The 48129-nt window shown below is 56.2% G+C and carries 49 protein-coding genes, 1 tRNA gene and 1 other annotated feature (1 of these 51 cut by a window edge); of the genes, 30 read left to right on the top strand and 20 right to left on the bottom strand.

All coding sequences use genetic code 11. The features are described from left to right. Positions 1-127 precede the first annotated feature (127 nt). Both H9X81_RS03645 and H9X81_RS03640 read right to left on the bottom strand, forming a co-directional pair. Positions 128-201, bottom strand: a tRNA-Gly gene (locus H9X81_RS03645). A gap of 84 nt (positions 202-285) precedes the next feature. Beyond that, positions 286-2919 carry a translation factor GTPase family protein gene (locus tag H9X81_RS03640; RefSeq protein ID WP_204719893.1) on the bottom strand — a complete coding sequence of 878 codons (2634 nt, stop codon included), beginning with the start codon at positions 2917-2919 and terminating at the stop codon, positions 286-288. 410 nt (positions 2920-3329) lie between these two features. On the opposite strand from H9X81_RS03640, the gene H9X81_RS03635 reads away from it, so the two are divergent. After that, positions 3330-4406 carry a hypothetical protein gene (locus H9X81_RS03635; RefSeq protein WP_204719891.1) on the top strand — a complete coding sequence of 359 codons (1077 nt, stop codon included), beginning with the start codon at positions 3330-3332 and terminating at the stop codon, positions 4404-4406. A 461-nt stretch (positions 4407-4867) separates the two neighbouring features. Here the strand turns inward: H9X81_RS03635 and H9X81_RS03630 are convergent, their stop codons facing one another. From H9X81_RS03630 to H9X81_RS03620, 3 genes are all read right to left on the bottom strand, one after another. Continuing rightward, on the bottom strand, positions 4868-6103 hold the full coding sequence (locus H9X81_RS03630; RefSeq protein ID WP_204719889.1) for a diaminopimelate decarboxylase: 1236 nt from the start codon (positions 6101-6103) through the stop codon (positions 4868-4870). A gap of 189 nt (positions 6104-6292) precedes the next feature. Then, positions 6293-6949, bottom strand: coding sequence for an SdpI family protein (locus tag H9X81_RS03625; RefSeq protein WP_204719887.1), 657 nt, complete (start codon positions 6947-6949; stop codon positions 6293-6295). After that, complete coding sequence (locus H9X81_RS03620; protein WP_177502373.1) at positions 6946-7218, bottom strand: autorepressor SdpR family transcription factor; 273 nt, start codon at positions 7216-7218, stop codon at positions 6946-6948. The genes H9X81_RS03625 and H9X81_RS03620 overlap by 4 nt, the downstream gene beginning before the upstream one ends. Positions 7219-7601: 383 nt before the next feature. Between H9X81_RS03620 and pflB the strand changes: the two genes are divergently transcribed. Continuing rightward, positions 7602-9854: a formate C-acetyltransferase gene (pflB, locus tag H9X81_RS03615; RefSeq protein ID WP_204719885.1), complete on the top strand. Its 2253-nt coding sequence runs from the start codon at positions 7602-7604 to the stop codon at positions 9852-9854. Between the two features lie 21 nt (positions 9855-9875). Further along, positions 9876-10592, top strand: coding sequence for a pyruvate formate-lyase-activating protein (gene pflA, locus H9X81_RS03610; protein ID WP_204719883.1), 717 nt, complete (start codon positions 9876-9878; stop codon positions 10590-10592). Between the two features lie 59 nt (positions 10593-10651). Here the strand turns inward: pflA and H9X81_RS03605 are convergent, their stop codons facing one another. From H9X81_RS03605 to H9X81_RS03555, 11 genes are all read right to left on the bottom strand, one after another. Next, positions 10652-11578, bottom strand: coding sequence for a D-alanyl-D-alanine carboxypeptidase family protein (locus H9X81_RS03605; protein ID WP_177504298.1), 927 nt, complete (start codon positions 11576-11578; stop codon positions 10652-10654). Positions 11579-11762: 184 nt separating this feature from the next. Continuing rightward, a complete protein-coding gene (locus H9X81_RS03600; protein WP_204719881.1) occupies positions 11763-12059 on the bottom strand; it encodes a hypothetical protein in 297 nt (98 codons plus the stop codon). Then, positions 12059-12340, bottom strand: coding sequence for a hypothetical protein (locus H9X81_RS03595; protein WP_204719879.1), 282 nt, complete (start codon positions 12338-12340; stop codon positions 12059-12061). The genes H9X81_RS03600 and H9X81_RS03595 overlap by 1 nt, the downstream gene beginning before the upstream one ends. A gap of 112 nt (positions 12341-12452) precedes the next feature. Next, the gene (locus H9X81_RS03590) at positions 12453-12818 is read right to left on the bottom strand and encodes a response regulator (protein ID WP_204719877.1); all 366 of its coding nucleotides are present in this window, start codon (positions 12816-12818) and stop codon (positions 12453-12455) included. A 1-nt stretch (position 12819) separates the two neighbouring features. Further along, on the bottom strand, positions 12820-13353 hold the full coding sequence (locus H9X81_RS03585; RefSeq protein WP_204719875.1) for a chemotaxis protein CheX: 534 nt from the start codon (positions 13351-13353) through the stop codon (positions 12820-12822). Positions 13354-13365: 12 nt separating this feature from the next. Continuing rightward, the gene (locus H9X81_RS03580) at positions 13366-15048 is read right to left on the bottom strand and encodes a DUF342 domain-containing protein (protein WP_204719873.1); all 1683 of its coding nucleotides are present in this window, start codon (positions 15046-15048) and stop codon (positions 13366-13368) included. Between the two features lie 215 nt (positions 15049-15263). Continuing rightward, positions 15264-16316 (bottom strand): homocysteine S-methyltransferase family protein, encoded by a 1053-nt coding sequence (locus H9X81_RS03575; RefSeq protein ID WP_204719871.1) that lies wholly within the window; start codon positions 16314-16316, stop codon positions 15264-15266. A 36-nt stretch (positions 16317-16352) separates the two neighbouring features. Further along, the gene (argS, locus tag H9X81_RS03570) at positions 16353-18035 is read right to left on the bottom strand and encodes an arginine--tRNA ligase (protein WP_191392168.1); all 1683 of its coding nucleotides are present in this window, start codon (positions 18033-18035) and stop codon (positions 16353-16355) included. Continuing rightward, positions 18036-18464, bottom strand: a complete 429-nt coding sequence (locus H9X81_RS03565) for a DUF1934 domain-containing protein (protein ID WP_204719869.1) — start codon at positions 18462-18464, stop codon at positions 18036-18038. Beyond that, positions 18461-19291 carry a glutamate racemase gene (gene murI, locus H9X81_RS03560; protein WP_204719867.1) on the bottom strand — a complete coding sequence of 277 codons (831 nt, stop codon included), beginning with the start codon at positions 19289-19291 and terminating at the stop codon, positions 18461-18463. The genes H9X81_RS03565 and murI overlap by 4 nt, the downstream gene beginning before the upstream one ends. Before the next feature lie 22 nt (positions 19292-19313). Next, positions 19314-20381 (bottom strand): D-alanine--D-alanine ligase family protein, encoded by a 1068-nt coding sequence (locus H9X81_RS03555; RefSeq protein ID WP_191392171.1) that lies wholly within the window; start codon positions 20379-20381, stop codon positions 19314-19316. 342 nt (positions 20382-20723) lie between these two features. On the opposite strand from H9X81_RS03555, the gene H9X81_RS03550 reads away from it, so the two are divergent. The 14 genes from H9X81_RS03550 (at position 20724) to dnaJ (ending at position 32274) form a co-directional block, all read left to right on the top strand. Beyond that, on the top strand, positions 20724-22034 hold the full coding sequence (locus tag H9X81_RS03550; RefSeq protein WP_204719865.1) for a hypothetical protein: 1311 nt from the start codon (positions 20724-20726) through the stop codon (positions 22032-22034). Positions 22035-22300: 266 nt separating this feature from the next. Beyond that, positions 22301-22450 carry a 50S ribosomal protein L33 gene (gene rpmG / locus H9X81_RS03545; protein ID WP_177504274.1) on the top strand — a complete coding sequence of 50 codons (150 nt, stop codon included), beginning with the start codon at positions 22301-22303 and terminating at the stop codon, positions 22448-22450. A gap of 18 nt (positions 22451-22468) precedes the next feature. Then, positions 22469-22699 carry a preprotein translocase subunit SecE gene (gene secE, locus H9X81_RS03540; protein WP_177504271.1) on the top strand — a complete coding sequence of 77 codons (231 nt, stop codon included), beginning with the start codon at positions 22469-22471 and terminating at the stop codon, positions 22697-22699. A gap of 79 nt (positions 22700-22778) precedes the next feature. Next, positions 22779-23300, top strand: a complete 522-nt coding sequence (gene nusG / locus H9X81_RS03535; RefSeq protein ID WP_177504269.1) for a transcription termination/antitermination protein NusG — start codon at positions 22779-22781, stop codon at positions 23298-23300. A gap of 147 nt (positions 23301-23447) precedes the next feature. Then, entirely contained in the window at positions 23448-23873 is a 426-nt protein-coding gene (gene rplK / locus H9X81_RS03530) for a 50S ribosomal protein L11 (RefSeq protein WP_177504267.1), read from the top strand. A 65-nt stretch (positions 23874-23938) separates the two neighbouring features. After that, positions 23939-24655 carry a 50S ribosomal protein L1 gene (gene rplA, locus H9X81_RS03525; RefSeq protein ID WP_177504265.1) on the top strand — a complete coding sequence of 239 codons (717 nt, stop codon included), beginning with the start codon at positions 23939-23941 and terminating at the stop codon, positions 24653-24655. 169 nt (positions 24656-24824) lie between these two features. Then, positions 24825-25271 (top strand): GNAT family N-acetyltransferase, encoded by a 447-nt coding sequence (locus tag H9X81_RS03520; RefSeq protein ID WP_204719863.1) that lies wholly within the window; start codon positions 24825-24827, stop codon positions 25269-25271. Between the two features lie 90 nt (positions 25272-25361). Further along, the gene (locus H9X81_RS03515; protein WP_177504259.1) at positions 25362-25976 is read left to right on the top strand and encodes a nitroreductase family protein; all 615 of its coding nucleotides are present in this window, start codon (positions 25362-25364) and stop codon (positions 25974-25976) included. 56 nt (positions 25977-26032) lie between these two features. Further along, positions 26033-26182: a sequence feature (ribosomal protein L10 leader region), on the top strand. 10 nt (positions 26183-26192) lie between these two features. Further along, positions 26193-26711, top strand: a complete 519-nt coding sequence (gene rplJ, locus H9X81_RS03510; protein ID WP_345941520.1) for a 50S ribosomal protein L10 — start codon at positions 26193-26195, stop codon at positions 26709-26711. 50 nt (positions 26712-26761) lie between these two features. Beyond that, entirely contained in the window at positions 26762-27133 is a 372-nt protein-coding gene (gene rplL / locus H9X81_RS03505; protein WP_177504255.1) for a 50S ribosomal protein L7/L12, read from the top strand. A 246-nt stretch (positions 27134-27379) separates the two neighbouring features. Then, positions 27380-28408 carry a heat-inducible transcriptional repressor HrcA gene (hrcA, locus tag H9X81_RS03500; protein WP_204719861.1) on the top strand — a complete coding sequence of 343 codons (1029 nt, stop codon included), beginning with the start codon at positions 27380-27382 and terminating at the stop codon, positions 28406-28408. 29 nt (positions 28409-28437) lie between these two features. Then, positions 28438-28998 (top strand): nucleotide exchange factor GrpE, encoded by a 561-nt coding sequence (gene grpE / locus H9X81_RS03495; protein WP_243423972.1) that lies wholly within the window; start codon positions 28438-28440, stop codon positions 28996-28998. A gap of 58 nt (positions 28999-29056) precedes the next feature. Beyond that, positions 29057-30904, top strand: a complete 1848-nt coding sequence (dnaK, locus tag H9X81_RS03490) for a molecular chaperone DnaK (RefSeq protein ID WP_177504249.1) — start codon at positions 29057-29059, stop codon at positions 30902-30904. A 200-nt stretch (positions 30905-31104) separates the two neighbouring features. After that, entirely contained in the window at positions 31105-32274 is a 1170-nt protein-coding gene (gene dnaJ, locus H9X81_RS03485; protein ID WP_204719856.1) for a molecular chaperone DnaJ, read from the top strand. 74 nt (positions 32275-32348) lie between these two features. Here the strand turns inward: dnaJ and H9X81_RS03480 are convergent, their stop codons facing one another. The 3 genes from H9X81_RS03480 to H9X81_RS03470 all read right to left on the bottom strand — a co-directional run bounded on the left by H9X81_RS03480 (position 32349) and on the right by H9X81_RS03470 (position 34433). After that, positions 32349-33047: a hypothetical protein gene (locus H9X81_RS03480; protein WP_204719854.1), complete on the bottom strand. Its 699-nt coding sequence runs from the start codon at positions 33045-33047 to the stop codon at positions 32349-32351. A 25-nt stretch (positions 33048-33072) separates the two neighbouring features. Next, positions 33073-33747: a hypothetical protein gene (locus H9X81_RS03475; RefSeq protein ID WP_204719852.1), complete on the bottom strand. Its 675-nt coding sequence runs from the start codon at positions 33745-33747 to the stop codon at positions 33073-33075. Between the two features lie 104 nt (positions 33748-33851). After that, positions 33852-34433 carry a hypothetical protein gene (locus tag H9X81_RS03470; protein ID WP_204719850.1) on the bottom strand — a complete coding sequence of 194 codons (582 nt, stop codon included), beginning with the start codon at positions 34431-34433 and terminating at the stop codon, positions 33852-33854. 146 nt (positions 34434-34579) lie between these two features. Here H9X81_RS03470 and prmA point away from each other — a divergent pair, with 146 nt between their 5' ends. From prmA to H9X81_RS03435, 7 genes are read left to right on the top strand one after another with little or no spacing between them, the layout of a single operon-like run. Further along, complete coding sequence (prmA, locus tag H9X81_RS03465) at positions 34580-35503, top strand: 50S ribosomal protein L11 methyltransferase (protein ID WP_204719848.1); 924 nt, start codon at positions 34580-34582, stop codon at positions 35501-35503. 4 nt (positions 35504-35507) lie between these two features. Further along, positions 35508-36233, top strand: coding sequence for a 16S rRNA (uracil(1498)-N(3))-methyltransferase (locus tag H9X81_RS03460; RefSeq protein ID WP_204719846.1), 726 nt, complete (start codon positions 35508-35510; stop codon positions 36231-36233). Positions 36234-36259: 26 nt separating this feature from the next. After that, positions 36260-36916 carry an HAD hydrolase-like protein gene (locus tag H9X81_RS03455; protein ID WP_204719844.1) on the top strand — a complete coding sequence of 219 codons (657 nt, stop codon included), beginning with the start codon at positions 36260-36262 and terminating at the stop codon, positions 36914-36916. A gap of 3 nt (positions 36917-36919) precedes the next feature. Continuing rightward, positions 36920-37471, top strand: a complete 552-nt coding sequence (locus tag H9X81_RS03450; protein WP_204719842.1) for a hypothetical protein — start codon at positions 36920-36922, stop codon at positions 37469-37471. Position 37472: 1 nt separating this feature from the next. Next, positions 37473-38159 (top strand): response regulator transcription factor, encoded by a 687-nt coding sequence (locus H9X81_RS03445; RefSeq protein WP_177504108.1) that lies wholly within the window; start codon positions 37473-37475, stop codon positions 38157-38159. A gap of 19 nt (positions 38160-38178) precedes the next feature. Further along, on the top strand, positions 38179-39483 hold the full coding sequence (locus H9X81_RS03440; protein WP_204719840.1) for a PAS domain-containing sensor histidine kinase: 1305 nt from the start codon (positions 38179-38181) through the stop codon (positions 39481-39483). After that, a complete protein-coding gene (locus H9X81_RS03435; RefSeq protein ID WP_177504112.1) occupies positions 39480-39839 on the top strand; it encodes a hypothetical protein in 360 nt (119 codons plus the stop codon). Before H9X81_RS03440 ends, H9X81_RS03435 begins: the two co-directional genes overlap by 4 nt. A gap of 95 nt (positions 39840-39934) precedes the next feature. Here the strand turns inward: H9X81_RS03435 and spoIID are convergent, their stop codons facing one another. Further along, entirely contained in the window at positions 39935-41008 is a 1074-nt protein-coding gene (gene spoIID / locus H9X81_RS03430; protein WP_204719837.1) for a stage II sporulation protein D, read from the bottom strand. A gap of 253 nt (positions 41009-41261) precedes the next feature. Between spoIID and H9X81_RS03425 the strand changes: the two genes are divergently transcribed. The 6 genes from H9X81_RS03425 to H9X81_RS03400 form a co-directional block, all read left to right on the top strand. Further along, a complete protein-coding gene (locus H9X81_RS03425; RefSeq protein ID WP_204719835.1) occupies positions 41262-42746 on the top strand; it encodes a DUF1846 domain-containing protein in 1485 nt (494 codons plus the stop codon). 147 nt (positions 42747-42893) lie between these two features. Then, positions 42894-44009 (top strand): aldo/keto reductase, encoded by a 1116-nt coding sequence (locus tag H9X81_RS03420; RefSeq protein WP_204719833.1) that lies wholly within the window; start codon positions 42894-42896, stop codon positions 44007-44009. A gap of 340 nt (positions 44010-44349) precedes the next feature. Next, positions 44350-45375 (top strand): hypothetical protein, encoded by a 1026-nt coding sequence (locus tag H9X81_RS03415; protein WP_204719830.1) that lies wholly within the window; start codon positions 44350-44352, stop codon positions 45373-45375. A 285-nt stretch (positions 45376-45660) separates the two neighbouring features. Further along, complete coding sequence (locus H9X81_RS03410) at positions 45661-46254, top strand: pentapeptide repeat-containing protein (protein WP_204719828.1); 594 nt, start codon at positions 45661-45663, stop codon at positions 46252-46254. Positions 46255-46266: 12 nt separating this feature from the next. After that, positions 46267-47238 (top strand): hypothetical protein, encoded by a 972-nt coding sequence (locus tag H9X81_RS03405; RefSeq protein WP_204719825.1) that lies wholly within the window; start codon positions 46267-46269, stop codon positions 47236-47238. 143 nt (positions 47239-47381) lie between these two features. Beyond that, a protein-coding gene (locus H9X81_RS03400; RefSeq protein WP_204719823.1) for a hypothetical protein crosses the window boundary here: on the top strand, positions 47382-48129 show its 5' portion. It continues 482 nt past the right edge of the window; the window shows 748 of its 1230 coding nt (coding positions 1-748); its start codon is at positions 47382-47384; its stop codon lies beyond the right edge, outside the window.

Below are 48129 nucleotides of genomic sequence, written 5' to 3'. Positions count from 1 at the left end.
CGTAGGTTCCTACCACATTTGAGCGGAGCGACAGCGCAGCGGAAGTCCCGCCCGCAGGCGTCCGGCTTTTGGTAAAAGCCGGTTGCTCCAAATAAAAAAAGCACCCTCAAAGGGTGCCTTTTTTATTTGGAGCAGGCGACGGGAATCGAACCCGCAACCTCAGCTTGGGAAGCTAATGTTTTACCACTAAACTACGCCTGCAGCTGGTATCTAATATGATACCAAACTCCACAGTAAAAATCAAGTCGAAAACCGCTGCTCCGGGAAAATTCCCCCAGCAGCCGGTTACTCCGGCCTGGTGCCAGTGAACCGGGCTGTGTGTTCCAGACGGTTCAGATCCCGTCCCTGCCGGTTGTTTTCAGCAATCAGTTCGGAGATCTGTCCCTCGGCCTGCTCCACCTCCAACTTGAATGCCCGGGCGGAAATACGCAGGGCGCCGTGCCCCAGAATGACCATCTGTTCCAGGCCATCAGAAGTGGCAACCCGTACCCGATGTTTCTTGCCGATCTCATAGGTGACCCGCTCGATATAGGCATCAGCAGTTTCGGCCTCCTTGGTGTATACCACATGAATGCCCTTGTATTTTTCCACCGACCCAGGATTGTTCGGGACTTTATAGGCGTCAAAGACGAGGATCAGCTCGATCTTCTTGAAGGCCTGGAAGTTTGCCAGAATATCCATCAGCACCAGCCGGGCAGCGCCGAAATCGGTCCTTGCCAGAGAGGCCAGTTCCTCCCAGGCAAAGATGATATTATAGCCGTCCACCAACAGATACTCCGGCCCGGTGAGCTGCATCTGCCGTACCGCTGCCTGCTGCATCTCCTGCCGGGCATCGGGACGCCGGGGACGCTCCTTCTCCTGCTTGCCATAGGTGCGCTCATAGATCGCTGCCAGCTCCTTGTCCTCTGCCAGGGTGCCGCCATAGGTGTACCGGCGCAAGGGGGCCGGTGCAGCTCCACCCTCTGCCGGACGGTCCAGACGCAGGACACTGTCCAGGTGTTTTTTCCCGTCCACCTCATTCCAGGGCACCACATATCCGGCGCCATGGGCACAGAATACCGAATCACAGGGGTTTTCCAGGTCCCGGTCGCAGTCGTAGCCAATGGAGGCGATGACCTCATCAGAATTGTGGCAGACATCATATCCCGCCAGGGCGCAGATCAGCCGTCCGCGTCCCTGGGTGTAGGCAGTGACCTCGGTGGGATAGTCCCGCAGACAGGCTACCGGCGCCCGTCCGGTGAGAACACTCATTTCGCCATCGGTTTCCGGCGGCGCTACGGTGCCGGACAGCCGCTGCAGGTCGGTCATGGCCCGGCCCACATATTCTGTGGGCACTTCCAGACGGAACTGGTACCAGGGCTCCAACAGAATGCTCTCGGCTTTCCGCAGGCCCTGCCGCACAGCCCGGTAGGTGGCCTGCCGGAAATCTCCGCCCTCAGTGTGCTTGAGATGCGCCCGTCCGGTGAGCAGCGAAATCTTCATATCTGTGATGGGCGAGCCGGTGAGCACGCCCCGATGTGCTTTTTCTTCCAGATGGGTCAGCACCAGACGCTGCCAGTTCCGGTCCAGTACATCTTCACTGCACAGGCTCTCAAACTGCAGGCCGCTGCCCCGGGGTGCCGGTTCCAGCAGCAGATGCACCTCGGCATAGTGGCGCAGGGGTTCGTAATGTCCTACGCCGATCACCGGTGCGGCAATGGTTTCCTTATAGACAATGCTTCCGGCTCCGAACTGCACCGGGAAGCCGAACCGCTCCTGGATCATGGTCTGCAGGACTTCCAGCTGAACCTCGCCCATGAGCTGCAGATGGATCTCTCCCAGGCTCTCATTCCAGAGCAGATGGAGCTGCGGATCTTCCTCCTCCAGCTGCCGGAGTTTCCCCAGCGCCGTATGGGCATCGGGCCCCTGGGGCAGTCCCACCCGGTAGGTCAGCACCGGTTCCAGCGCCGGCTGTTCCGATTCCGCTTCGATGCCCAGTCCCTGTCCCGGATAGGTTTGGCTCAGGCCGGTGACAGCGCATACCCCGCCTGCCGGGACTTCGTTGACTGTGGTATATTTTCCGCCGGAATAGATGCGCAGCTGGTCGGCTTTTTCCTCCCAGGCGTCACTGCCGCCGGGACGGCAGCCGGTGAGCAGATCCCGGACCCGCAGCACGCCGCCGGTGACCTTGAGATGGGTGAGCCGTACCCCTTGGGTATCCCGGGAGATTTTATAGACCTTGGCGCCGAAAGACGCAGGCCAGACAGCCGGCTGAATCCACCGTTCCAGACCGGCGATGAGCTCTTCCACGCCGGAAAGCCGCAGCGCGGAGCCAAAATAACAGGGGAAGATCCGCCGTCCGGCAATGAGCCCCCGGAGGGTCTCCTCAGACAGCGCACCATCGGTGAGGTATTCGTCCATGGCAGATTCTTCGGTGAGGGCAGCGGCTTCATAGAAGGCATCGTCCATGCGGTCAAAAGCAAGACAGCCTTCACTCAGACGGCGGCGCAGTTCTGCCATACGGACACCGGCATCCGCACCGGGCAGATCCATCTTATTGATAAAGAGGAACACCGGGATCTGATACCGTTCCAGCAGCCGCCACAGGGTCAGGGTATGAGCCTGGATGCCATCGGTGCCGCTCACCACCAGGACAGCGTAGTCCAGAACCTGGAGGGTACGCTCCATTTCCGCCGAAAAATCCACATGTCCAGGGGTATCCAGCAGAGTGACCTCCAGATCCCCCAGGGTCAGGACGGCCTGTTTTGAGAATATGGTAATACCCCGCTGACGTTCCAGCGAGAAGTTATCCAGAAAGGCGTCCTGATGATCCACCCGTCCGAATTTCCGGATGCTGCCCGAAAGATACAGGAGCCCTTCTGACAGGGTAGTTTTGCCTGCGTCCACATGGGCCAGGATACCGATGACCGCTTTTTTCATACTGTCCTCCGAAAAAACCGCCCTCAGAAGGCGGCAAGTACCGGATTCTATTGTAACACAGATTGACCGGAAAAGAAATCTCCGGCAAGAGGGGAAGCACTGAGAAGAAAGTTTCCACGAAAAGTTTTCCACAAAGTGAAGAACTCAGGCCGGAAATTTTCGAGAATATGCAGGAAAAATGACAAAATAGAGCGAAAATTCCCCTCGAATTGCCCGGAAAATGCAGGATTTTCCTCCAAAATGGCAGGAACAGGCAGAAAAAGCTGAGAAAATTACAGAAAAATTACAAAAGTGCATCAAAAAAGGGTTGACAAAGTGCCGGGGGGGGGGGTATAATTACATTACAACAGAGGGGAGCCGTCGACGGGCGACCCGGTTGAAAACAAAACTTTTTATGGAGGAAAACAAAAATGAAGAAGATTTTTGCTCTTGCTCTGGCTGCAGTTATGACAGCTGGCATGGCTACCACTTCCTTTGCTACTTCTCTTGAGGCAAGAAATGATGCAGAAGTAGTTCTGCTGGGTGGCTTTAAGATGGTTGATGTTTATGTGGACAGCAATGACAACAACCGTTTCAATGAATCCGATGATACCTTCACCCCTGATAAGGGTTCCGAAAAGACAAATGGAAAGTTCACTTCTAGTGTTGTAGTGAACGAAGGTGATATCGCTAATGTTGACCTGTCTGTTGTAAAGGGCGGCAAGAAGGTTGCTATCCCGCTGCTGGATAAGGACGGCAATATGATCGACGATAAGGATGCCGTTAGACGCATTAAGGTTAAGGCTGAATGGAAGGTTGGCGAACTGTCTGAGAAGCCTGAGATCGAGTTCGTAAAGATCGGCGCCGAGTATGCTTATGCTGTAACCTTCACCCTGCCCGAGTCTGCTGAGATCAAGACCACTGACCTGGCTGGTAAGATTGCTGTATACGAGAGCAGCAGCCAGCTGAAGGACAATTACTCTGACAAGGAGTACATCACCCTGAGCTTTGGCTCTGAGTACGGTTTCAAGACCGAGGACTACGATGGCAGTGACCTTGCAAAGGCTGAAGTTGTAGATTTCGACGGTTACTCTGATGATGTTGAGACTCTGACCTTTGGCGACGATTTCGAGTTTGAAGTTGATCTGTCTGGCCAGGGCAAGCTGAACCTGAAGAACAATCGCGATTTCAACAAGGAATTCGCTGCAATGTACGACTATGCCAACATCGACTTCATCAACTTTGTAAAGACCCCGTCCTTCAACAAGAACGGTACCGTTTACATCTACGCTGACGAGGATGCTTATATCTACGAAGTAACTGCTGACGGCGCTAAGGAAATCAAGGGCCTGAAGTGGGACGAGGACTACGAGGCTTGGACCTTCAAGACCAGAACTCTGAAGAGCTACGCTATCTCTGACGTAGAGCTGACCGAGAAGACCGTTACCGAGGACGATTCTTCCAGCACCACCGATGGCGGCAAGGAGAACCCGGACACAGGTCGGTAAACCGATCTTTAGTCCTAGCGAATTTCACGCAAGCGTGAAATATCGCCGGGTTTGCGGTAGGTCATAAATGACTTATCCACCTGCGAATTTTGATCACCTGCCTGTCATGCGTCGAGTGCGGGCAGGCGGCATGGAAGGGAGCGTTCCCAGCCGGGGACGCTCCTTTCTGTTAAAACCGGGAACACAGGCTCCCGGTTTTAACAGAGGGGATTTCCCTCCGCTATCCTGCCAAAACAAGACCTCTGGCTGTCCTGTACGAGAGCAAGTGTCGGCTTCTGGTCGTTTTGGGGAAACAGGGTGTTTTACCGGTGCGGCTCTCTCCAAATTTTAGCCCCCGGTCTGAAATATCCTTTGTTTCTTTTCTTCCTGGAACTTCCGCAGCTTTTTCTGCGGGAGTTCTTTTTTATGCAGAAAAAGAGGCCCTCCCGGGGGAGAGCCTCCTTTTTATTGCGGGGATTCGGTTATTCAGCAATCATGCTGCCGTCTGCGCACAGCAGGAACTGTCCGGGAGCCGGCTGGGACGAGAACTGTACCGGTGTGAGCACATAGGCATAACTGCCTGCCTTGGTGATGGCAAGGATATCGCCTACCTTGGCCTTGGGCAGGGTGATGCCGGCTGCCATGATGTCGGTACCGGTGCAGAGGTTGCCCACCAGGTTTACCTTCTCCGAAGCGGTCTCATCGGTGAGCAGCTCGAAGTCAAAGGCGTCCATCTTGGTGAAGAGCGGCTCATTTCCCTTGGCAACAGCGCCTTCGGGCAGATAAGCAGCGATCAGCCGTGCCAGCGACGGACGGATAAAGCCATTGAGGGTGCTCTGTACCATGACAAACTTGGTGCCATAGCTCTCCTTGACATCCACAACCCTGGTGACATAATAACCCGCAGTGCAGACTGCATAGCGTCCGGTTTCAATGATTACCCGCACGCCGCCCAGCTTCTGACGGAGTTCTGCCAGCATAGCGGCACTTTCTGCGCCCAGGGCAGCAGTGTCCAGATCGGTATCGTTTTCAGTGGAGTAAGCCACGCCGATACCGCCGCCCATGTTGATGAATTCCATCTTCATGCCCAGCTTGTCGATGCACTTCTGGGCCAGAGCAAACATATTGGCATAGTACTTCTTGAGCACTTCCACATGGAGCTCCTGGCTGCGGGCATGGACATGGATACCGATCAGCTCGATATTGGGCAGCTTTGCGAAGTCATAGGCAAAGAGCTGATCCTCATCAATACCGAACTTACCGGCAGCACCGTGATCGGCGTCCATGGTGAAATCGGGGTTGACCCGGACACCAACGCCCAGCTTGACACCCTTTTCACCTGCCAGCTTGTTGATGAGTTCCAGCTCATGCAGGCTGTCGGCGATAAGAATGGCATGATCCATGGCGCCCCGGAGATCCCGTTCGGTCTTACCGGGTGCCGAATAGAGGATCTTCTCCTTGGGCAGACCATATTCCACACCGATCTCCACTTCCCGCAGAGAAGCGGCATCCAGTCCCAGACCTTCGCCCAGAATGGTCTTTACCACCGGCAGGAAGGGATTGGTCTTGATGGAATAGAGGAACTCAAAGTCGGGGAAATCCCGATGGAGCCGCCGTACCTGACCGAGAATGGTCTCCTGGTCATAGAGGTAGAAGGGGTTTTCCAGTTCTGCCATTTTGTTTTTCATCGCCTGTGTGATGCGTGTATTTCCGATCATACAGAAAACCTTCTTTCACAGTAAATTCCCGAGCCGGCGCGCGGCTCTGTCTGTTTTCATTTTACCATCCCAAAGTGCCGTTGACAAACCGAAAAAATCCCCCGCTTTTCGGTGAATCTGCCAATAAAAAACACCGGCAGAGCCAGGAAAGGCATTGCCGGTGTCGGATGGGGGCAGAATCCCGGGGAATCAGTGTCCGGGGTTGGGATTTTCCTGCCGCCAGAGCAGGAAGGAGTAGGCAGTGGGCACCAGTCCCAGCACCAGGAAGATCGCCACAGCCGGTGCGTACAGGGCCATTTTTTCCAGCGGGGAAAGCCCCAGCAGGAACAGCACCAGTCCCCCGGCAAACCAGAGTTTGCCTGCCATGCGATGGGTGCGCTTCCAGACGGTTTCGCTGGAGAGGGTCCACATATTGCGGATGCCAAAGGCAAAGTTGCTGCCGGCTTTGGGCATGAAGTTGCCCATCATGGCAAAGAGCAGTCCGATGGCGGCAATGACCAGGTTTTCCACCCGCAGACTGCCGGGACGGAGGGATTCGGCGATGATCAGCCCGGTCATCATCAGCAAAAACAGGTTCACGCCGCCTGCCAGCAGATTGTACCTGCTGCCCAGCCGGTCATAGTTCCGGCGGCGGGGGTCCACCATGGGCAGCAGGGTAAAGAGCAGCGCAATTACCGGGCCAAGTCCGCCGATAATCCAGATGGTGGCCTTGGGACCATATTTGGTGATTTCGCCGTTATTGAAGTTGGTGGGGATCAGCTCGGGCAGCTGAGGATAAAACCACAGACAGAGCAGGAGCGGCAGCAAAGCTGTCACCCACAGGAATACCATATTTTTGCGAATCATGTTTTGTCGCCCTCCCTCAGGGATGTCACCCAGGTCAGGATCTCGTCAATGACCGAGGTGTTGATCTCATAATAGATGTGTTTGCCCTCCCGCTGGTCAATGACCAGCTCCGCCTGGCGCAGCATTGCCAGGTGATGGGATACCGTAGCGGCACTCAAATCAAAGGCGGAAGCAATTTCCCCGGCAGTGAGCCTGCCATTCTTCAGCCGCTCCAGAATCGCCCGGCGGGTGGGGTCGCTCAGTGCCTTGAAGGTCTGATGAAAGCCCATACAGTCCCCTCCTTTACATTTCGATAGCTATCTAAATGATATTGTAGCCATTGGGCTGGCAAATGTCAAGAACATTTTGATAATTGTCAAATTGTTCCTTGGATTGTGGATATTTTATTTACTATATACAACATATTGTGCTTTTGTTTTGTCTGAATCGACTTTATATACAGGATTTGAACGGCATAGTGTACTGTGTTTGTATAGTTTGCGGATTGTATTTCAGGCCAAAAATCCGTATACTTAAATCAGGCCGATTCTCCACCTTCGGCAGAAGTCCGGCAGGAGAAATTCCTGTCTTTACGGACACTGAATCTTTCAAACGGGCCGGTTTCCCATACAGGAATTCCGGCGGGATTTTGATACATGCAGGAGGAAACTAAATGACACAGTTCGAACAGTGGAATGGTTTTGAGGGCAGACTGTGGAAGGAAGAAATCAATGTACGGGATTTCATCCAGAAAAACTACAAGCCCTATGATGGCGATGAGTCCTTCCTGGCAGGTCCTACTGAAGCGACCAATAAGCTCTGGGGGATTCTGCAGAAGCTGCAGAAGGAAGAACGCGCCAAGGGCGGTGTACTGGATATGGACACCGACATCGTTTCGACCCTGACTTCCCATGCCCCTGGCTATATCTGCGAAGAATGCAAGGATCTGGAGAAGATCGTCGGCCTGCAGACCGATAAGCCCCTGAAGCGTGCGTTCATGCCCTTCGGCGGCATCAAGATGGCGGAGGAAGCCTGCCAGACTTATGGCTATACCCCCGATCCGGAGCTGCACAAGATCTTCACCGAATATCACAAGACCCACAATCAGGGCGTATTTGACGCATATACTCCTGAAATGCGCAAGGCCCGTCATAATAAGATCATCACAGGTCTGCCGGATACCTACGGCCGCGGCCGTATTGTCGGCGACTATCGCCGGGTAGCTCTCTATGGTATCGATTACCTGATGGAGCAGAAGAAGCATGACTTCGATAACTGCGGCGACAAGACCATGACCGATGATGTAATCCGTCTGCGGGAGGAGCTCAGCGAACAGTACCGTGCGCTGGGCCAGATGAAGAAGATGGCTGCCTCCTATGGCTATGATATCTCGGGGCCCGCGAAGAATGCCCGGGAAGCAGTACAGTGGCTCTACTTCGGCTATCTGGCTGCCGTCAAGACCCAGAACGGCGCTGCCATGAGCGTAGGCCGTATCTCCACCTTCCTGGACATCTATATCGAGCGTGACCTCAAGGCCGGTATCCTCACCGAGGAGGAGGCCCAGGAGCTCATTGACCATCTGGTTATGAAGTTCCGTATGGTCAAGTTCGCCCGTATTCCCTCCTATAACCAGCTCTTCTCCGGTGACCCGGTATGGGCTACCCTGGAAGTAGCGGGTATCGGCAGCGACGGTCGTTCCATGGTAACCAAGAACGACTACCGTTTCCTGCACACTCTGGAGAATATGGGACCCTCTCCCGAGCCCAACCTCACTGTGCTGTATTCGTCCGCACTGCCGGCAGCCTTCAAGGACTATGCCGCCAAGATCTCCATCCGTACCAGCTCGGTACAGTATGAGAACGACGATGTGATGAAGCCGGTATGGGGTGACGACTACTCCATCTGCTGCTGCGTATCCGCTACCCAGACCGGTAAGGAGATGCAGTTCTTCGGCGCCCGTGCCAACCTTGCCAAGTGCCTGCTCTACGCCATCAACGGCGGCGTGGATGTCAAGACCCGGGAGCAGGTCGGCCCCGAGCTGCGGCCCATCACCAGCGAGTACCTGGACTACGATGAGGTAATGCACAAGTATGACCAGATGATGGACTGGCTGGCGGAACTGTATGTGAACACCCTGAATGTGATCCAGTACATGCACGACAAGTACTACTACGAGGCCGCTGAGATGGCTCTGCTGGACACCCATGTCCGCCGTACCTTTGCCACCGGTATTGCTGGCTTCTCCCATGTAGTGGATTCGCTGTCCGCCATCAAGTATGCCAAGGTCAAGACCGTCCGGGACGAGACCGGTATCGTAGTGGACTATATCACCGAGGGTGACTTCCCGCGGTACGGCAACGATGATGACCGTGCTGACGACATCGCGGTATGGCTGCTGGGCACCTTCCTCTCCAAGATCAAGAAGCACCACACCTACCGGGATTCCGAGCCCACCACCTCGATCCTGACCATCACTTCCAACGTGGTATACGGCAAGGCCACCGGTTCCATGCCCGACGGACGCAAGGCAGGCGAGCCTCTGGCTCCCGGTGCCAACCCGGCTTACGGCGCAGAGCAGAACGGCCTGCTGGCTTCGCTCAACTCGGTTGCCAAGCTGCCCTATGAGTGGGCACTGGACGGCATCTCCAATACCCAGACCATCAACCCTGAAGCCCTGGGCCATAGCGAACAGGAGCAGGCAGACAATCTGGTACGGGTTATGGATGGCTACTTCGATCAGGGTGCGCATCACCTCAATGTGAATGTATTCGGTCGTGAGAAGCTCATCGATGCCATGGAGCATCCGGAGAAGGAAGAGTACGCAAACTTCACCATCCGTGTATCGGGTTACGCAGTGAAGTTCATCGACCTGACCCGGGAGCAGCAGCTGGATGTAATCTCCAGAACCTGTCACGACAGAATGTAACACAAAGGAGCGAAACCGCCTATGACCGGAAGAGTACACTCACTGGAGAGCTTTGGCTCGGTGGACGGACCGGGCATCCGGTTCGTGGTGTTCCTGCAGGGGTGTCCGCTGCGGTGTGCCTACTGCCATAATCCCGATGCCTGGGCCATGAATGCCGGCACCGAGATGGAGGCCGAAGAGCTGTTCCGGAAGATCCGCCGGTACAAGACCTACTTCGGTGAAACAGGCGGCGTGACCGTATCCGGCGGCGAAGCCCTGATGCAGCCGGAGTTTGTCACTGAGCTGTTCCGGCTCTGCCATGCCGACGGCATCAACACCTGTCTGGATACCAGCGGGTGTGTGCTGGACGAACGGGTGATGGCCCTGCTGGACGAAACCGATACAGTTCTGCTGGACATCAAGATGACCACCGAGGAGGACTACCGGGAATACACCGGCGGCAGCCTCCGCCAGACCATGGACTTTCTCCGGGAGCTTCATCGCCGGAAGATCCCTACATGGATTCGGCAGGTCATTGTGGAGGGCTTCAACGATACCGAGGAGAATGTCGCCCGGCTCAACGAGCTCATCGCTCCCTATGACAACATCACCCGGGTGGAGCTGCTGCCTTTCCACACCATGTGCCGTCAGAAGTATGAAAAGCTGGGAATCGAGTTCCGGTTCGGAACCTACCCGGATACCAGGTCGGCAACGGTGGAGCGGCTGCAGAAGCTGGTAAAGCTCCCCTCTGCCCAATAACATAAAATGCAAAAAGCGAGCCTCCCTGTACGGGGAGGCTCGCTTTTTGATTTGGAAAGTCAGCTGCCGGTTGTCCCGGAGCCGGACAAATAGTTGGATTCATCGATGGTTTTGAGGATCACCGAAACATCGTCATAGCGGGAGGAGGTTGTGGAAGAACCAAGGCTGCAGATCAGAAATTCCTTGCCATGCTGCCGGTACAGCACCACCAGATTGTAGTCATCAGACAGGGACCCGGTTTTGATGCCGATTACATTTTCATTGTAGTATTCCGACTCAGGGTCCAGAAATGTATTGGTGTTTTTCCAGGTCTGGGTACTGCCGTCCGGAAGGATCGCCGTATAGCTGCTCTGGCACACAATGTCCCGGAACCAGCTGTTTTCCAGCAGGCGGTCCACCACAGTTTTCAGATCCAGTACAGTGGTGCGGGCGTCCAGATCAAATCCGCTTGGATCATAGAGGACGGTGTCTGTGCAGCCGATCTCGGCAATATGCTGGTTGAGCCCTGTCATAAAGGCGTTGACCCGTTCCCCGGCTGTGGAAGCCTGGGGGTCCAGAAGCCCGCCGCAGTAGTCAGCCACCACATAGGCTGCGTCATTTCCGGAGGGCACCAGCATGGCTGCATACAGATTGTGAAGATAGTATTCCTGTTCTGTAATGCCGGCAACCGAAGAGCCCGGCTTGGTCATGGCAATCGCCTGGGGATCGGCAGGAACGATGGCGTCCCGGTCAGCCAGTCCGCAGGCGTATTCCAGTACAAACAGCTTCGCCAGGCTGGCAGGCACCCGGGTATCCGTTTCACGCTTGGAGATGAAAATACTGTCATCCGAGCGATCCACCAGAATCAGAGATTTGCCATCGTAGACATTCTGCAGGGAAGTGTGATTTTCAAACCAGACCGCTGCGGCAATACCGACAGCAGCAAGGGGGATCAGAAGAAACAGAGCCAGACGAACAGGATGGCGGCGGCGTGAACGATGCTTCATGAGGGAATCCTTCTTTCTGTGGAATGGAGGATAGGATCGATGTGCGTTTCATTGTAACATTTCCGACCCGGAAAAGCAAACCATGATTCACCAGCATATAACAGGTGAACCTGATAACGCCAGAGCATGTGCGCCGCGCACCGTCAAGAGCGTGGAAGGGCATTGGTCTGTCCCGCTGTTTCTGCTAATCGTCCATTCCGTCCCAGACCTCGCCGGCGGATTCTCCATCATAGCCGCCGAGGATCTCATCATAATAGTAGTCCAGGGCTGTTTCCTCCAGGCAGAGGTCGTACAGGACTTCGCCGCAGCTGCCGCAGCAGAGGATTCCGTCCTCAGCCCGGAGTGAGCCGACTTTGCCGCAGAGCGGGCAGGTCAGTTCCTCCGGCAGGATGGGAGTCCCGCAGGTCGTGCAGTCGAAATTCCCGGTGTACGGGTCATACCACAGGCGGTCCCTGCCGCAGTGGGGACAGATCAGCTCCATCACGCTTCCTCCTTCCCGGCTTCTTCCACCGTCCAGCGGATACAGTCCAGCAGCAGTTCCTCCGGCTCGGCATTCCGGGACCGAGCCAGCTCAGTGAACTGCCGGTACAGACGGCTGTCCACCTGGAACTGCACTGTTTCCCGTTCCACCCGTTCCCGGATGCACCGGGTCAGGTAGGCGGTGGGGGTGGTGTGATCGTCCAGCATCCGCCTCTTGAACTCGTTATAGAGTTCCTCCTCGATGTTGAAGCTGACCTGTCTGCGGGGATTTGACTGTTTCATTCCGGCACCTCCATTATATAGTAAATATATAGTATACTACATATTTACTATATATCAGCCCGCGGGAGATGTCAAGAAAAAAGCGCACAGATTTTTCCTGTGCGCCTTTTTGTTATTCAGCGAAGATCTTATCCAGAGCCTGCAGCACATCCTCTGCTTCGAAGGGCTTATATAGGAAGCCCTTAGCGCTGAGGTTCCTGGACTCTTCAATGGTCTCATCATAGGCCAGGGAAGAAATCATCAGAATCTTGGCATCGGGATCTTCCTCCAGGATTTTGCGGGCAGCTTCCAGACCGTCCAGACCCGGCATGAGAATATCCATTGTGATCAGATCCGGCTTCAGGACCCGATACTGCTCCACAGCGTCCTCTCCGTTCTGACAGCAGGAGATAACTTCATAGGGAGAATCCGACAGGATGCGCTGCAGCTGCAGCTGTGCTACCTTGGAATCGTCTACAACCATAATCTTTTTAGCCATTTTACACTGCTCCTTTAAGGTTATTGATATTCTCCAAATGATCCAGTTTGCATTTGGTATTGTGGTGCCGTTCGTTGTTGACGGGCGACAATGTCAGAACCAGCATCAGGCCTTCATTGTCCTCGTTGATGTACTGGGACTTGCAGAAGCATTCCAGCTCGCTGTCCAGCACACAGTAGTCCCCGTTATAGACCGGGGACCGGAAAGTGGTGGGCCGGTGGATCAGTTTGGATACCTTTCCCACCAGTCTGCCGCAGATCACATTCAGGTATTCTCTGGCGGCTTCAGATATATCATCTTCGGTGATATTGGGGTCCTGGAAAATCTCCTGGGCCAGGTGCCGGAAAAACAACCGGTCCGCATAGAGCGCAAGGGTCAGCTCACAGCTCCCCTCGAATCTGGCGCTGACACAGCAGAGGTCGTCCGAGAGATCATGCGGATGGCTGCGGATGTGCATTCCGGCCATTTTTTCAGTTGTATGGAAGAGAATGCAGTTGAGCACTTCCAGTATTTCCTCATGTGTCAAGGAGTCCACAAAAATCCCCCTTTACCTGGATTCAACATAACAGAGCGCCCCTTCCGCATTGATACTGATTGCACAGTCTGTCTTTTCGGTATCCATTTCGATGGACTGGTTTCCGATGGTGATGCATACCCCCGGATGAATCCGGCTGCATCTCAGAGGACAGGCATCCTTGACATCCAAAGGCAGCCGCTGGGACTGGGCTTCCTTTTCGAGCTTATTCAGCTTCATCTGAACTACATACTGGTTCAGACGCAGTTTGGACAGCGCTGTCTTGGTTTCCGGCGTTTCCGGACACTCTGCAAGTCGTCTGATATTCTTGTTGATGCTTTCCAGCTCTGCCGAGATCTCCTCCCGGTCGAAGGCGTCATACGGGCATCCGCCGATGATGATCTCAGTCCGGACAGCTGCCTTGGAACCGATCACCTTGGAGGAAACCCCCTTGGCACTCTGGATGGAGCCGGAAACGATGGCTCCAAGACCGGTGCGGGCTGTGACCGGGCCATTGCAGTAGACATGACAGTCCACAATGCAGCTGGCCTGTACCGATTCCCGGGCATAGACGGTGCAGTGCTCCAGATACCCGGCATAGACGCTCTTGTGTGCCCGGATGGTGGTGCTGTACTGGCCCTGGATGCCGTCCAGGACGATGACGCTCTCGCCGGCTTCAATGGTGCAGTCCTGGGCAACGCCGTCGATCTGCACCGAACCGGTGGCCCGGATGGAAACCCCCGGACAGACATCGCCATGGATATGGATGTCCCCCAGGAATTTGATGTCCTGCTGGTCGCCGGGTTCAATCCCGTGCCGGATCTCCAGGATCGGCTTTACCTGGAAGCTGTTGCCGGCATAGGCCACATTGCCATCCTTCTGCGCAATGAGGTACCGTCCGTCCTCCGAAAGGCAGGTGTTGCGCCCCATGGGAATCGCCGCCGGGCGTCCGTCCCGGGGCGGAGGGAGCAGAAGGTTCCGCTTCACTGTGATGCCCGAGCGCCCGGCTGTGGGCGGTACGATCTCACAGATCACGCCGTTTTTCTGGATCTTCTTGCTCAGGCTGAGCTGTGCATAGTCCACATGGCTCAGTTCGGTCTGTTCCAGGGAGGCATAGAGCTCACGCTGGTACAGCTCTACGATATAGCCGTCCCTTCCGTCCTCGGGCATGGTGCCGCTGGCGCCCAGATAGAAGCGGAAATACCGGTTCTCCCGCTCCGGCAGGGTATAGATGAAATGAAAGTCCAGACCATAGCTCACCCCATGGTCGATGAGAATCTGGAGGATTTTCGAGCCGGACAGGGTCTTGCCGTTCCCGATGGGCGGAACCAGCAGGAAGAAGGTAAGCATCTGATCCTCGGTTATGTAGACAAAGACATCTTCATCCAGATTCCTGGCGGACCTGGATTCCTGGAGTCTGGCTAACCGCTGCATTCTCGCATTGGCAAAGAATTCGAGCTGTGCCCGGATTTTATCCGCGTCAGCAGCAAGGGCTTCCCGGTTTGGAGCCGAGCTGGTGAGCAGGATCACCGACTGGCTCTTTTCCGGGTTCGCGAGCTTGTAGAGCTTTGAGAACTGGGCGCACTTCGGCGTAACTGCGATGCTGAAAGCAGGAGCAGATGGAACAGGGTCCGTATCCGGGGATTTCGGCTGATCCATTCCGGCATCCGGCAGGTCAGCACCCTCCTGTTTCTTGGTAAATAAAGTCTCCCACATGTTCACTCAATGTTTCAGTCCTTTCCATGATACAGCAAATAACATAGAAAATCACATTTTATTATGGGTTATTATAGGATAATTATAATAAAATTGTGAACGAAATACAAGAAGATTTAGAATATATTTTACAGGAAAGGAAAATAAAGGCGGAAAAGAGAAAATCCGGGCATGAAAAAACGACACTGCCTCAAAGACAGTGTCGTCTGGAAGAATCAGACTACGACGGCTCCGTAGCCCTTTGCCAGGGTATAGAGTTCCGAGTCGGTCAGTTCCGACTGGAGATCCACAAAGGCCCGTCCGTTGTATTCCATCAGGGCCATCTCCAACGCCACTTCGTGATGGGAGGAGATGCACACCGGCAGACGGATCATGTGGGAATTTTCCGCAAAGTTCTCAGCGTCCTCCGGGGAGTCCACATAGACCTTCAGCACATCACAGCCCTGGGCCTCCGCCTCCAGAATATCCGCGCCCATGTCGTACTGACAGGGGATCGGCTCACAGAAGGAGAGCCCGTCCGGCTGGAGATAGAAGGCCTCCGCCTCACAGGCCATGAACAGTGTTTCCCGGTCCTGTTCGATGACCCGGTCGGTGGGACGGAAGTCCGCCAGGGCTTCTTCGGCGGCGGCAAGTTGGGCATCGTCAATGCTGTTGCCCAGCAGGAACAGATCTCCGCCGGCCCGCAGAGCCTGCATGGCATGCACCTGGATCTCCTCCGGGCTGCGGCCCCGGGAACGGAGCACCGGCATCAGCGGCACTGCCGCAAAGGCGGCATGCTGTCCGAGAATGCTCAGGGTATCGATGCGGTCACCGCTGCACCGGAAGCCCACAGCAGCTACGCCCAGATGCTGAACCGACGCCAGGATCGAAGCAAAGGGAACGCCCTCGGGGGTTTCGCCCTCGTCGTCCAGCTCCACACAGATCATCACCGGCAGGCCGGTCTGCCGTCCGCCCAGAACGGCGGCGCGGGCTTCGGCAACCGAGGTGACACCGTCTGCCAGCAGCAGGCGGGCACCCAGACGGCGGAGCTCAAAGCCCTGCTCCGCATAGCCGGCAGAGAGATCCCGGATGCGCCGGGGTTCGTTGTCCTCATTGCGGAGGGGCAGGCGGCGGAGCCGTCCGGCGATCCAGCGGTCGGGTGAGCCGTTCAGCTCTTCCAGTTCCGGGGCATCCAGTACCGGGCAGACCGAATCGGGACAGGCGGTGAGGGCAGAAGAAGCACTCAGGACCCGTGGGAGTCCGTCCGGCAAAGGGGGATAATCCTTCATAATCACAGTCCTTTCCGTAAGACAGAAACAGTGGGTTTACATGGATTCCGGGGCAGTGATCTTCAGCAGTCCCAGAACATTTTCGATGACAATGCGGGTAGCCATGCACAGGGCCAGACGGGCCTGCATCAGCGGCTCTTCCTCGCCCTTGACACGGCAGGCGTTGTAGAACTTGTGGAAGAGGGTAGCGGTGTCGATGACATAGTGGGTCAGACGGGCGGGGTCATAGTTCTTGGCAGCGCCGATGATCTCCTCAGGCAGGGTAGCCAGCTTGCGGATCAGTTCCTTTTCCTCGCTGGTGGTGAGCAGATCCAGTTCAGCGGCAGTGACCGGACGGGGCGAAATTCCCTCGGCAGCCAGGTTCTTGAGAATGCTGCAGATCCGGGCGTGGGCATACTGAACATAGTAAACCGGGTTCTGGCTGGTCTCTTCCACAGCCAGGTCGAGGTCGAAGTCCAGGGTGGAGTTGGGTTCCCGCATATTGAAGAAGAAGCGGGCGGCATCGATGGGAATCTCCTCCAGCAGGTCGGTGAGGGTGATGGCCTTGCCGGTCCGCTTGCTCATCTTGAAGGGCTGACCGTCCTTCATCAGGCGTACCAGCTGCATCAGTACCACATCCAGCTTGCTGCCGTCCAGACCGATGGCATCCATCGAACCCTTCATACGGGCCACATGACCATGGTGGTCAGCGCCCCAGACATCGATGACACGGTCAAAGCCACGGACAGCGAACTTGTTGTAATGGTAGGCAATATCGGCGGTGAAGTAGGTGGGAATGCCGTTGGCACGCACCAGGACCTCGTCCTTTTCTGCGCCGAACTCGGTGGCCTTGTACCAGACAGCGCCGTCCTTCTCATAGGTCATGCCACGGTCGGAGAGCAGCTTTACCACATCCATGACAGCGCCGCTCTCATGCAGGCTCTTCTCCGAGAACCATACATCATACTGGATGCGGTACTTCTCCAGGTCCCGGCGCAGGCCTTCCACATTGGCGGGCAGGGCATAGTCGATGAGAGCCTGGGTGCGCTCCTCAGACGGGGCGTTCACATACTTGTCGCCATGCAGGTCGGCAAATTCCTTGGCACGGACCTTGATGTCCTCGCCCTGATAGCCGTCCTCGGGGAACTCCACAGCGTCCTCGCCCAGGTAGAGCTGCAGGTAGCGGGCTTCCAGCGACTTGCCGAACTTGACGATCTGATTGCCGGCGTCGTTGATGTAGAACTCCCGGCAGACCTCATAGCCTGCAAAGTCCAGAGCCGAAGCCAGGCAGTCACCGATGGCGCCGCCGCGGGCATTGCCCATGTGCATCGGGCCGGTGGGGTTGGCGGAAACGAACTCCACCATCACCTTTTCGCCGTGGCCGTAATCCGAACGGCCGTAGTCAGCGCCGCAGTCCAGGACACTCTGTACAGAGTCCGAGAACCAGTTCTGACCCAGGCGGAAGTTCATAAAGCCGGGGCCGGCAGTTTCAGCGGCAACAAAGTAGCTGCCGGTGAAGTCCATGGCCTCCAGCAGGGCGGCGGCAATGTCCCGGGGAGCCTTGCCGGCATTTTTGGCGTTGACCATGGCGGCATTGGAGGCAAAATCTCCGTGGGAGGTATCCTTGGGGATCTCAATGATGAAGTCCCGCATCTCCTTGCCCGGGAACGCCTTGGCATAGGCGGCGCGGATCAGGGTATCGAGCTGCTTCTGAGCGTCTGCGATCCGATTTGCTGTCATTTAATTTGCACTCTCCTTATATATGATGGTGATGTGATTTTCACTGATAATATCGCCGTCCGGTGTGCCGATGCGGTAACGCAGTACCAGCTGTCCGGCGGTGTTTTCTTCCCGGAGCAGCAGTTCCAGCCCTTCACAGGCCAGTTCCAGGTCGCCGTAGGGAGTGTGATAGAGAAACTCTGCCCATTCCCCGGGACAGACCGGGATGCGTCCGGAAAATTCTCCGGTGCGGTGGATCAGGGCTTGTCCGTTTTCCGAGAGCCGGATCTGGGTCCGGCTGTCTCCGTCCGGTTCCCGGTAGGCCAGGGTGACACTGTCCCGCAGACGGGTCAGTTCTCCCCGGGCAAAGGTCCGGGTCTCGGTACAGTCGCCGTCCTGGTCGATCCGGCTGATGAGCTCCAGTTCCACCACAGCCCGGCGGGGGGTCATGCCTGTTCCTCCGCTTCCAGCGGCAGTTCCGCCACCGCGTATTCGGCGGTGATGCCATGCCCCAGGAAGAGTTCGGCGGTACGGGCAAAGGTCTCGGTGTGCTCCGAGATGTAGTACCGCTGCACGCCGCCTTCGGTACGGGGATTCTCCAGGCCGGTCTGCCGGAGCAGTTCCCGGATATAGCCGGCGGTGGCGGCGCCTGAGTCGATGAGGGTGACCCCTTCTCCCAGCATGTCACCGATGATGGGCGCCAGCAGCGGGAAATGGGTGCAGCCCAGGATCAGGGTGTCCGCCCCCGATTCCCGGATGGGTCGGAGATAATCCTCCAGCACCAGGCGGGTGACCTTGTTTTCAAAGTCGATGTAGCCGTTTTCCACCAGCGGCACCAGCAGGGCACAGCCCTGACCCACCGTTTCGATGGCGGGGTCGATGGCATGGAGTGCCCGTACAAAGGAGCCGCTGCGGATGGTGGCGTCGGTGCCGATGATGCCCACCTTTTTATTGCGGGTGGCAGCGGCTGCCGCCCGGGCGGTGGGTTCGATGACGCCGGTATAGGGCATGGGCAGCCGGTCGGTGAGGGCGGAATCGATCACCGAGCTGGCAGTGCCGCAGGCGGCGATGATGAGCTTCACATTCCGGTCCCGGAGGAAGCGCAGGTCCTCGGACGCATAGCGGTAGATGACCTCCCGGCTGCGGGTGCCGTAGGGAACCCGGCCCACATCGCCGAAGTAGACGATGTCCTCGCCGGGGAGCAGACGGCACAGCTCCCGCACCACCGAGAGCCCGCCCACGCCGGAATCAAAGACGCCGATGGGTCGCTGATCCATGGAAAAGCCCCCTTTCCGCCCATTACTGGGCTTCAATCGCCAGAGTGATGAGCCGGTCGATGATCTCGGGATAGCTCAGACCCGAGTCGATGAACAGCTTGGGATACATGCTGATCTTGGTAAAGCCGGGCAGGGTGTTGGGCTCATTGAGCACACAGCTGCCATCGGGCAGCAGGAAGAAGTCCACCCGGGCCAGACCCCGGCAGCCCAGGGCCTTGAATGCCTTTACCGCGGTCTGACGGATCAGCTGGGTCTCCTCATCGGAGATGCGGGCCGGCAGATAGAGGTCAGCGGTATCGTCATAGTACTTGGAGTTGTAGTCGTAGAATTCCAGCTTGGGAACGATCTCGCCCACATGCACCGAAGCCTCGGGGGAGTCGTTGCCCATCACAGCCACTTCCACTTCCTTGCCCACCATGGCACGCTCAATGAGGATCTTCTGGTCATGCTGGAAGGCGAGCATCATGGCCTCTTCCAGGTCGTCCGAGGTCTTGACCTTGGAGACGCCCACCGAAGAACCGGCGTTGCAGGGCTTGACAAAGACCGGGAAACCGCCCAGCTTGACAGCGATCTTCACCTCCAGGTCGAGCAGCGAGGGAACTTCGCCCTTGCGCACACAGAACCAATCGGAGGTCTTGATGCCGGCGGCATCCAGGACGATGTGGGTGTATTCCTTATCCATGCAGATGGCGCTGGAGCAGACACCGGGGCCCACACAGGGGATACCTGCCAGGTCGCAGAGGCCCTGCATGGAACCGTCCTCCGCAAAGCGTCCGTGCATCACCGGGAATACGGCGTCCAGACGGGTGATCTCCATCTGACCGTCCCGGACAGTCACCAGGCCGTGCACCGAACGGTCGGGGGAGAGGAAGGCGGGCAGGTTGCCGCTGTCCTCTTCCCAGGAGTGGTCGATGAGCTTCTTTACATCGCCGGTATAGCGCATCCAGCGTCCGTCCCGGGTGATGCCCACCATGATGACATCGTATTTTTCGCGGTCGATATTTTCCAGCACTGAGGTGGCGGACATCAGTGAAACATCATGTTCACTGCTGGCACCGCCGAACAGAATGCCGATTGTGCGTTTTTCCATAATCAAAATGCCTCCGATTCAGAACGAGCTAACGATCCGGGATATACCATTTATAATAATGGCGGTACTATCCTATTATAGTCCAATCAGATATATGATAGCATAACTGAACGGCGCAATCAAACCCCGGGGCGAAAAAATTCCGGGAATATGGGACAGACAGCGCCGGAAAAGAGAAGAAAGGCTGCAGGGAGAGAAAGGAAAAACTTCAGAAAACACCCCGGACGGGTATTGACGCCTGCATCCGGGGGGGGGTATAATTGCAATAAGTACAGGAAATGAAAGGATTCCGGGAAGGCATTTCATTTCCGTGAAATTATAAAAATAAAAGGAGAGAGAAACATGAAGAAACTTCTTGCTATGCTTCTGGCAGCAGCCATGACCATTGGCACAGCTTCGGTTGCCTTGGCGGATGATACCGGTTTGTTTGAACTGAATGGAACCCGATATGATACTTTACAGGAAGCCGTGAACAAGGCAGGTGAAGGTGATACAATTAAACTTCTTGAGACTACTGATGGTTCGGGAGTAAAGGTTGAATCCGGAAAGAACTTTACAATTGATTTTGGCGGCAATACCTATACAATTACCGGAGGCACTGTTGGCTCTTCAGGAACCGAAACCAATGGCTTCCAGCTGCTGAGAGGTTCCAATGTCACCATGCGCAATGGTACTGTTATGGCAGGCAATTATGAGAAGCTGAAGATCCTGATCCAGAATTACAGCGATCTGACTCTGGAGAATGTCACCCTGGATGCCCGCAATGATCCTCAGTGCCAGTATGTAGTCAGCAACAACTTTGGCAGCCTCAATGTCATTGGCAATACCAGTATCTATGCCCGGGCAGGAGAAAAGGCATTTGATGTGTACTACTGGCCCAGCAATGGATATGGTGATGGCGTCACTGTAACGATCGATACCACCGGTGAAATTGTCGGTGATGTAGAGTATGGCAGTGATGGATCCGGTACAGCAAACGTTGCAGAAAAGGCAAAGCTGAAGGTAGAGAACGGTAAGATCGACGGTGCAATCAGCACCTATGGCCTTGGTACTGATAACAAGACCGGTATCAATGTAACCGGCGGCCTGTTCACTGATGCGAGCTGGAACAACGATGAGTACACCGAGAATGCTGAAGTTATCGCTGAACTGAAGAACGACGGCGAAACAGAGGCTTTCCACATTGGTGGAACCGGTGATGTAATCGATGCCACCAACTATGACGCAGTGGAAGTAACCAAAGCAAAGGACGGCACCGTTAAGGTTGTAGGCGAAGATGTTGCCGTTGAAAATGGTACCGATAAGGCTCTCACTGTCAATGGTGCAAATGTTCCTGTTGATGGAGAGGTAGTTGTAAACCGTGCTCCCCGTGAGGACAACGGCGGCGACTACTTCGGCAACGAGAAGTGGGCCAAGGTAAAGCGTGAGATCGCCGCAGCCGAGGAAGGCGACACCATCGAGATGAGCGCTACCGGCCTGCCGTGGTTCCCGTCCAGCGCAGCCCGTGCCCTCAAGGGTAAGGACGTCACTCTGGAAGTGCGCAAGAACGGCGTGACCTACTCCATCAACGGCCTGAAGATCGGCTCCATCGACAAGATCTGGTACGAGTTTGATCAGATCGAGACCGAGCTGCTCACTGTGGAAGCAGAGTAAAAAATCATCTGTCCCCGCCTGTGGGACAGACGGAGGGAGCCCTGTACAGGGCTCCCTCTTTTTATGGGGCCGGTGAGGCGCTTTTCCATGGAAAAAAGCCGATATTTACCGGTTTTTTGGGCAAAAAAACAGTTGACGGAATACCGGGGGATATGGTACTATTGTAATACCTCTTAAAAGGGTTATTTTTTTATGTCCAAAAATAAGCAGAGACCGTTTCCTTTACGAGGGAGGCAAACAAATTCCGTTAATCAGGAGGTGCCGAAATGAGGGTTAAAATTACCTTGGCCTGCACAGAGTGCAAGCAGCGCAACTACAACACAACCAAGAACAAGAAGAACGATCCTGACAGACTTGAGATGAAGAAGTACTGCAAGTTCTGCCGGAAGCACACTCTCCACAGAGAGTCCAAGTAGTCGAAAGGCGGGAAGTAGATGTCAGCTAAAGCTGCGAATGCCGAAAACAAGACCGGTTTCCTCGCCAAGATCAAGCGCTACTTCAAGGATATGCGCGGCGAGCTGAAGAAGGTTGTATGGCCGGAGAAAAAGCAGGTGCTCAACAACACCGGCATTGTGATCATTGCTCTGATCATCTCCGCCTGCATCATCTGCGGCTTCGACTTCGTCATTACCAAACTGGTATCGCTGTTCTTCATGGGAGCGTAAGCTTGTTTCTTCCGTTCCGACAAAGTTCTAAAACCAAGACTTGTCCGCACTGTGAACTGATGGCAAGGAGGGTGCTGTAATGTCCGATACTGCAAAATGGTATGTTGTCCACACCTACTCAGGCTATGAGAACAAGGTTGCGACAAGCATTGAAAACGCGGTGGAAAACCGCAAGCTCCACGATCTGATCCAGGAAGTCCGGGTCCCCACTGAAACTGTGGTGGAGATCAAGGACGATAAGAAGCGTGAGGTGGAACGCAAGCTCTTCCCCAGCTATGTCCTGGTCAAGATGATCATGACCGATGACTCCTGGTATGTTGTCCGCAACATCCGGGGTGTGACCGGTTTCGTGGGACCGGGTTCCAAGCCCGTACCGCTCACCGATGAGGAAGTAGCCCGTCTTGGCGTTGATACCGGCAAGGTGGAAGTCAACTTCGCTGTGGGTGATTCGGTCAGCGTGGTATCCGGTTACCTGGATGGTTTCATCGGAACCGTGGAAGCTCTGGACCCCGAGAAGAACTATGTCCGGGTTGTTGTGTCCATGATGGGCAAGGACGTCCCGGTCGAGCTGGAGCTCGGTCAGGTCCGCGCACTGGACTAATTTCCTTTGAGGTAGCCGATCCACGGCCTCGTTGTACGGGTCGGCTGATACGCAAAGGCAGCAGGGTGCTGCCTGTGGGAGGGGAGCCGCTTTTCACCCTTTGGTTCTCCCCGAAATTTACCACTTATCTTATGGAGGTGCAATACAATGGCACAGAAAGTAGTAGGCTTCATCAAGCTTCAGATCCCGGCAGGAAAGGCAACTCCTGCACCGCCGGTCGGCCCCGCTCTGGGTCAGCACGGCGTCAACATCATGGCGTTCACCAAGGAGTTCAACGAGCGTACCAAGAATGAGGCCGGTATGATCATTCCGGTTGTCATCACCGTTTACGCTGACCGCTCCTTCACCTTTATCACCAAGACCCCTCCGGCTGCTGTTCTGATCAAGAAGGCTGCCGGTCTGGACAAGGCTTCCGGCGTTCCGAACAAGACCAAGGTTGGTAAGATCACCATGGCTCAGGCCAGACAGATCGCTGAGCAGAAGATGCCCGACCTGAACGCTGCAACCATCGAGACTGCAACCAGCATGATCTGCGGTTCTGCCCGCAGCATGGGTATTGAAGTAGTAGACTAAGAGGCCATTTGTCCGAGTGGGAGGAACATTTCCGCTATATACCACTCTTAAGGAGGATACATTCAATGAAACACGGTAAGAAGTACCAGGACAGCTCCAAGCTGTTTGACAGCGCAAAGCTGTACGATACCGCAGAGGCTATTGATCTCTGCACAAAGACTGCTAAGGCTAAGTTTGATGAAACCGTTGAGGCTCATATCCGTCTGGGCGTTGACTCCCGTCACGCTGACCAGCAGGTTCGTGGCGCAGTTGTACTGCCCAACGGTACCGGTAAGACTGTCCGCACTCTCGTATTCTGCAAGGGCGAGAATGTAGACAAGGCTCTGGCTGCCGGCGCTGACTATGTAGGCGCTGAGGATATGATGCAGAAGATCCAGAACGAGAACTGGATGGACTTCGACGTTGTTATTGCTACCCCTGACATGATGGGTATTGTCGGCCGTCTTGGTAAGGTGCTCGGTCCTCGCGGCCTGATGCCCAACCCCAAGGCTGGTACCGTTACTCCTGATGTTGCCCGTGCCGTAACCGAGGCTAAGGCTGGTAAGATCGAGTACCGTCTGGACAAGACCAACATCATTCACTGCCCCATCGGCAAGGCTTCCTTCGGTGCCGAGAAGCTCCAGGAGAACTTCGAGACCCTGATGACTGCCATCGTGCGTGCTAAGCCCGCCGCTGCCAAGGGTCAGTATATCCGTTCCTGCGTAATTGCCACCACCATGGGCCCTGGCATCAAGATCAACCCCGGCCGTTATGCCGCTGTTGCTCCCGCTGAGAACAACTAAGATCCCTGCTTAACGGAACACAAAAAGGACTGCTTCGGCAGTCCTTTTTTGCGTCTGTGGGGGCCTGGCTTCCGGGCACAGCCGGACGGGTTTGACATTGCCCCGCCTGCCTGTTATGATGAGCTCAAAGGGGAGGAAAATCCCCTCTGACCGATGGGAGGAATGAGCGATGATCGAACTGCGCCGGGCAGTGCCGGAGGATCTGGACTGCCTGTTTGAAGCGGCAAATTCTGCCTTTGCCGGGAGCACTGTGTCGGGGAAAGGCCCCCGGTGGAAGCGCAGCCGGGAGTTCCTCGGGGACTGCCTGGCAGAGCAGGAGTGCTGGTGCATTCTGCTGGACGGCAGGACAGTGGGCGGACTGCTCCTGTTCCCGCAGCCTGACTGCCTCTGGCTGGAGGGCGCCTTTGTGGAGGCAGGCCATCAGGGGGAGGGCATCGGACAGCAGGCCCTGGGGGAGCTGCTCAGGCGGTACCCGGAGGCCACATGGCGGCTCAAGACCCCGGCGGCAGACAAACGGGACTGCCATTTCTACGAAAAGCTGGGCTTTGCGCGCACCGGTACCGAAACCGGTCACGGCGGACAGGAGTTCGCTTTGTACGAAAAGAAAATATTTTAGCGATTTTAATGGATAAAGTGTTGACAAGCTGTCTCCGGTCTGGTAACATGGGGTTTATCAATTTAACGCGTGTGATTGGAGGAGAATGTCATGCCCCTATCCCCTGAAACGCTGCTGGCTGAGAGCCAGCTCCGAAGAAGCTACCGCAAATTCCTGCCGGAACCGGTGGACCGTGCTGTTCTGGAGACCTGTCTGCTCACCGCCAGCACCGCTCCCAGCGGCGCCAACAAACAGCCCTGGCACTTCTGCGTGGTCACCGACCCGGAGATGAAACAGCGCATCCGGGAGGGCAGCGAGGCGGTAGAGCGGGAGTTCTATGCTGAGCACATCACCGACGAATGGCGGGCGGATCTGGCAAAGCTCACTCTGGCGGTGGAGAAGCCCTTCCTCACCGAAGCCCCCTGCCTGATCGTCATCTTCAAGGAGTGGTGGAGCCAGAAGGAGGACGGCACCCGGGACAAGAACTACTATGTCACCGAGTCGGCCTGTCTGGCGACGGGGCTGCTCATCAACGCGCTGCGCAATGCCGGCTATGCTTCCCTGACCTATACGCCGGCGCCGCCCACCTTCCTGCGGGAACTGCTGGGCCGTCCCGAAGGGGAGACCCCCATCATGGTGCTGTGTGTGGGCAAGCCGGACCCCTCCTATGAGCTGCCAAAGCTCACCCGGAAGGAACTTGGGGAATTTACCAGCTTTTTTGAATAAAAAGTCTGATTTCTGCCGAGAAAACCCTTGACAGAGCGGGATTTCTCTTATATAATAATAAAGCTGTCATGTTTCTTAAGACAGCAGGTGTTTTATAACATAAAGGGCTTTGGCCCACCTGCCGAGGAAGACTGATGCGAAATGGATCTTTTCTGATGTATTTTGCTCCTTCCAGCGGCGCTGGGAGGAGCTTTTTGTATCCACTTTTATTGGGAGGTGAACGAATTGCCGAACGAGAGAACAATTCAGGCCAAGAAGGAAATCGTAGATCAGCTCAAGGCTAAGCTGGACAGCGCCGTTACCTGCGTCGTTGTTGACTATAAGGGTATTTCCGTAGAGGACGATACCAAGCTGCGTAAGCAGCTGCGTGAAGCTGGCGTTGATTACTTCGTAGCCAAGAACACTATGCTGCGTCTGGCTGCCAAGGAGGCTGGTTACGAGGGACTCAACGAGTACTTCGAGGGTACCACCGCCGTGGCTATCAGCGATACCGATCCCGTATCTGCCGCCAAGATCCTCAACGACTATGCTGAGGATGCCAAGGCTAACTTCAGCCTCAAGGCTGGTATGGTAGAGGGCAAGATCTTTGACAAGGCTGGCATCGAGGCGATTGCCAAGCTGCCGAGCAAGGATCAGCTGCTGGCTCAGCTGTGCAGCGTCCTGAACGGAAACATCCGTGGCCTGGCTGTTGCACTGAATGCTATCGCCGAGAAGGGCGAGCAGGAAATCGCATAACCATCATTTTCATACCGAATCAATCTATTTATTTTAGGAGGTAAACTACAATGGCTTCTGAGAAGATCACAAAGTTTGTAGAAGAAATCAAGACTCTGACCGTCCTCGAGCTCAACGAGCTGGTTAAGGCTATCGAGGAAGAGTTCGGCGTATCCGCTGCTGCTCCTGTTATGGTTGCTGCTGGCCCCGCTGCCGCTGCCGCTGAGGAGAAGACCGAGTTCGACGTTGTTCTGGCTGACGCTGGCGCTTCCAAGATGGGCGTTATCAAGCTGGTGAAGGAGATCACCGGCCTGGGCCTGAAGGAGGCTAAGGCTCTGGTTGACGAGGCTCCCAAGACCATCAAGGAAGGCGCTTCCAAGGCTGACGCTGAGGAGATCAAGAAGCAGCTCGAAGAGGCTGGCGCTAAGGTTGAGCTCAAGTAAGCTCTCGCTTACCCGAATTTGTTCGCTTCAAAAAGAGGTTCCGGATCTGTTCCGGAGCCTCTTTTTCTTTTGCTCTGAAGAAGGTTCCGGCTGCATAAAGTCCTGGATTGGCACTTATACTATCAGAGCGCCAGAATTTTTGTAAACAAATTGTGAAACCCCTTGACATTCTCCGGGGTGAGTGATACATTATAGATGTTGGCACTCGAGGTAAATGAGTGCTAAAACCAAAAGGAGGCGGTAACAATGGAACTGGACGAACGAAAACGCCGGGTGCTTTCGATCATTGCGGATCTTTACACCAAGACCGGTGAGCCGGTCGGTTCCAAGGTGGTTGCACTGTATCTGGACAGTGCCTACTCCCCCGCTACGATCCGAAACGACATGGCGGCCCTGTTTGACCTGGGACTGCTGGAACAGCCCCATACCTCAGCCGGACGGGTACCGTCCCATCTGGGCTATCGGGTATTTGTGGATGAGCTGATGCAGGTCAAGCCGGTGAGCGGAAAGCTCCGGGACAGCATCGAAGCCATGTTCAATATCCGGGACCCCGATCCCGACAAGCTGCTCCAGGACGCCGCCAAGGCGCTCTCGGAGATCACAGGCTGTGCGGCCTTCACCTCCACCCATACCCCCGATACCGTAACGGTACGGCAGGTGGAGATCATTCCCTCGGGCGAACATGCCGTGGTCATCATGGTGATGACCTCCAACGGTGTGATCCGCAGCCGGGTATGCCGGACCAACTTCCGGGTCACCGGGGAGGTAGTGGAGTTCCTCAAGGCCTACTGTGCCGGCAAACTGGCCGGCCGGACGCTGCGGGAGATCTCGCTGCAGTATATGGGCAGCGTGACCATGGAACTGGGAGAATATTCCCGGATCTTCACCCCGCTGTTCGCGGCGATCTTCAATCTCTGTGCGGAGATCTACGGCGGACAGTATTATATGGAAGGCGGCATCAAGCTGCTCAGCTATCCGGAACTTGCCCGGGACGCCGACCGGCTGCTCCCCTATATCTGGGAGAGCCGGAATGTGCAGAAGCTGATCCAGCGGGCCAGCCCCGAACAGACGACGATCTTTATCGGCAAGGAAAATCAGTGCGAAGAGCTGCGGAACAGCTCGGCAGTGATTACCCCCTTTGCCATTGGAAACCGGAGCACCGGTTCCATCGGCATCATCGGCCCGATCCGGATGGATTACGCCGCCATGGTAGCCGAAACGGAATACTTTGCCCGGCTGGTGGGAGAACTTCTCACCGAGATATTTGAGGAATAGCGGCAGAGCCGTGAAGGAGGCAGATGGATTTGAGCAAAGATGCGAGCAAGAACACCGAGCCCATGGACGAGGAGCTGAAGGACAAAGTGCCGGAAACTCCCGAAACCGAAGCTGTACCGGAAACAGAAGCAGCAGCCCCGGCACCGGAGCCCACTGCGGAGGAAAAACTCCAGGCACAGCTTTCGGAACTCAATGACCGGTACCTGCGCACCCTGGCGGAGTATGACAACTACCGCAAGCGCACAGCCAAGGAAAAAGAGGCAATTTACCCCGAAGCCAAGGCCAGTACGCTGGCAAGCATGCTGCCGGTGCTGGATAACTTTGAGCGGGCAATGGCAGCTCCCTGTTCCGATGCCGACTTCAAGAAGGGCATGGAGCTGATCCGCAAGGCCTTTGATGAACTGCTGGAAAAGCAGGGCGTGGAAGCCTTCGGAGAGGTGGGCGATCCCTTTGATCCCCAGCTCCACGCGGCAGTAGCCCATACCGATGATGAATCGGCTGGAGAGAACTGCATCGCCGAAGTGTTCCAGAAGGGTTACCGCATGGGAGACCGGGTTCTCCGGTATGCCATGGTCAAGGTGGCCAACTAAAAGAGTCAATTCCCTTATTCATATAGACTTATACGAAAAAGATTTGGAGGAATGAATTATGTCTAAGATCATTGGTATCGACCTGGGTACTACCAACTCCTGTGTATCCGTTATGGAAGGCGGCGAGCCTGTGGTAATCGCCAACGCTGAAGGTGCCCGTACCACACCGTCGGTTGTCGCTTTTTCCAAGACCGGTGAGCGTATGGTAGGTCAGGTCGCAAAGCGTCAGGCTGTTACAAACCCCGACCGTACTGTTATTTCCATCAAGCGTCACATGGGTTCCGACTACAAGGTTTCCATCGATGGCAAGAGCTACACCCCTCAGGAGATCTCTGCCATGATTCTGCAGAAGCTCAAGGGCGATGCTGAAAACTACCTGGGCGAGAGCGTTTCCGAGGCCGTTATCACTGTACCGGCTTACTTCACCGATGCCCAGCGTCAGGCCACCAAGGATGCCGGTAAGATCGCCGGCCTGAATGTACGCCGTATCATCAACGAGCCCACCGCTGCTGCCCTGGCTTATGGCGTTGATAAGGAAAACGACCAGAAGATCATGGTTTACGACCTGGGCGGCGGTACCTTCGATGTATCCATCATTGAGATGGGCGATGGCATCCAGCAGGTACTGGCTACTGCCGGTAACAACCACCTGGGCGGCGATGACTTCGATGAGCGCATCATCAACTACCTGGCTGACACCTTCAAGAATGAGAACGGCATCGACCTGCGCGGCGACCGTATGGCTATGCAGCGTCTGAAGGAAGCTGCTGAGAAGGCCAAGATTGAGCTGTCCGGCATGACCACTGCCAACATCAACCTGCCCTTCATCACTGCCGATGCCACCGGCCCCAAGCACATGGATGTCACCATCACCCGTGCCAAGTTCAATGAGCTGACCGCTGACCTGGTAGAAGCTACCATGGGCCCGGTTCGTCAGGCTCTGTCCGATGCCGGCCTGCAGCCCTCCCAGATCGACAAGGTGCTGCTGGTAGGCGGTTCCACCCGTATCCCTGCCGTTGTTGACGCTGTCAAGAACTACATGGGCAAGGACCCCTTCAAGGGCATCAACCCCGATGAGTGTGTTGCCATGGGCGCTGCCATTCAGGGCGGTGTACTGGCTGGCGAGGTCAAGGACCTGCTGCTGCTGGATGTAACTCCTCTGTCCCTGGGTCTGGAAACCCTGGGCGGCGTATGCACCCGGATCATCGAGCGCAACACCACTATCCCGGTCAAGAAGTCCCAGGTATTCTCCACTGCTGCCGATAACCAGACCACTGTGGATATTCATGTTCTGCAGGGCGAGCGTGAGATGGCTGCCGACAACAAGACTCTGGGCCGCTTCCAGCTGGATGGCATTCCTGCTGCCCGCAGAGGTGTGCCGCAGATCGAAGTTACCTTCGATATTGATGCCAACGGTATCGTAAATGTATCCGCCAAGGATCTGGGTACCGGCAAGGAGCAGCACATCACCATCACCTCCTCGTCGAACATGTCCAAGGAGGATATCGATAAGGCTGTCAAGGACGCTGCCGCTTATGCCGAGCAGGATAAGAAGCGTCGTGAAGATGTGGATACCCGCAACAATGCTGACCAGATGATCTATCAGGCTGAGAAGACCATTGCCGATGCAGGCGACAAGCTGGATGCTTCGGACAAGGCTGCTGCTGAGGCCAAGATCGCTGAGCTGAAGACTGCAATGCAGGGCACTGATACCGAGGCCATCAAGACAAAGCTCGATGAGCTGCAGAAGGCCTTCTATGAGATCAGCGAGAAGCTCTACAAGGCTGCTGCTGAGGCTCAGGCTGCCCAGCAGGGTCCGGCTGCCGGTGACAACGCTGGCGCTGGTCAGAATGCTGACTATGTGGACACCGATTACAAGGATGTCGACGAGAACGGCAACAAGTAAGTAAATCAGTTCCAGGTCCAAAAGGGCGGCGCGAGTGAATCGCCTGCCCTTTTGGCGGGTTGTGGCAGTAAAACCGGGCTGGCAAACCATCGGGAACTGTGCTATAATAATAACCTGCTTATCCGGCGGCAAAGCCGGAATCTCAGGCAGTACCAGACAGCACAGCTGATGGTCTGGAGCCTGGAAGGGGGAGTACGAGTTTGGCTGAGAAACGAGATTACTATGAGGTGCTTGGCGTATCGCGTCAGGCCACCGATGATGAAATAAAGAAGGCATATCGCACCCTGGCCAAGAAGTATCACCCGGATCTCAACCCGGGGGACAAGGAGGCCGAGGCCAAGTTCAAGGAGGCCGGTGAAGCATACGAGGTGCTTTCCAACGCGGAAAAGCGCCGCCGGTATGATCAGTTCGGCTTTGCCGGTGTAGACCCGAGTTACACGGCAGGAGCCGGCGGCTATGGCGGTGCCGGTGGTGCCCAGGGCTTCGGCTTTGACGACATCGGCGATATCTTCGAGAGCTTCTTCGGAGGCGGCGGATTCAGCGGGTTCGGCGGAAGCACCCGTACCCGGAACCCCAATGCCCCCATCAAGGGCTCCAATGTGGAGATCACCATTCCGCTGTCCTTTATGGAAGCGGTCAAGGGCTGCCAGAAGACCATCACCATCAAGCGTCTGGAAGTCTGCTCCGACTGCGGCGGCACCGGCGCCGAAAAGGGTTCGGCTGTGGAAACCTGTCCCGACTGTCATGGCAGCGGTCAGGTAACAGTACAGCAGCGTACTCCCTTTGGCGTCATGCAGACAGTCCGCACCTGTCCGCACTGCGGCGGTAAGGGCAAGATCATCAAGAACCCCTGCAAGAAGTGCGGCGGCAAGGGCCGTGTCCGTGTCACCCGGAAGCTGGATATCAATATCCCCGCCGGTATCGACGACGGTCAGACCTTCCTGGTACGGGGTCAGGGCGACCATGGCATCAACAATGGTCCTGCCGGTGATGTGGCAGTCACTGTCACTGTCCGGCCTGATCCGCTGTTTGAGCGTGACGGCTTCAACATCTGGTGCGAAGTGCCCATCACCTATACCCAGGCCGTGCTGGGCGATGAGATCACCGTTCCCACTGTGGACGGCAAGGTCAGCTATACCGTGCCGGAAGGCACCCAGTCGGGTACTGTATTCCGTCTGCGGAACAAGGGCGTGAGCTATGTCAACGGCGGCGGTCGGGGCGACCAGTATGTCAAGGTGAGCATCGAAGTGCCCAAGAACCTCTCGAGCAAGCAGAAGGAATTGCTTAAGGAGTTCGATAAGCTCTCCAGCGATAAGAACTTCGAAAAGCGCAAGGGCTTCTTTGATAAGCTCAAGGATATGTTTGACTGAGTGCTTTGCTCAGCATGAAAAACCCCTCCGGACAGAGATTGTCCGGAGGGGTTTTGTTTTGCTTCGGAGCGGTTTTACCAGTCCATCTGTTCAAGAGCTTCGTTCAGATCGATGGTAAAGGAGAGGTAGGGCTCCCGGGTAGCTTCGATCTGCTCAGCGGTGGCCAGGGCATTCTCGGCGTTCTTCCGGATGGTATCGTTGAAGCCGAACCCGATTTCAGTTTCTGTCTCCTGCACTTCCGCGGTATAGAGTGTCACTTCGATGCGGTTTTCACCGCCCAGCATCTTGCTGAGACTGGTCAGAGTCCTCTGCAGCGATCCATTTGTATGCATCCGTCCGGTGTTTCCGTTTCCCACCAGATCCAGATCCCGGAAATCGGGATTGTCCTCGTCCAGCAGGAGCAGAAGCTGGGGCTCTGCCTCGGTGCCGCAGATGCCGTACCAGGCCTGTACGGTTTCATCACCGGTGTCCACCGGGTACATGGCGCTGCGCAGCACTTCGCCGCCGGTGATCTCCTCCGGGGCAAGGCAGGCCGTGACGATGCCATAGCCCTCCCCGTCGGCATAGAGCCCGATGCGCATATCGGTGGTTTCAGCAAAGGGATTGAAGTCTTCGATGTAGTCCAGGCCGGTGCTCTCCAGCAGGCTGTCCAGCTGACGGTAGTGCTGGATCTGCCGCTCCTGCCGCATCTGATCCTTGACCATGGAAAGGATTATAAAGGCGCCCAGAAAGACCATCACCGAGAGCATCAGGGCTTGTTTGAATTTGCTCATCTGTATTGCCTCCTCCTGTGTGCAGTCACCAGCCGGTCCGGGCCAGGGCTTCGGTCAGGTCGATGGAAAACTGGAGATAGAGCTGTTTGTTTTTATTCAGTTCTTCAGAAGCAGTGAGCACATCCGGAGCCATATTTTCCACCATATTGAATCCGGGTTTAATCTCAAAATCCACTCCCTCTGCCGCAAAGAGGGATACAGTCAGGCGATTTTCATTGTCCACCAGGCCATTGAGATCGGTCAGCATGGTATCTACGAAAATATCCTGTATATAGGACATGGAGCGGTGATCAGCTCCATCCAGTTCTATGGAGCGACAGAGCGGATCATCTTCATCCAGATAGAGCAGCAGCTGCGGCTCCTGCGCATTGCCGCAGATCCCGTACCAGAGCCGTACACTTTCCGCTCCGGTTTCAGCAGGGTACATGGGTGTATAGAGAAGTTCGCCTTCGCCCTGATCCGGCAGGCAGGCGGTTGCAATGCTATAACCATCACCATCTTCATAGATGCCGATGATCATGTCGTTTCCCTCAGAACCGGCTATTTCAGTGCGGAGGTAATCATAGCCGGTACTCTTATACAGCTCATTGAGCTTTTGAGTGTGCTGATGCTGTATCTCCTGTTTGATCAGCGGAATCGTCACATAGGCTCCCAGCAGAAGCAAAACGGCGAGCAGCAATCCCTGTTTGAGTTTTTTCATCGTTTGGCCCTCCTTTTTCTGGTGTTTCCTGATTTTAGTGTATCACTGTATTGATACAGTGTCAAGGCAAAAAACAGGCAGCCCCAAAGCTGCCTGTGAAGATGCTATTCCAGTTCTGCCAGCGCCTCGGTGAGATCCAGCGGGATCTCACAGTAGGGGGATTTTGGCTGAAGACCCTGCTTGAGATCGACATCAGCCAGGGTTACAGTCAGGCGGTTTTCGCTGTCCAGCAGACCCTCCAGGGGTTCGGTCATCCACTCCACCGGCTCTCCGAGGGAGTTGGTCAGTTCCAGGGAGCGCTCCTCTCCCGAAACACCCAGGGAACGGCAGGTGGGTTCTGTCTCGGTCAGCTGCAGGGCCAGCCAGGGCTCCTCCGGCGAACCATACACCCCGTACCACAGCTGAATCCCGTCACTGCCGGTTTCAGCCTGCCGCATGGGCTGGTCGGTGATCACCGGGTCCTGCTGTCCCTTCACTGTCCGGACCGAGGTGAGGAACCACCCTTCGCCATCGGTATACAGACCGGTAGTCAGTTCCGAACCGGAGGCCACATAGGAAAAGCTGTGTCCGGTCTGGTCCAGCACTTCGCCGAGATGGACTTCCCCTTCGGAGATGGAGTCGGGGTTTGCATTGGTACAGCCTGCCAGCATCACGCAGCAGAGCCATGCCAGGATCAGTCGTTTCATACAGGTTCCCTCCTTGGTTAGTTATACCTAATTCTATCATGGGCGCTCTTTGCAAATCAAGCCAATACTTGTGAACTTTCTGTTTTTTTGCTATGATAATACTATCTATAGTTTTTGTAAAAGTTCTGTAAGCTGGGAGGTTCATTATGGACTGGACTGAGATCAATATTGAAATTTCTGCCGATCAGGTGGACGAAGCAGCTGCCATCGCCCAGATGGTAGTGCCCTATGGCATCTATATCGAGGATTATTCCGATCTGCGCACCGAAGCGCCGAAAATTGCCCATATCGACCTGATCGATGAGGAGCTGCTCCAGAAGGACGTGACCAAGGCGCTGATTCACATCTACATCAGCCCGGACGATAACCCCGCCGAAGCCATTGCCTTCCTGCGGGAGAAGTACACTGCCGCCGGCATTGCCAATTCCATCTCCACCACAGCGGTGAAGCAGGAGGAGTGGGCCACTGCCTGGAAGCAGTATTATCACCCCCAGAAGCTGGGCAATCGCCTGGTGGTCTGCCCGTCCTGGGAGGAGTATGAAAAGCAGCCTGAAGAGGTCATCATCACCCTGGACCCGGGTATGGCTTTCGGTACCGGCAGTCATGACACCACCCGGCTCTGCCTGGAATTCCTGGAGGAGCACTGCGCCCCGGGCAAGCAGGTGCTGGATGTGGGCAGCGGCAGCGGTATTCTGGCGATTTCGTCGGTGCTGCTGGGCTGTGACAGGGCTGTGGGCGTGGAGATCGATCCCACAGCAGTACGGGTGGCAGAGGAGAACAGCGCCATCAACCACACCGATGACCGGGTACAGTTCATCTGCGGCGACCTGGTGCAGAAGGTGGAGGGCGTCTATGACATTGTCTGCGCCAACATTGTTGCCGATGTGATCATCCAGCTGCTGCCCAATGTGGGCCGCTTCATGGCAGAGGACGCTGTGCTCATCACCTCGGGCATCATTGACGAGCGGGAGGCCGATGTCCAGGCCGCTCTGGCTCAGAACGGCTTTGCAGTGCTGCGCCGCCGGGAATCCGCCGGCTGGGTAGCCCTGGAATGCGCAAAGGAGAAGTGACAGTATGCCGCGGTTTTTCTGTGACGCCATAGCGGGCGGCAAGGCGGTCATCACCGGGGAGGACGCTGCCCATATCGCCCGGAGCCTGCGGATGCAGCCCGGCGAGCGTCTGACCCTCTCGGACGGGCAGGGCACCGATTTTGACTGTGTGCTGGATCTGGTCACACCCCAGGAGGTATTTCTCACCGTGCTGGAGAGCTATCCCTGCCGCACCGAGCCCAGTGTCTATGTACGGCTCTACATGGCGATGCCCAAGGCTGAAAAGCTGGAGCTTATCGTCCAGAAGGCAGTGGAACTGGGCGTGGGGGAGATCATACCGGTGCTCACCCGGCGGTGCGTGTCCCGCCCCGACCCCAAGAGCTTTGAGAAGAAGCGGGTGCGTCTTGCCCGCATTGCCGCCGAGGCCGCCAAGCAGAGCGGACGGGGCCGCGTTCCCCAGGTGCGGGAGATGATGGACCTGCGCCCGGCTTTAGAGGAGATGGCAGCCCGTCCCGGCGCCATGCTGTTCTATGAGCGCAGCACGGCTCCCATGCGGGAGGTGCTGGACCGGATCGAAGGGGAGGCCTCCCTGCTCATCGGCGCCGAGGGCGGATTTGATGAGAGCGAGGTGGAACTGGCGCTTTCGATGGGAATCCCGTCACTGACGCTGGGCCCCCGTATCCTGCGGTGTGAAACCGCACCCATGGCAGCTTTGTCGGTGCTGATGTACCATACCGGCAATATGAACTGATTCTGAAATTATGAGGTGACAGCCCCATGAAACCCTATACCCATATCCTGTTCGACCTGGACGGGACCATCACCGATCCCGCAGAAGGGATCACCACCTGCGTGCGCCATGCGCTGCACTGTCAGGGCATTGAAGAGGAAAACTACCAGAACCTCTGCCGTATGATCGGACCGCCGCTGGCAGAGGGCTTCCGGGATTTCTATGATATGGACGAGGAACACGCCTGGCAGGCAGTCCGGGACTTCCGGGAACTGTTTGCCAGGATCGGTGTGGAGAAGAATATCCCCTATCCCGGCATGAAGGAGGCGCTGCTGCGGCTCCGGGACGCCGGCAAGGTGCTGTGCGTTGCCACCAGCAAGCCGGAACCGTTCGCCCGGGCCATTGCCGACCGGTTCGGCCTGGCAGAGTGCTTTGACTTTGTGGGCGGCGCATCGCTGGACGATACCCGCACCAAAAAGGCAGCGGTAATCGAATATGTGCTGGCATCGGTGGGTTCGCCGAAGCCGGAACAGGTGCTGATGGTGGGTGACCGCCGGCATGATGTGGAGGGCGCGGCTGCCTTCGGCATCGACTGTGTGGGCGTGCTCTACGGCTATGGCAGCCGGGAGGAGCTCACCGCCGCCGGAGCCTGTTTCCTGGCAGAACAGCCCGCGGACATTGCGGACTATGTGCTGGGAAAGTAAGCCATGGCAGTACAGGAGAGCCTTCGTCCCCAGCCGGTAAAAACAACCGACCAGCGGCGTCCGGTGCGCCAGGCGCTGGCAGCCACGGCAGCTTCGCTGGGCCTGCTGGCGGGGGTCGTGGCGGCAGGGGCAGCCCTGTCGGGGACCTGGTCGGTATCGGCAGCCTGGAACCGGGCGGTGGCGACAGTCACAGCCCTGCCGGAATACCGGGTGGCGCTGAGCCTCTTTGAGGACGGCAGCAGCGCGGATTTTGCCCGGGATCTTCTGGCGGCGGAACTGGATTCTGCCGCCGTGGGGGAGAGCCTGTTTTTCCTGCCGGTCCGGGACCTGCTGGAAACCGCAGCGGCCTTTGAGGGGGTCGGTGTAGAAGGGGTCACCCTGGTGGAAGGCGGATTCATGGCCTGGATCAGCGGCGGGGAAGAGGCAGTCCGGCAGACAGCCGAACGGCTCCGGCAGATGGCTGCCTATGGGGAAGTGCGGCTGGAAGCCGACCCGGAAGACCCTGGTATCACCCGGCTCTATTGCCTGACAGCCGGAGCGGAAGAGGAGGAATGACATGAGCAGTCGGATCTATGCGGCAGAAGACGACGACAATATCCGGGAGATCCTGCGGTGTACGCTGGAATCCTACGGCTATGAGGTAGAGGTGTTTGAATCGGCGGCGCCCATGCTGGAGCGGATGCGCCAGCAGCTGCCCGACCTGGTGCTGATGGACATCATGATGCCGGAGATGGACGGCATGGAGGCGCTGCGCCGCATGAAGGAGAGTGCCCAGACCCGGGAAGTACCGGTGATCTTCCTGACCGCCAAGTCCAGTGAGGTGGATAAGGTGCGGGGGCTGGATCTCGGCGCCGAGGACTATATCACCAAGCCCTTCGGCCTGCTGGAACTGGCGGCCCGGGTGCGGGCGGCGCTGCGGCGTCAGCCGGCGGAACACCGGCAGCACCGGCTCACCGGCGGGGATCTGGTCATCGACCTGGATAACCATGAGGTCACCCAGAGCGGACGGCATCTGGATCTCACCCTCAAGGAATATGAGCTGCTGCGCATCCTGCTCTCCAACAGCAGCCGGGTTGTGCCCCGGGACGAACTGCTCGGGGAGATCTGGGGCTTTGACTTTGTGGGCGAGACCCGCACCCTGGATATGCATATCAAAACCCTCCGGGCCAAGCTCCATGACGATGTGGAGAATCCCCGGTATATCAAGACCATCCGGTCGGTGGGGTACAAGTTTATCGGCTGATGAATGAGGCGATGATGGTATGGATTGGAATATGCTGATCATTCTGCTGGGCGGCATGCTGCTGGGAGCCGGCGGCATGGGGCTGTTTCTGCGCCGCCGTCCGCCCCGGGAACAGCAGTATGCCCGGGATATGGCAATGCTGGCGGAGCGTCTGGAACAGCTTCCGGCGGATGGGGAACACCCCTTTGTGACCATGCCCTGTCAGGGGGATACAGCCCGGGTGGCAGCGGGGATCGAAAAACTGGCAGATGAACTCTCTGCCACCCGGCAGCGGGTGGAGAAGGAGCGCCGCAAGGCATATTATATTCTGGACAACATGGACAGCGGCCTGCTCCTGGTGGACGGCAGCTTTGTGATCCGTCAGTGCAATGCCTCGGCCTATAAGTATCTCACCGGGTGTGAGGAACTGGTGGGCGCTCCCCTGTCGGAGGCCTGTGACGATGAGGGGCTCCGCAAGGCGGTGCGCAATGCCATCACCAATGAGGTATCCACCGTGCTGGATCTGGACCTCACCGCCCGGACCGGCACCATCGTATCCGCCCGGGTCACACCGGCGGTGGGATCGCTTTTCGATGCCGAAAACCAGATCTCGGCTGTGATCGTCCTCACCAATGTCACCCAGTCCCGGCAGATGGAGGCACAGCGCCGGGAATTCATCGCCAATATCTCCCACGAGCTGAAAACCCCCATTACCTCCATTCTGGGCTTCACCGAGCTGATGACCTCCGGCGTAGTCACCGATCCCATCCAGAAGGCACAGTATCTGGAGCGCATCGGGGAGGAGGGACGGCGGATGTCCAACCTCATTGACGATATTCTGCGTCTGTCCAGCCTGGAATCCAAACAGGCCGAGGAGGTCTGGGAACGGGTGGATCTCCGGGGTCTGTGTGAGGACATCTTCCGGTCGCTGGAACCCATCATGAAGAAGCGGGGAATCACCGGGGAGATCTTCGGGGCAGCCCATTACTATGCCTATCCCGATGATATGCGCCAGCTGCTCAAGAACCTGATGGAAAACGCCGTCAAGTACAACCGGGAAAACGGACGGGTGACAGTGCGGATCTCGCCGGACGCCTATCAGTGTGTGATCTCGGTGGTGGATACCGGTATCGGAATCCCGCTGGAGCATCAGTCCCGGGTGTTTGAACGGTTCTACCGGGTGGACAAGGGACGCAGCAAGCGGGAGGGCGGCACTGGTCTGGGCCTTTCCATTGTCAAGCATATCACAGCCAAATATGCCGGTCAGATCACGCTGGTTTCCCGTCCGGACGAGGGCACCAGCATCCGGGTGACACTGCCGGTTACTGAGGAGGGACGAAGATGAGCGAAACCAAAGCAGCGGAACTGCGCACCTACACCTATGAGGAACTTGCCGGACATGATGTCTATGAGCTGGCTCATTCCGGCTGGACCGGGGAGGTCTACTGGAGTGAGGATTCCCTCTATCTCACCGATGATGACGATGGCCTTCCCATGCTGCTGCCTCTGTTCTATGAGGGGCCGATCCCGGATTTCCGGTGGGATGCCCCCAACTGCATCTCCCTCTATGACTGGGCGGAGATCCGGCAGGAGGCACTGGACAAGGACGCCGCCTGTTTTGAGCGGCTGTTCCGGGAGATCGATGCCTGGCTCACCGAAGAGGACCGCCAGGCCGGGTGTTTCTGGATTCTGGGCATCTGAGCCCGCCGCATAAAAAAGAGCCGCCGGACACGGCAGACGGGAAGAGCTTCCCGGTCGGGTCCGACGGCTTTTTTCTGTATTTTTGGGGGAGCGGGTCAGTCCAGGACAGCCAGTTCCACGCCGGTGTAGTAATGGGTGAGGATCTCCTTGAAGTCCGCCCCCTGCCGGGCCATATAGTCGGCGCCGTACTGGCTCAGCCCCACCCCGTGCCCATAGCCCTGGGTGTGGATGGTGAAGAGATCCTCGGCGCTGTCATAGCTGATGGCAAAGCTGGCAGAGCGCAGGTCCAGCGCCGCCCGCACCTCCTTGCCGGTGACAGTGAGGTTGCCCACCTTGATGTCCATGATGTAGCCCGATTCGGTATAGCTCACCGGCGAGAGCCACAGGGCGGGATTGTCCCCCAGCACCAGTCCGTCAAAGGCGGCGGTGAGCAGGGCACGCATCTCGGCGGAGGTAAAGGTCACCTCGGCTTCGGCGGCGGGAGCTATCAGGTCCCCCTCCGACTCCACCGGCACCAGGTAGGGGACTGAGGCCTGCCAGACATTCTCCGCTGACTCGGTGACCCCGATGCTGCAGGAGTGGTAGACCGCCTGGATGGGTTCCCCGTCATAGAGCAGCACATAGTCCATGACGCTGTCGGCTGCGGTGGTGATCTTGTCCCAGTATTCGTCTGCCATATTGTCATAGGTGGCTTTGATGTCCTCAGCCCGGGCATAACCTTTGAGATGGTCGGGGTCGGCGGAGAAGTCCGCTCCCTTCAGGGCCGGGTCGGGATTCTCCCGCTGGGTCAGGGCACAGTGCAGAGCCCAGGTATGGGCTGCCACTGCCTGGGCTTTCATCGCCTCGGCATGGAAGGTAGCGGGCAGTTCCGCTGCCACCGCTCCCCGGACATAGTCCCGCACCGAGACTGTTTCCACCTGCCCGGTGGCAGAGTTGAGGATTTTGAACTCGGTGATGTCCAGAGGGCTGTCCGCCGGGAGCATGACCTCCTCGGCCTGGGAAGCCCGGGAGGACGGAACAGATTCCCCGATCCAGCCGAGATCCTCCTCATCGGCGGACTGGGGGGCAAAGGAGGGCAGGGACAGGGCCGGGAATTTCCCCAGAGCCAGAGGCGGCAGCAGCAGAGCCGCCAGCAGAAAGACAAGAACCGGCAGGATTCGTTGACGCATACAGCAGCACCTCCAAAAATTTCGTAAAAATATTGGGAAACTTTGAGTATACAAACCCGGCGCAGGTGTGGTATAATCTTAAATTGTGATTTTGAAAACTGTGATGGTTCATTCACAGATTGAAACGAGAAAATACGGTGCCTGTGGGCGGGTGGATCTGTCTTAAAGATTATAGCCTCCCACAGGCATCTCTTTTTGCAGAAACCAGTCGCACAGCAGGGCAGGTCAGCACAGGGAAAGGCGGAGATCGGCAGTGAAAATCGGATTTGACAACGAAAAATACCTCAAAATGCAGTCGGAACACATCAAGGAGCGGATCGCTCAGTTCGGCGGCAAGCTCTATCTGGAATTCGGCGGCAAGCTGTTTGACGATTTCCATGCTTCCCGGGTACTGCCCGGTTTTGCCCCCGACAGCAAGGTGAAGATGCTTCTCCAGCTCAGGGATCAGGCAGAGATCGTCATCGCCGTCAATGCCGGTGACCTGGAAAAGAACAAGGTCCGGGGGGACCTGGGCATCACCTACGATCTGGAAGTGCTGCGTCTGATCGATGCCTTCCGGTCCATCGGACTGTATGTGGGCAGTGTGGTCATCACCCAGGATCAGGGTCAGGCCGCTGCTGATGCCTTCAAAAAGCGTCTGGAAACCCTGGGTGTGCCGGTGTTCCTGCACTATCCCATCGCAGGCTATCCTGCCAATATCCCGCTGATCGTCAGCGATGAGGGCTATGGACGCAATGACTACATCATCACCAGCCGTCCGCTGGTGGTTGTAACTGCCCCCGGCCCGGGCAGCGGCAAGATGGCAACCTGTCTGTCCCAGCTCTACCATGAGCACCGCCGGGGCATCAAGGCCGGTTATGCCAAGTTTGAAACCTTCCCCATCTGGAACCTGCCCCTGAACCATCCGGTGAACCTGGCCTATGAAGCTGCCACCGCCGATCTGCAGGATGTGAACATGATCGACCCCTATCATCTGGAGGCCTATGGCGTCACCACCGTCAACTACAACCGTGATGTGGAGGTATTCCCGGTGCTGCGGGCCATGTTCGAGCGCATCCTCGGCGAGAGCCCCTACCAGTCCCCCACCGACATGGGCGTCAATATGGCGGGCAACTGCATCTTTGATGATGAGGCGGTGAGTGATGCTTCCCGCCGGGAGATCGTGCGCCGGTACTATCAGGCCATGTGTGACCTGCGCACCGGTCGGGGCGAAGAGAGCGCCGTTGCCAAGATCGAACTGCTGATGAACAAGGCGGAGATCACCGTGGACATCAATCCCACCGTGGCTGCCAGCCTGCGCAAGGCAGAGGAGACCGGCATGCCGGCAGTTGCCATTGAGCTGCCGGACGGACAGGTCATCACCGGCAAGACCTCATCGCTGCTGGGCGCATCGTCGGCAGCCCTGCTCAATGCCCTCAAGGTACTGGCTGGCCTGGACGACAGTCTGCATCTCATTGCGCCGGAGGTCATCGAACCCATCCAGCACCTCAAGATATCGCATCTGGGCAACCACAATCCCCGGCTCCACACCGATGAGACCCTCATTGCCCTGTCCATCAGTGCGGTGACCGATCCCAATGCGGAACGGGCGATGGAACATCTGGCAGAACTCTCGGGCTGTGATGCACATTCCACTGTGATCCTCTCCCAGGTGGACACCGATGTGTTCCGTAAGCTGGGCGTGAATATGTCCTGCGAGCCTCGCTATCAGACCAAGAAACTCTACCACAAGCGGTAAGCTGCTGATCCGGGACTGTCCCCTCTGAAGGGACAGTCCCGGTTTGTTATACCCGGGTAAAATTTCACCGGGATATTTGCAATTTTTACGCTTTCATTGTAAAATAAAAACTGTCAGAAAACGGGTAATCCGAAGGAGGTTTTTCTCATGAAAAAACTTGGTTTTGGCTGCATGCGGCTGCCGGTGCTCGATCCGGGCGATGTCACCACCATTGATATGCCGCAGTTTGAAAAGATGGTGGATACCTTCCTGGAGCGTGGGTTCACCTACTTTGATACCGCCTATGTTTACCACAGTGTCACCAGTGAAAAGGCTGTACGGGAAGCACTGGTCAAGCGTCACCCCCGGGACAGCTTCACCCTGGCTACCAAGCTGCCGCTCATTAAGCTGGGGGAAGCTGCGGATATGGACAAGTACTTTGCCGAACAGCTGGAAAACTGCGGTGTAGAGTTCTTTGATTACTTCCTGCTGCACAATATCAATTCCGGTACCTGGCCCACTGTCCAGAAGCTGGATGCCTTTGGCTGGCTGCGCAAGCAGAAGGCTGACGGCAAGGTTGTGAATATGGGCTTCTCCTTCCATGACAGCGCTGATCTGCTGGAAGAGATCCTCACCCAGAATCCGGATATGGACTTTGTACAGCTGCAGATCAACTATCTGGACTGGGAGAATTCCACCATTCAGTCCCGCCGCTGCTATGAAGTTGCCACCAAGCATGGCATTCCGGTAATGGTTATGGAGCCCATCAAGGGCGGTACCCTGGCCAATGTCTGCGAAAAGGCTGAGAAGATGTTCAAGGACCATGAGCCGGAGCTGTCGGTTGCCAGCTGGGCGATCCGGTATGCAGCCAGCCTGCCCAATGTCAAGGTAGTGCTGAGCGGTATGTCCAATATGGATCAGCTGCTGGACAACACTGCCTATATGGCAGATTTCAAGCCTCTCACCGAGGAGGAGCAGGAGATTGTACGCAAGGCTGCGGATGCCATCAATGAATCCATTGCCATTCCCTGTACTGCCTGCCGTTACTGTGTGGATGGCTGTCCCAAGCATATTGCCATTCCCGAGTACTTCACTCTGTACAACAACATCAAGCAGTCCATCAACAAGGGCTTTGCGATCCAGACCCTCTACTATTCGAATCTTGCCAAGACTCATGGCAAGGCTTCGGAGTGCATTGCCTGCCGCAAGTGTGAGAAGAGCTGCCCGCAGCATCTCACCATCGTGGACTACCTCAAGGAAGTTGCCTCTGTTTTTGAGCAGTAAGACAGCAGACTGCAAAGTTTGGAAAGAGCCGTCCCATCCGGGACGGCTCTTTTTACTGCCCGCAGAAGAGTTTTCCACCGGAAACTTTCCACAGAGTGCAAAAGTCCGGAAAGGCTGAAACCAGACAAAAACGGACGATTTTTTGTGAAAATACGCCAAAGAAACACCGAAAACGCCGCAATAAACTGGCATAAATCTATAGAATTACAAATCGGTTACAAAAAGATTGCAAAAACCGGTTGACAAAGTGCGGGGGGGGGGTATAATAACATCACAACGGCAGGGCTGTGTGGAGAGCGGCCCGAAGTTGAAAACAAAAATTTTATGGAGGAAAAGAAACATGAAGAAGATTTTTGCTCTTGCTCTGGCTGCTCTGATGACAGCTGGCATGACCACTGTTGCCTTCGCTGCTACTACTGCTGAAGTTAACCTGGCTAAGGACACAGATACCAGCATGTTCGTAGATGACAACGATGATGGCAAGTTCGCTTCCGGCGAAGAGAGATATGAAGTACAGGCTGGTCAGGCTGTAACCTTCTCCAAGCCCGATGGCGGCAAGAAGGTGGCTCTGCCCCTGTATGATAAGAATGGCACAGCTATCGACGATAAGGATGCCATTAAGGGCTACAAGGTTAAGGCTGATTGGAAGGTTGGCGATCTGGATGAGAAGCCTGTTATCGAGCTGGTAAAGATTGATAACAACTACATCTATGCTGTAACCTTCACTCTGCCTGAGGCTGCTGATGTTAAGGCTACCGACCTGGCTGGTGAGATCTCCGTTTACAAGAACAGCTCTGATCTGAAGGATACCAACGCCAACAAGGATTACATCACCGTAAAGATCGGTGGTGACTACGGCTACGCCGAAGACACTCTGTATGGTTGGGGTGACCTCAAGGATGCTGAGATCGTTGTCTTCAAGACTGCTCTGACTGGCGGTACTGGCCTGGAAGGCGAAGAGACTCTGACCTTCGGCGACTTCGAGTTCGAGGTTGACGTTACTGGCCAGGGCAAGCTGAACCTGAAGAACAATGTGGACTTCAACAAGGAGTTCGCTGCTATGTACGACTACGCCAACATCGACTTCATCACCTTCGAGAAGGAGCCTACCTTCAACAAGAACGGTACTGCTTACATCTACGCTGACGAGGATGCTTATATCTACGAAGTAACTGCTGATGGCGCTAAGGAAATCAAGGGTCTGAAGTGGGACGAGGACTACGAGGCCTGGACCTTCAAGACCAGAACTCTGAAGAGCTACGCTATCTCTGATGTAGAGCTGACCGAGAAGACCGCTACCGAGGATAAGGACGATGCTTCCAGCACCACCGATGGCGGCAAGAAGAACCCCGACACTGGTAGATAAATCCTGACGGATTTATCCATATACTGACTGGCAAGTGTCTTACTTTGATCAGTCAGGAGAGCGATCAGGCTTGATGCTCTCCAACCTATTTCATCATGCCTGATGCTGCATTTCCATCCTGGAAACACAAATGCAAAAGATCCGCTGTGGGATTTCCCCGGCGGGTCTTTTTTTATCCCATCGGCATGTACTTCCCGGGACTGTTCATAAAATTTGTATTGTATCTGCCCGCCCATTCCGATATACTGAAATCAGGAATCTGTTTCTGAAAAAGGGGGCACGGGTATGGAACCACTCCTGCAGGAAACCCTGCAGAGCCGGGATTTTTCCGGAGAGGATCTTCTGAAGATCCAGGCAGAACACTGTCGGTTTGTTTCCTGTATTTTCGAGGACGCCCTTCTGGAACACTGCCGGTTTTCCGAGTGTGTGTTCCGGTTCTGTGAGTTTTCCGGAACCATGCTGCGCCAGTGCGAGCTGACCAGCTGCACCTTTGAGCACTGCCGTTTTTTTGCCAGTGATCTGGCGGACTGTAAAATGCTGGGCAGTGTGTTCCGGGACTGTACCGTGACAGCCCTGCATATTTCCGGCGGCAACTGGGCTTATACAGCCCTGCGGCAGATGGATCTCAGCCATAATGATCTGTCGGGCGTGCGGCTGGATGGAGCGGATCTCTCCGGCTGTGATCTCCAGGACTGCGATTTTACCAGCTGCAGCATGCGGGAAGCGGTTCTGGCAGAGGCGGATCTGCGGGGTGCCGATCTCCGGGGAGCGGATCTCTGGGGGGTGGACCTGCGCTCCGCACGCATCCATCAAACCCGGATTGATCTCACAGAAGCAGTGCGTCTGGCAGAACAGTCCGGCTATCTGGTAGAAGTATAGGAGGTAATGTCTATGAATAAAAAGCGTTTTCTCACCCTGCTGCTGGCAGGAGTCCTGTCCCTTGGTCTGACCGCCTGCAGCGGCGGGGACGAGCGCGGCAGTTCGTCCACCGGGGACCAGAGCTCTTCCAGCACAGCGGAGGAACCTTCTTCCGGAACAGAGAACAGCAGCAAGGTGGAAGGGTTCACACTGGATACCCCCACCACAGCCGATGAAGCAGCGGAGTATTTCAAACAGGCGCTGCTTGCCGGAAATGTGGACGCGATCCAGAAGGTGACCAGCTGCGCCTATGAGGACTGGGACGATGTGACCTTTGACAGCATCGAATATCAGACCATTGCCCAGGACCCGGTCAGCTCCCGGTATCAGTTCACCTTCACTGTGAGCCAGAGCGATTGCGAAACCTTCCCCACCGGCACCTATGAGCGCATTGTGGAGGTCACCAATGTGACCGACTATTCGGAAACCCCGGTGGTGACCATGCTCTATGACAAGAGCTGGAATTACTATGAGCTGTTCCCCTATGATATGGAGCAGCCGGGCTATGGTGTATACAGCCAGATGAAGCGGTTTGTGGACTTCATGGGGAATATGACATTTTCTTCCCCGTCGGAGCTCACCGAGGAGCAGATGGTGGAGTATGCCATGGTGACCATTTTTGACGATTACAACGGGGAGCGGGAGCTCTATTCGGTGGACGAAGTGAGCAAGATGGTAGAGACCCTCTTTGGCGTGAGCGGTGTGGATGCCTCCAAGACCAAGTTCTATAACGAGGAAGAGGGCGGCTGTGAGATGCTGGGCCGCGGCGGTATGTGGTATTATACCTGGACCAGTCCGGCTGTACAGGATGCCTCCACCGGACGCTATACCCTGGACATCACCTTCTATTCCGACCCGCTGCGCACGATCAAGGAGAAGAGCATGCGCTATACTCTGGAACCGAATGGCGATCATTATAAGTTCATCAGCGCAGTGGAGATCTGAGCAGGCTGAAAGGCAAAATATTCCGGTTTGGAATCCGGAAAAACGCTTTATTTTTCAGCATGAATAGTATATAATTGTTTCAGTACCCTGAAGATGCTTTCTTTATGGAAAGGAATATCACAGAAATTCTGGAGGGAAAAAGTATGAAACGATTTGCAGCAATGATGCTGGCGGCACTGTTGGCCGCAAGTTCGACAACAGTTGCATTTGCCGCAAAGAATTATGATTATATCGGGTTCGGCGGCTGGGTAACGCTCGACTATGACGCCATGGATGGCGGCAATGTTCTGGTACCGGGCAACACCTACACCTTCCCGATCCTGGACGGCAGCAGCAGTTTCAATGAAGAGTCGGCTGACATCTGGAGCATTACCGCTTCGGAATATGTGCCGCTGGACGATGAGGGAAAGCGCGGCACCGAGAAGTTTTCCTCGGTGAGTGTGGATAAGGGTTCGGACGGCAACTACTACCTGACAGTGAAGGTAAAGCAGAACCGGGATACCTACTACTCGGAGCAGGAGGCCTATATCCTGCTGAAGGTCAAGGAAAAGGGCCTTTCCAGCGAGGATAAGGAGATCAACAAATCCATGGCGGATGAGCTTGAGGCCAACACCTACGCATTTTCCCGCTATGCCGGCCTGCCCTCCGATGTGGATGTAAGCCTGCGCAACCTGCAGAAGTATTCTGCGGAATCCCCGGTTGATTTCAGTGATGGCTTTATTGACGGCCTGAACCGGAATGAAGTGGATGAAACTGACGGCGATGACACGACCCTGAAGCTCAAGTCCGAGGACCGTGTGACCTACACCACCATCTCGGTAGAGGAATTTGAGATTGCTTCCACCGACTATGATGTCATAGACGACGATGAGTATGATGTGGATAACTCGA

The organism is Hydrogenoanaerobacterium saccharovorans (assembly GCF_016901815.1).
Lineage (GTDB): Bacteria > Bacillota > Clostridia > Oscillospirales > Ruminococcaceae > Avimicrobium > Avimicrobium caecorum.
The sequence above is the reverse complement of the archived record's forward strand: the minus strand, read 5'-3'. Positions and strand labels throughout refer to the sequence as shown.

Coding starts and splice junctions, on each gene's coding strand:
- H9X81_RS03640 (WP_204719893.1), bottom strand. CDS start 2,919: ATGAAAAAAGCGGTCATCGGTATCCTGGCCCATGTGGACGCAGGCAAA.
- H9X81_RS03635 (WP_204719891.1), top strand. CDS start 3,330: ATGAAGAAGATTTTTGCTCTTGCTCTGGCTGCAGTTATGACAGCTGGC.
- H9X81_RS03630 (WP_204719889.1), bottom strand. CDS start 6,103: ATGATCGGAAATACACGCATCACACAGGCGATGAAAAACAAAATGGCA.
- H9X81_RS03625 (WP_204719887.1), bottom strand. CDS start 6,949: ATGATTCGCAAAAATATGGTATTCCTGTGGGTGACAGCTTTGCTGCCG.
- H9X81_RS03620 (WP_177502373.1), bottom strand. CDS start 7,218: ATGGGCTTTCATCAGACCTTCAAGGCACTGAGCGACCCCACCCGCCGG.
- pflB (WP_204719885.1), top strand. CDS start 7,602: ATGACACAGTTCGAACAGTGGAATGGTTTTGAGGGCAGACTGTGGAAG.
- pflA (WP_204719883.1), top strand. CDS start 9,876: ATGACCGGAAGAGTACACTCACTGGAGAGCTTTGGCTCGGTGGACGGA.
- H9X81_RS03605 (WP_177504298.1), bottom strand. CDS start 11,578: ATGAAGCATCGTTCACGCCGCCGCCATCCTGTTCGTCTGGCTCTGTTT.
- H9X81_RS03600 (WP_204719881.1), bottom strand. CDS start 12,059: ATGGAGCTGATCTGTCCCCACTGCGGCAGGGACCGCCTGTGGTATGAC.
- H9X81_RS03595 (WP_204719879.1), bottom strand. CDS start 12,340: ATGAAACAGTCAAATCCCCGCAGACAGGTCAGCTTCAACATCGAGGAG.
- H9X81_RS03590 (WP_204719877.1), bottom strand. CDS start 12,818: ATGGCTAAAAAGATTATGGTTGTAGACGATTCCAAGGTAGCACAGCTG.
- H9X81_RS03580 (WP_204719873.1), bottom strand. CDS start 15,048: ATGTGGGAGACTTTATTTACCAAGAAACAGGAGGGTGCTGACCTGCCG.
- H9X81_RS03575 (WP_204719871.1), bottom strand. CDS start 16,316: ATGAAGGATTATCCCCCTTTGCCGGACGGACTCCCACGGGTCCTGAGT.
- argS (WP_191392168.1), bottom strand. CDS start 18,035: ATGACAGCAAATCGGATCGCAGACGCTCAGAAGCAGCTCGATACCCTG.
- H9X81_RS03565 (WP_204719869.1), bottom strand. CDS start 18,464: ATGACCCCCCGCCGGGCTGTGGTGGAACTGGAGCTCATCAGCCGGATC.
- murI (WP_204719867.1), bottom strand. CDS start 19,291: ATGGATCAGCGACCCATCGGCGTCTTTGATTCCGGCGTGGGCGGGCTC.
- H9X81_RS03555 (WP_191392171.1), bottom strand. CDS start 20,381: ATGGAAAAACGCACAATCGGCATTCTGTTCGGCGGTGCCAGCAGTGAA.
- H9X81_RS03550 (WP_204719865.1), top strand. CDS start 20,724: ATGAAGAAACTTCTTGCTATGCTTCTGGCAGCAGCCATGACCATTGGC.
- rpmG (WP_177504274.1), top strand. CDS start 22,301: ATGAGGGTTAAAATTACCTTGGCCTGCACAGAGTGCAAGCAGCGCAAC.
- secE (WP_177504271.1), top strand. CDS start 22,469: ATGTCAGCTAAAGCTGCGAATGCCGAAAACAAGACCGGTTTCCTCGCC.
- nusG (WP_177504269.1), top strand. CDS start 22,779: ATGTCCGATACTGCAAAATGGTATGTTGTCCACACCTACTCAGGCTAT.
- rplK (WP_177504267.1), top strand. CDS start 23,448: ATGGCACAGAAAGTAGTAGGCTTCATCAAGCTTCAGATCCCGGCAGGA.
- rplA (WP_177504265.1), top strand. CDS start 23,939: ATGAAACACGGTAAGAAGTACCAGGACAGCTCCAAGCTGTTTGACAGC.
- H9X81_RS03520 (WP_204719863.1), top strand. CDS start 24,825: ATGATCGAACTGCGCCGGGCAGTGCCGGAGGATCTGGACTGCCTGTTT.
- H9X81_RS03515 (WP_177504259.1), top strand. CDS start 25,362: ATGCCCCTATCCCCTGAAACGCTGCTGGCTGAGAGCCAGCTCCGAAGA.
- rplL (WP_177504255.1), top strand. CDS start 26,762: ATGGCTTCTGAGAAGATCACAAAGTTTGTAGAAGAAATCAAGACTCTG.
- hrcA (WP_204719861.1), top strand. CDS start 27,380: ATGGAACTGGACGAACGAAAACGCCGGGTGCTTTCGATCATTGCGGAT.
- dnaK (WP_177504249.1), top strand. CDS start 29,057: ATGTCTAAGATCATTGGTATCGACCTGGGTACTACCAACTCCTGTGTA.
- H9X81_RS03480 (WP_204719854.1), bottom strand. CDS start 33,047: ATGAGCAAATTCAAACAAGCCCTGATGCTCTCGGTGATGGTCTTTCTG.
- H9X81_RS03475 (WP_204719852.1), bottom strand. CDS start 33,747: ATGAAAAAACTCAAACAGGGATTGCTGCTCGCCGTTTTGCTTCTGCTG.
- H9X81_RS03470 (WP_204719850.1), bottom strand. CDS start 34,433: ATGAAACGACTGATCCTGGCATGGCTCTGCTGCGTGATGCTGGCAGGC.
- prmA (WP_204719848.1), top strand. CDS start 34,580: ATGGACTGGACTGAGATCAATATTGAAATTTCTGCCGATCAGGTGGAC.
- H9X81_RS03460 (WP_204719846.1), top strand. CDS start 35,508: ATGCCGCGGTTTTTCTGTGACGCCATAGCGGGCGGCAAGGCGGTCATC.
- H9X81_RS03455 (WP_204719844.1), top strand. CDS start 36,260: ATGAAACCCTATACCCATATCCTGTTCGACCTGGACGGGACCATCACC.
- H9X81_RS03450 (WP_204719842.1), top strand. CDS start 36,920: ATGGCAGTACAGGAGAGCCTTCGTCCCCAGCCGGTAAAAACAACCGAC.
- H9X81_RS03445 (WP_177504108.1), top strand. CDS start 37,473: ATGAGCAGTCGGATCTATGCGGCAGAAGACGACGACAATATCCGGGAG.
- H9X81_RS03440 (WP_204719840.1), top strand. CDS start 38,179: ATGGATTGGAATATGCTGATCATTCTGCTGGGCGGCATGCTGCTGGGA.
- H9X81_RS03435 (WP_177504112.1), top strand. CDS start 39,480: ATGAGCGAAACCAAAGCAGCGGAACTGCGCACCTACACCTATGAGGAA.
- spoIID (WP_204719837.1), bottom strand. CDS start 41,008: ATGCGTCAACGAATCCTGCCGGTTCTTGTCTTTCTGCTGGCGGCTCTG.
- H9X81_RS03420 (WP_204719833.1), top strand. CDS start 42,894: ATGAAAAAACTTGGTTTTGGCTGCATGCGGCTGCCGGTGCTCGATCCG.
- H9X81_RS03415 (WP_204719830.1), top strand. CDS start 44,350: ATGAAGAAGATTTTTGCTCTTGCTCTGGCTGCTCTGATGACAGCTGGC.
- H9X81_RS03410 (WP_204719828.1), top strand. CDS start 45,661: ATGGAACCACTCCTGCAGGAAACCCTGCAGAGCCGGGATTTTTCCGGA.
- H9X81_RS03405 (WP_204719825.1), top strand. CDS start 46,267: ATGAATAAAAAGCGTTTTCTCACCCTGCTGCTGGCAGGAGTCCTGTCC.